Below are 57,671 nucleotides of genomic sequence, written 5' to 3'. Positions count from 1 at the left end.
GAGGTTTTGATGGGGCAATTAAAAGCCAATAACAAAGAGGTAGCCCATGAAGAAGAGGGCAACGTTGTTGTAATTAATACATGCGGGTTTATTGGTAAAGCTAAAGAAGAAAGTGTAAATACTATATTGGAGTACGTACAGAAAAAAGAAGAAGGTACCGTAGATAAAGTTTTTGTTACGGGCTGTTTAAGTGAACGGTATAAACCAGACTTGGAGCAAGAAATACCTGATGTAGACCAATATTTTGGCACGAATGATTTGCCAGTGTTACTAAAAGCACTTGGGGCAGACTATAAACATGAACTTATAGGAGAAAGATTAACTACTACGCCTAAAAACTATGCCTATTTAAAAATTGCAGAAGGTTGTGATAGACCTTGCTCTTTTTGCGCTATTCCATTAATGCGGGGTAAGCATAAAAGCACACCGATAGAAGATTTAGTGGCAGAAGCAGAAAAACTTGCCGTAAAAGGAGTTAAAGAGCTTATATTAATAGCGCAAGATTTAACGTACTATGGTCTAGATTTATACAAAAAAAGAAATCTGGCAGAATTGTTAGAAGCTTTAGTAAAAGTAGAGGGAATAGAATGGATTCGTTTACATTATGCTTTCCCTACTGGTTTTCCTATGGATGTACTAGAGGTGATGAAACGAGAACCGAAAGTCTGTAATTATATAGATATACCATTGCAGCATATTGCAGACCCTATTCTAAAAAGTATGCGTAGAGGTACAACCAAGGCAAAGACCACTAAATTATTAGAGGATTTTAGGGCTGCCGTTCCAGAAATGGCCATACGTACTACATTAATAGTGGGTTATCCTGGCGAAACACAAGAAGATTTTGAGACTTTAAGAGAATGGGTAAGAGAAATGCGTTTTGAGCGTCTAGGATGTTTTACCTATAGCCATGAAGAAAATACGCATGCTTATAAGTTAGAAGATAACGTGCCAGAAGAAGTGAAGCAGGAGCGTGCAAATGAAATCATGGAGATTCAATCGCAAATTTCTTGGGAGTTGAATCAAGAGAAAATTGGTAAAACCTACCGATGCATCATTGACCGTAAAGAGGGGAACTATTTTGTTGGGAGAACCGAGTTTGATTCCCCAGACGTGGACAATGAGGTTTTAATAGATGCTCGTGAGCATTATGTAAAAATCGGCGATTTTACCAATATTACTATTACAGAGGCTTCGGACTTTGACCTATACGGTATGCCTAAGAAACAATAGTTGTTTCTTTTTTGCTATATATAAAACTGTATACTAAGGCTGCTAAAACAGCGCCAAGAATTGGTGCTACCCAAAATAACCATAGTTGTTCTAAGGCCCATACTCCTTCTGCAAATACCGCTTGGCTCAAACTCCTTGCTGGGTTAACAGATGTGTTGGTAATTGGGATGCTTATTAGGTGAATTAATGTTAACGCAAGGCCGATAGCAAGGCCGGCAAATTTACCGTTAGATTTCTCGTCGGTACTACCTAAAATTACCAGTAAAAATATAAACGTAAGTACTAGCTCCGCTACAAACGCAGATATAATATTATAACCTCCTGGGGAGTGCTCATCATAGCCGTTTGCTGCAAAGCTACCAACCTCAAAGCCAGGCTTGCCTGTGGCGATAAGGTAAATAATAGCTGCACCTGCAATACCTCCTATAATTTGAGCTATTATATAAGGGATTACATCTTTAGATGGCATTCTACCCGCTATCCTTAAACCAATGGTTACGGCAGGGTTAAGATGGCAACCAGATACAGCGCCAATGGCATACGCCATAGTTAATACTGTTAAACCAAATGCAAGAGCAACCCCTGCAAAACCAATACCCAGTTCAGGAAATGCAGCTGCAAAAATTGCACTACCACAACCACCGAATACTAACCAAAATGTACCGATGAATTCTGCAACATATTTTTTCATTGTTTCTAAATTATTGATGTTTAAATCTTTAGAAACACTTGTAAGAAATAAGTCACATATAAATTATTACTCAGGTAAATATTGAGCGTAAATTTCTCTGCCTAATTGTGCTAGAAACGGAATGCCAATGGAGTCATATTCATAATTATCGTTATTAAAAATACCATCTTGGTTTACCAAAATAGTTCCGGATAATATAAATTCTATATCGTTTTTACTATCTATTATATAGGCTGTGTCAGTTAAAGTGCCGTAGGCATACCCTACTTTATTGTAAATTTTAATATGCTTTGGTATTGCTTCTTTTTGGTCACCGTACATAAAGAATTTTACATAACTATCATAGTACATAGAACGGTCATACCCTTGCTGGTGCGGTAACACTGCCATAGCCTCTCTCAAAAAAAATAGCTGGTTTGTAGTGAGGTTAAATCGCTCTTTTTTAGGGAAGACTTCTGGGAAAAATATTCGTTTTAAGAGGGCTGTTTGACTTTGAATGGGGAAATGATTTTTTAAACTAAAATCAAACGGTTCCATTATAATTTCATTATCCTCTACATAGCCAATTCCTTTTTCTATTTCTTTTAAGGATAAGGGTGTGGGAGCAGTGCTCAATAATTTAGGGGTTGGGCTTACGGTAGAATCGTTCTGGTAAATGAGTAAAGGTTGCGAATGTAACTGGTCTGCCTGGTCTGTAGAAAGCCGATGACTAATCCGTACAGGGCCAATACCCGTACGTTTGAGTCTATGGTTTAAATCGTCAAAGCCTAAAAATTCTACAAGTCTGTTATTGGCCGCATTATCACTTACTGCAAAGATGTCACGGATACATGAGCTAAAAGTAGTGACCGTGGTATCTCCTTCCACATAAAATTTAGTGTCTAACGTTAGGGTGTCTATGGCATTTAATTTTTCAAGAGCGGCAACTGCTGTTGGGAGCTTGACGGTACTGGCAGGATAAAAATAGACCGAACTATCTACCTGAAAATTAAAAGTTTTAAACTTAATACTATCTCCAATTCGGTTGATTTTTACGTATTGTAGTTGTACTTTAAATTTAGCAATACTATCAACAACATTTTTAATTCTAGGGTCTTTGGATGTTAATGCAACCGCCAAAAAGTTTTCGGTAGTTTGTTCTTTCTTGCAAGAAATACTAAAAAAAAGCAATAAGCACGATACCAAATACTTCATGCAAATTAGGGATTAGGTTCGGTATATACTTGTCCCCGGTGCGGTTTAAGGTCGTCTCTAACCTGCGGCATTTCAAACTCTGCTACCACTAAAAAAACAAGACTATGACTGTCACTTATATGCGTAATTCCAGTAATATCATACTTTAATTCTTCACTAGAAACATATTCTTTTAAGTGAATTTCATAGTGTTCTGCGGTTTTTGCTGCTGCCGGACCTTTAAAATCCCAAATTAATTTTAGTTTACGGTCTAATAAATTTTTCTCCATCGCTCTTACATATCTAAAACAGAAATACCTTCTTCTGCAAATTTTTTAAAATCTTCTGCGTACTGTTTGGATTGCTTTTTAAACATTCCGGGAAGTAAAAAACCCATGGTTTTCATCCAAAAAGACTCAAAAATAAACTCACTTTCAGAACTCCACAAGGTTTTATCGCCTTGTGCTGTAAAATGATTTTTCTGTATGTTATGAACGCCTTTACTATCGTATGCCACGTACAATTTGTCTGGTAGCTCTTTTTTTAAAATAGTCTCTACCATTTCCATTTCTCTTTTATTCATTAAAAAGCGCATACTCATACGGGAACCCTCTTCGCCGCGTTCACCACTTAAATGTTCATGACTTAATAGACCACGCATCCAATGTTTCATGTTTTGCTCATCTAAAAGTATTTTTAGAAATGCTTTTATGGGAAGATTTATTACGATGGTAGTTGTATACTTCATACAAGGTGGTTTGGTTATCTACTAAGGTATTGAATAAAAATAGACCTCAAAAATCTGTTAATCGGTAGTGCCGCTATTGCAACCCTTTAAGGAATTGTTATTTTTGCCAAATGCCGTTTGGAAAAATGAACTTAAAATTGTTAGGCATCACGTGTTTGGTCTTTGGTCTGACTAGCTGTGGTAAACTATTTAAAAAGCAAGAAGATAAACCTGCATTAGCCAGAGTGGGGGACGCTTATTTATACCAAGAAGATATTGCTAGTTTAGTCACAGCAAACATGTCTAAGGAAGATAGTGCTGCATTTGTGAGTAATTATATAAATACTTGGGCTTCTAAGCAATTGTTAATGAACAAGTCCAAAATAAATTTACCAGAAAACAAATTAGCTGAATTTGATAGATTGGTGAGTGATTACAAAACAGATTTGTATACCAGAGCTTATTTGGAGGCATTGGTTCAGAAAGCTCTTGATACTACGATAACAGAAGAACAGTTGACCGCTTTTTACCAAGAACAAAAAGAAAACTTTAAGCTCAATGAGCGTGTAGTACAATTACGATTTGTAGTATTGCCACCGCAGTTTTTAAATATGGAAGAGGTAAAAACAAAGTTAAAAAGCTTTAAACCAGAAGATAAACAGTTTTTAGATTCCATTGCTGTACAATTTAAAAAGATTCATTTGAATGATTCTATTTGGATAAGTACCTCGAGACTCACTACTGAGATTCCTGCGTTGACTGCTGTAAAGCCAGATGATTACCTAAAAAAATCACAATTTTTTGAATTGCAAGACTCTCTAGGGGTATATTTGGGAAAGGTGAATAATGTATTGAAGGTAAATGATATAGCGCCTTTACCCTACGTGGAGCCAAATATTAAGCAAATCATTTTAAATAGAAGACGTCTTGAATTAATGCGGAAATTGGAGACGGAGTTAATTGATGAAGCCGTAAAAACAAAAGACTTTGAAATTTATGCTAAGTAAGAACATCCTAGCCGGAATCTTTTCTATCCTTATTACTTGTGTTTATGCGCAAGAAGAAAGCGCAACAGCAGATTCTACAGTAACTAGAGATTATAAAAAATTAGATGGTATTGCCGCTGTAATAGGGGATTATGTGATCTTGGATTCTGATGTACAAAAAACCTTGATTGATTTAAAAAGTCAGGGAGCTTCTACAGAAGACATTACCCATTGCCAGTTAATGGGCAAACTTATGGAAGATCGTCTGTATGCACACCAAGCAGTACAAGATAGTTTATTGGTTTCTGATGATCAGGTAAATGCTACTAGTGATAGACAAATACAACAACTATCTCAGCAAATAGGTAGTGTAGAAAAGATGTTGAAATACTACAACAAACCGGATTTAAAATCTTTTAAAGACGAGTTGTTCGAGATTAACAAGCTACGCATGTTGTCTGAAAAAATGCAAGCAAAAATTGTAGAAGATATAGAAGTAACGCCAGAAGAGGTAAGGCAATTCTTTTATGCTATACCAGAAGAAGAACGACCTGTATTTGGTGCAGAATTAGAGATTTCTCAAATTGTAAAGGCTCCAGAACCTAGCGAAGAAGAACAACAAAAAGTAATAAACAGGTTAAAGGAGATTAAGCAAGATGTAGAAGAAAATGGCTCTAGCTTTAATGTGAAAGCTATTTTATATTCACAAGATCCTGGATCAAAAACTAAAGGAGGTTTTTATAGTATGACAAGGGAAACTCCTTTTGTAAAAGAATTTAAAGATGTGGCCTTTAGTTTGCAAGAAGGTGAAATTTCTGAGCCTTTTAAAACCATTTTTGGGTATCATATTATTTACATGGAAAAAATAAGAGGGCAAGAAAGAGATTTACGGCATATTTTATTGGTTCCAGAGGTGTCTGACCAACGTTTAAAAGAAGCATCAAAAGAGTTAGATTCTATTAGGCAACATATTATAGACGGTAAATATACCTTTGCAGAGGCTGCTACTAATTTTTCTGATGAAAAAGAAACTAAGTATGATGGGGGCGTCCTTCGTAATCCAATCAATTTTGATTCTAAATTTGAGTTGACTAAAATGGATCCTGCCTTGTACAACCAAGTACGTAATTTAAAGGATGGGGAAATTAGTTATCCAATTAAAGAGGATGACCCAAGGGGAGGGCCTCCAAAATTCAAAATCATGCAAATCACAAACAGGTTCGATGAACATAAAGCAGATTTTGCAAAAGATTATATTAAAATCCAAGAATTAGCGTTAAGGGAAAAGCAGTTCAAGGCTATTAAAAAATGGATGGCAGAAAAAATAGAAGACACCTATATTCATGTAGATGAAGATAACAGAGGGTGTGATTTTGCCAACAATTGGCTTAAAAAGTAATTGAATGTCCGACGTAGAAGCAGTTAAACAACTCGTACAGAAACATAAGGAACTTAAAGAAGAAATTGGTAAAGTCATTATTGGGCAAACCAATGTGGTAGAACAAATATTAATTTCTATCTATACGGGTGGGCATTCCCTTTTAATAGGAGTGCCAGGACTGGCTAAAACGTTAATGGTAAACACCATTGCACAGACCTTAGGACTCAATTTTAAACGAATTCAGTTTACACCAGACTTAATGCCAAGTGATATTCTTGGTAGTGAAGTCTTAGACAAGGACCGTAATTTTAAATTTATAAAAGGACCGGTTTTTGGTAATATTATATTAGCGGATGAGATTAACCGTACGCCCCCAAAAACACAGGCAGCTTTATTAGAGGCCATGCAAGAAAGGGCGGTTACAGTGGCTGGTCAACGTTATCCGTTAGATTTGCCTTACTTTGTATTGGCAACACAAAACCCAATAGAACAAGAGGGTACCTACCCGTTACCAGAAGCACAGTTAGACCGTTTTATGTTCGCTATAGAACTAAAATATCCTTCTGTTGCAGAAGAAGTGCAGGTAGTGAAAGCAACAACAAGTACAACAAACTACATACCTAAAGCCATTTTTAATGCAGCATCAATAATTGATGTTCAACAACTTATTCGTAAAATTCCGATTGCGGATAATGTAATTGAATACGCAGTTAATTTGGTGAACAATACTAGAGCCAATCTAGACGGAGCCCCTGACATAGTTAAAAACTATGTGGATTGGGGTGCAGGTCCTAGAGCTTCTCAAAACTTAGTATTGGCAGCCAAAGCACACGCTGCAATTAATGGCAAGTTCTCTCCGGACATTGAGGATGTTAAAGCCATAGCGCATGGCATCCTTAGACACAGAATACTTAAAAATTACAAAGCAGAAGCAGAAGGGATATCAGAAGATATCATTATTTGTAAACTATTGGCTTAGATTTGTTATAAATTAGATTTATCACAAAATACTTCAATAAGGTATGCACCCTGTTTTAGTACTTTTGTGTTTACTGAATAGTATCGACCAAAACTAAAACTAAACTAGCAAAACCTAAGCTTTATTTAAACATCTATGAGTATTTATCAGGATTATCTTAAAGAGATTGAAGAGAGAAAAGCTCAGGGACTTCACCCAAAACCAATAGACGATGGTGAATTACTGAGTGCAATTATTGATCAAATCAAAGATTTGAACAATGAACACAGAGAAGATTCGCTCAAGTTTTTTATTTATAACACCTTGCCGGGTACCACAAGTGCAGCAGGTGTTAAAGCGGCTTTTTTAAAGGAGATTATTTTAGGAGAAACGAAGGTTGCTGAAATAACTCCGGAATTTGCCTTTGAGCAGCTAAGTCATATGAAGGGTGGTCCTTCTATTCAAGCGCTACTAGACTTGGCATTGGGTAATGACATGGCAATAGCCAATGCTGCCGCAAAAGTTTTAAAAACACAGGTATTTTTATACGAGGCGGATACAGAACGTTTAGAAGAGGCGTATAAAGCAGGAAATACCATTGCTAAAGAATTATTAGAAAGCTATGCTCAGGCAGAGTTTTTCACCAAATTACCAGAAGTAGAAGAAGAAATACAAGTGGTAACGTATATTGCTGGGGTAGGCGATATTTCCACAGATTTACTATCTCCAGGTGCTGATGCCCACTCTAGATCAGATAGAGAATTGCATGGTCAATGTATTTTTGAGCATAATAAAGACATGCAAAAAGAGGTTTTAGCGCTAAAAGAACAGCATCCAGACAAACGTGTGATGTTGATTGCAGAGAAAGGAACTATGGGAGTAGGTTCTTCTAGAATGTCTGGGGTAAATAATGTGGCATTGTGGACAGGTATACCTTCTAGTCCATACGTACCATTTATAAATATTGCACCTGTTATCGCAGGTACCAATGGTATCGCACCTATATTTTTAACAACTGTTGGTGTAACTGGTGGTATAGGTATTGACCTTAAGAATTGGGTAAAGCAGAAAGATGAAAATGGTAATACCATTGTAGATGAAGACGGGGAACCAATTTTAAAAGAAGAGTACTCAGTAAAAACCGGAACGGTACTTACCATCAATACAAAGACTAAAAAACTGTATAATGGTGATACAGAATTAAAAGATATTTCTACGGCCTTAACACCGCAGAAAATGGAGTTTATCAAAGCTGGTGGTTCGTATGCCGTAGTATTTGGTAAAAAACTTCAAACCATAGCTTGCTCTATTTTAGGTATTGATATTCCACAAGTATATGCGCCTTCCAAAGAAATTTCTATTGAAGGTCAAGGTTTAACCGCAGTAGAGAAGATTTTTAATAAGAATGCGGTAGGGAACACGCCAGGTAAAACATTGCATACAGGTTCTAACGTAAGAGTAGAGGTTAACATTGTAGGTTCTCAGGATACTACAGGGTTAATGACCTCACAAGAGTTAGAAATGATGGCGGCTAAAGTAATTAGTCCAATCGTTGATGCGGGGTACCAATCGGGTTGTCATACAGCTTCTGTGTGGGACGATAAATCCAAAGCGAATATTCCTAGGTTAATGAAGTTCATGAACGACTTTGGTTTAATAACTGGTCGTGACCCTAAAGGAAAATACCATGCCATGACAGATGTTATCCACAAGGTATTGAATGACATTACGGTGAGTGATTGGGATATTATTATAGGTGGTGATTCGCATACGCGTATGTCTAAAGGAGTTGCTTTTGGTGCAGACTCTGGTACAGTGGCTTTGGCTTTGGCTACAGGAGAAGCTACGATGCCAATTCCGGACTCCGTTAAAGTTACCTTCAAAGGAAACATGCGCAGTTACATGGACTTCCGTGATGTAGTACATGCTACGCAACAACAAATGTTGAAGCAGTTTGATGGAGAAAACGTATTTCAAGGTAGAGTTATAGAAGTACACATTGGTACATTGACCTCTGACCAAGCGTTTACGTTCACAGATTGGACAGCAGAGATGAAAGCAAAGGCTTCTATTTGTATTTCTGAAGACGAGACATTGATTGAATCTTTAGAAATTGCTAAAAACCGTATCCAAATCATGATTGATAAGGGTATGGATAATGAAAAGCAAGTACTTAAAGGTCTGGTAGAAAAAGCAGAGGCTAGAATTACAGAGGTTAAAACGGGTATTAAACCAGCTCTTAAGCCAGATGCAAATGCTAAGTATTATGCAGAAGTGGTCATAGATTTGGATGAGATTGCCGAGCCAATGATTGCTGATCCAGATGTAAATAACGAGGATGTATCTAAAAGATATACGCACGATACCATTAGACCGCTATCTTTCTACGGGGGCACCAAGAAGGTAGACCTAGGATTCGTGGGTTCCTGCATGGTGCATAAGGGCGATATGAAGATTTTAGCACAAATGCTAAAAAACATAGAAGCACAGCAAGGTAAGGTAGAATTTAATGCGCCATTAGTGGTAGCGCCACCTACCTACAATATTGTTGACGAATTAAAAGCAGAAGGCGATTGGGAAGTATTACAACGTTACTCAGGTTTTGAGTTTGATGATAATGCACCAAAAGGTTTGGCTAGAACCAAGTACGAAAACATGTTGTATTTAGAGCGTCCAGGTTGTAACCTATGTATGGGTAACCAAGAGAAGGCAGAACCTGGAGACACCGTTATGGCGACTTCTACAAGATTATTCCAAGGTAGGGTTGTTAAAGATTCTTCTGAGAAAAAAGGAGAGTCCTTACTATCTTCTACACCAGTGGTGGTATTGTCTTGTATTTTAGGAAGAACACCGACAATGGAAGAATACGAGGCAGCTGTAGATGGTATCGTATTAACTAAATTTAAACCGTCTCAGAAGCAATTGGTAATGTAACGCTAATGCTTAGTTTATAAAGTGTAAAGCCCAAGATTTTCTTGGGCTTTTTTAGTTTTTGAGATAAGGTTTTGTCTTATGGCGAACATACTACTGTATTCCGTTATTTATATTGAGGGCCTTGCTATAATAAGTTTAGATAGCGGTATAATGCTTATCTAGTTTATTTGTAGTGGAAATTTTAAGAATTATAACTAATTTGTAGAATCAAAAAAAAGAAAATAAATAAACAGTATATGGCATTCGACATTGATATGATTAAAGGAGTTTACTCCCAAATGGCCGAACGAGTTGATAAAGCACGTGATGTTATTGGAAAACCAATGACATTGGCCGAAAAAATATTATACTCTCACCTATGGGATGGAGCACCGACAACAGCGTTTAAAAGAGGAAAAGATTATGTAGACTTTGCTCCAGATAGGGTAGCGTGTCAAGATGCTACGGCACAGATGGCCTTATTGCAATTTATGCAAGCAGGTAAACCAAAAGTAGCCGTACCAACAACAGTACACTGTGATCACCTAATACAAGCTAAAATTGGTGCCGATAAGGATTTACAAAATGCAATTAATCAATCTTCCGAGGTGTTTAACTTCTTAGAGTCAGTATCTAACAAGTACGGTATTGGATTCTGGAAGCCAGGTGCAGGTATTATTCACCAAGTAGTTTTAGAAAATTATGCTTTTCCTGGCGGAATGATGATAGGTACAGATTCTCACACGGTAAATGCCGGCGGTTTAGGCATGGTAGCTATTGGTGTTGGTGGAGCAGATGCTGTAGATGTAATGGCCGGAATGGCATGGGAACTTAAGTTTCCTAAACTGATTGGGGTTAAATTGACCGGAAAACTATCCGGTTGGTCAGCACCAAAAGATGTAATACTTAAAGTGGCAGAAATACTTACCGTTAAAGGTGGTACGGGTGCTATCATTGAATATTTTGGCGAAGGTGCTACGTCTATGTCCTGTACCGGTAAAGGTACTATTTGTAACATGGGAGCAGAGGTAGGTGCAACTACTTCTACCTTTGGATATGATGAGTCCATGGCTCGTTACCTAAAGTCTACGGGTAGGGCAGATGTGGCAGAAGCTGCAGATGCTATTAAGGATTATCTAACGGGTGATGATGAGGTGTATGCCAATCCAGAAGATTACTTTGATCAAGTTATTGAAATTAATCTAGATACCCTAAAACCCCATTTGAACGGCCCGTTCACACCAGATTTAGCTACGGTCGCTGGCTCTGAAATGACAGAAAAGGCGAAGAAGAATGATTGGCCCATGAAGGTTGAATGGGGCCTTATCGGTTCTTGTACCAATTCATCTTACGAGGATTTATCTAGGGCGGCAAGTGTGGCAAAGCAAGCGGTAGAGTTGGGATTAAAGCCTAAGGCCGACTTTGGAATAAACCCAGGCTCTGAACAAGTGCGCTATACTGCGGAGCGTGATGGTCTTTTGGATATTTTTGAGCAATTAGGGGCCAAAATATTTACGAACGCCTGTGGCCCTTGTATTGGGCAGTGGGGCCGTTATGAGGATCCAAAAAATGCGCCAAAAAACACTATAGTACATTCTTTTAATAGAAACTTTGCCAAGCGCGCAGATGGTAACCCAAATACACACGCATTTGTGGCATCTCCAGAATTGGTGGCGGCATTGGCTATCTCTGGAAAGCTAGATTTTAATCCGGAAACAGATACCTTGGTAAATGATGAAGGACAAGAAGTAAAGTTAAAAGAACCAACCGGGTTCGAGTTACCTCCAAAAGGTTTTGATGTGGAAGACCCAGGTTACCAAGCACCGAAAGCAGATGGTTCTGGTGTAGAGGTAGTGGTAAAAGAGGGTTCTGAACGTTTACAGTTGCTAGACCCATTTATGCCTATTACTAAAGACGATTTACAAGGAATGAAGCTTTTGATAAAAGCATATGGCAAGTGTACTACAGACCATATTTCTATGGCAGGTCCGTGGTTGCGTTTTAGAGGGCATCTAGACAACATTGCCAATAACACTTTAATAGGAGCAGTTAATGCTTACAATGAGAAAACCAATTTTGTAAAGAATCAATTGACAGGGGAGTACGGTCCAGTACCAGACACTCAACGGGAATACAAAGCAAAAGGTATTAAATCTATCGTAGTTGGTGATCACAATTATGGTGAAGGTTCTTCTCGAGAGCATGCAGCAATGCAACCCAGACATCTAGGGGTAGCGGCAGTTCTAGTAAAATCTTTTGCTAGGATACATGAAACCAACCTTAAAAAGCAAGGTATGTTGGCCTTGACCTTTGCTAACGAATCGGATTATGATTTAATTCAGGAAGATGATACTTTCAATTTTTTAGATATCGAAAGTTTTGCCCCAGATACTCCGCTAACAATAGAAGTAGCGCATGCTGATGGCAGTAAGGATACAATTAAAGTGAATCATACCTATAATGATGCACAAATTGGATGGTTTAAAGAAGGTTCTGCTTTGAATGTAATTAAGAAAGAAAATGCTGCCTAAATTTAACGAAGCATAAATGATGAATAAAAAACTCCTGAATTCTCAGGAGTTTTTTAGTTTTGTGCAAATCTGAAAACCATTCATGAAGAATAAAAAGAAGACCTTTTTCAATTTACTTATTATCCTTTTTATTGCTGCCTTTTTTGTAACACCTCTAGGGCATTATGGTAAATTGTTTTTAAATAGAATATTCGCTACATCACCTACGGAAATTACTGTTGGTGAGCAGCAAAAAATAACCGACTACGATTGGAAACTTAAAGACGAGGATTGGAACTTTTTTAATTTTGAGGTATCTAAGAACAGAGTTGTAATTATCAATTTTTGGTCTAGTTGGCGCTTGCCTTCAGAGGCAGAATTGGCTAGTATTCAGGAGTTATACGATGATTACGAGGGAAAAGTAGATTTCTATATAATTACGGACGAGTTGCAAGCTCCCGTAGAAGAATTTATGGCAAAACACGAATTTAATTTTCCGGTTACTTACCAAATAATAGGAGAAAAGTCACCATTCCCTATACCTACACCACCGCATAGTTATGTTATAAGTAAAAGTGGTGCAATTGTAGTAAATGAGGAAGGTATTTCAGATTGGAATACTACAGAAGTGAGGTCTCTCTTAGACCGTTTGATGAGCGAATAATCCTTATTTTTTAAAGTATTTAAAAGGAACAACCAACATTCCAAAATTCTCACTTTCTTCTTTGCCTAAATGTTTGTGATGGATTTTGTGTGCTCGTCTTACTCCTTTCGCATACCAATTATTAGCATTTCTAAACATCTTAAAACGTTGGTGTATAAATATATCGTGTACCACAAAATAAGCTATACCGTAAGCTAAAATTCCAAAACCTAAAGGCCAACCATACCAAAATGTTGTTTCAGCGCCTAAATAAAATAAGGTCATACTTACAATAGCGTAGAAGATAAAGAATGCATCATTACGTTCAAACCAGGAATCGTGATCTTTGTTATGGTGGTCTCTATGTAGACTCCACAGAAAACCGTGCATTACGTATTTGTGGGTAAACCATGCCATAAATTCCATAAAACTAAATGTGCCTAGGAATATAACTATCCAAAGAAAAATTTTCATGCTTATACCAATTGTAATTTGTAATTAACATAAGAGTGTGCTAAGAGACCAAATTTTTGGTAATTAGGCACTCTTATTCTAGTATTTTTTATTTCTAACGGAGGTGTGTTTTTTAATTTTTGTAGCAACTTATAATAATAGCGGTATGCCGTGTACACTCCAAATTTTGCTGTGGCTGGTAATTCTTGAATACCTGCAAATCCACGGCTAAAGTCGTCCTCTATTTCTTGTACTATTCTTTTCTTAGAAACTTCATCAAGCGCCATTAAGTTAGTATTAGGAAAATAAGAACGTTCTAAATGTTCATAATCTGCTTTTAAATCTCGCAGAAAGTTCACTTTTTGGAATGCAGATCCTAAAGCCATGGCGGAGTCTTTTAAGGTATCGTATTTTTCCTTGTCTCCGTTTACAAAAACACAAAGACACATTAGCCCAACTACATCTGCAGATCCATAGATGTATTGCTTGTATTCTGCTACGGTTTTGTATTCTTTTTTGTCTAAATCCATACGCATACTTTCCATAAAAGCATCTACCAAATGCATGGGTATTTCATACTTATGAAAGGTATATTGAAAACTGTTAAGAATAGGATTTAAACTTATTTTTTGTGCTATAGCATTGTGTAAGTCGTTCTCAAAATTATTGAAGAGTATTTCTTTATCGTAATCATGAAATGTGTCTACAATTTCATCTGCAAAACGGACAAATCCATAAATGTTGTAGATATCCCCACGAATACTTGGGGCAAGCATCTTTGTTGCCAAAGAGAAGGATGTGCTGTAAGATTCGGTCACCAGTTTGCTACAACCGTAACTTACGTTGTCAAAAATAGTCTTCATGCTTCACAGTGTTTTTTAATGGTTAATTCGGAAACTAATTTTCCAGATATCAGCGCCGGTGGAACGCCCGGACCCGGGACGGTTAGCTGTCCTGTAAAATAAAGATCTACAACTTTGTTGCTTTTAAGGCTTGGTCTTAAAAAGGCAGTTTGTGTTAAGGTATTAGCCATTCCATAAGCATTTCCTTTAAATGAATTATACTCGTTAATAAAGTCATTTACACAAAAGCTTTCTTTAAATATAATGTTTTTTAACACGTCTTGTTTTGTTAATTGCTCAAAACGGTCCATTATCAAACTAAAATATTGTGCTCTTAATTCTGGAGTATCTTCTAGTCCTGGTGCTATAGGGATTAAGAAAAAACCAGCTTCGCAACCCTCTGGAGCCATAGTCTCATCTGTTACCGATGGAAAATTGGCATAAAAAAGAGGTGCTGTTGGCCATTTTGGGTTATCATAAATTTCTTGTGCGTGTAACCCGAAATCAGTGTCGAAAAAAAGGTTGTGGTGGTTAACGTTTTTTATTTTTTTATCAAATCCTACGTAAAATAGTAAGGAAGAAGGGGCATAGGTTTTTTTATTCCAATACGCATCTGAATATTGTCTGTACTGTGTTGGTAGCAGGCTTTCTGTATGTTGGTAATCTGCACCACTTATCACTACGTCTGCTTCTAACATTTGACCGTCAATAAAAACTCCTACAGCTTTACCGTTTTCTATATGTATCTTTTCTACAGGAGAATTAACTTTAATAGTAACACCTAAATCCAAGGCTAAATTTGTCATCCCTTCTATAACCTTGTACATACCACCTTTTGGGTGCCATGTGCCAAGACCAAAATCGGCATAATTCATGAAACTATAGAAAGAAGGGGTGTTCTGCGGTTTAGCGCCTAAAAACAATACGGGAAACTCAAGCGTTGCAATTAATTTTGGATTTTTAAATCTACTACGGACTTCTTGAGAAATATTCTTGAAAAATTGACCTACTCTAAGGATGGTATCTTTTGTTACTAGCTCTAAAGGTGATAATCCAGGTTTAAGCACTATCTTATTAATAGCTATGTCATAGTTTTCTTGCGCCTTAGCTATAAACTCTTTAAGAGGAACACTACTGCCGGACTCTATACGCTCAAATTCCTCGCAGATTTTATTCATATGGTCGCCAATAGTAATAACATCATCAGCAAAAAAAATGGAATAGGCGGGATTTAACTTATCTAGTTGGTAATAGTCCGAGGGCTTTTTACCAAATTCTGCAAAAAACTTTTCAAAAATGTCTGGCATCCAATACCAACTAGGCCCCATATCAAAGGTGAATCCTTCCTTTTTTAATTGTCTTGCCCTGCCACCTACGGTTGCATTCTTTTCTACAATAGTTGTAGAAAACCCAGCTTTAGCCATATGGCATGCAGCAGATAGGGAAGAAAATCCTGAACCTATGATGAGTACTTTTTTCATTTTTGGTGGTTGGTATTAGAGGTGGTCAATAAACCGCTCCAAAGAGTTAAAAGTTTTTATAGAATCTGGTAATTGCAAGTTATTCATATGTTGTACTTGACTACCTAATACCGATAATTCACAATCAGCAACCTTATTAATGTCATTCTCAAATTGCTCAATATATTTTTCTAATTGTTCTTTGGTAGGCGATACGGTGAAGTAAGACACAAAATGTAGATTGTTGTAATACTTCATTAAATCTACTAAATTTTCAATAGGCATGGTTTGCCCTAGATAAATAGATTTGTACCCTTTAAGATTGATTTCGTAATTAAGGTATAGTAAGCCCAGTTCATGAATTTCATTTTCTGGTAAAAACAACACAAAAACCTTGTCTTTACGAGTAGGCTCTATGATTTGAAGCTTCTCCGTATTGATGTATATTTTTTGTTTGATTAAATTGGTGATAAAGTGCTCGTGTGCTGGACTAATGGTATCTGTTTGCCATAATAAACCTAACTCATTTAATAAAGGCAAAAAGACTTCGTGAAATATCTCTCTAAAATTGCGTTCTGCTAATAAACTGTTATAGGTATTAAAAAATAAGCTCTGATCAAAATTAATCATGGCTAATTTAAACGCATTGGTAGAATGACTTTTTTCACTCTTTTTAGCAACAATCTCCCTCACCAAAACTGGTATCTCACTCTCTGGAATCTTTGCAATCTTAGAAATTTTGTATCCGTTGTGATACAACAAAGTAATGTTCAATAGCTTTTGTAAGCTAGTTAAACTATATGTTCTTATATTCGTAGTGGTTCTTTCCGGAGAGAATAAATTGTAACGCTTTTCCCATATTCTTATGGTATGAGCCTTTATGCCAGAAAGGTTCTCCATATCCCGAATACTAAAAGATTTTTTTACGTTGTTCATTATTTTCTATAAAAAGTTAAACAAATCTACAATTTTATTGTTTTACTTTGTTAAAGCTAGCGTTAAAATTTTAGTGAAAAGGATATAAAAAAAGCCCTTTGCGGCTTGCAAAAGGCTTGTATAGTGCCTACGACTGGATTCGAACCAGCACGTCCTTACGAACACCACCCCCTCAAGATGGCGTGTCTACCAATTTCACCACGTAGGCATTGTGGGTGGCAAAAATAAGTAAATTATGTTACCAGCTAGTACAAAAAATAAAAACCGGCCCTAGCGAGGATACGCCAAGACCGGAAACCAAACTATTAAGTGTTGAACCTAATTAAGTTCATAGCTGACGATTAGCTCAAAGTATTGTTCATAATCAGCACTATAGCTTTCCCAAAGCACTTTGTTATTGCTACGTTCTGATAGAAAGATTATATCTCCCACTTTTTTATTGGCAGCACTTGCTAAGCGCTCAGCATTAGTCTTAGCATCTGCTAATGCTTCTTTTATCATACGTTGATGGGTAGCTTCATCAAATGATGATTGTTTAAGAATGGTCAAATTAATACCACCAAATCGGTTATCTGATAATAATTTGATTTGATTTTCATCTTGAGTTTCATATACCAATACGATACCTCGATTCTGATATCCCATAAGCATGTAGGCTAGAGCATCTTCTTTAAATTTACTAGTATCAAAGCCTTTTTCTTTCAACATTTTATAGTATCCACTTTTTAAATCTTCTAAACTGGTATAGGCAGGATTTATATAGGATAGTTGGTCTGTGTTTAAAACCACTTTTGCTTTGTAGCCTGTTATGGAACGTTTCATCGCTGTAGCGCCATTTACAGTAATAGCTTTTCTATTGTCAACTTCTTGAGCACTACTTAAACTACTAAGGGTAAGTACAATGATGTAAATTAAATTTTTCATGGAATAGAATTTTGGTTGAAAATTAGCTTTAGGCAATGGTAAACAAAAAAGAGGCAACAACCATCCAAATACCAACGGCAATGCCTAACATTCCTAATTTACCTTGTTTGGGAGCTAATTTAGCTCGTAATTCTGCAGCTTTGGTAACTGCTTGTTCATTTTTACCAATGATAAGCGAATTGATAACTCCAAAACCTAACATAAAACCTAGGGTGGCTTCTACAAAGCTGCCTGCCAATAAAGTAGCCCACCAAATGGGGGCTGAGGTTAACCATCCTATATTAAGAATACTGGTTATTATACCCCAAACGCCCCAAATACAGAATACTAAACCAATCCACCCTTGGTAAGGTTCTATTTTTTCTAATAATTCTTTAGCGTTTGGCTTTTTGGCTAAGAGTAAAGAGGGTACGGCAATAATGCTCAATAAAATCAATGTAATTCCGTAAATCATGACTGTGTTGTTTTTATTAGTTACACTGCAAATATCCTTTAGTAGTGTTGGCTACACAGCACTACTTTCCGTAGAAATGTATCCCTGAATTCAGGGAGTTAACTTAAGATTCATCATCTAAAAGCCCCATTTTAATAGCGTATTTGGTAAGGCCAGCAAGATTACGTACTTCTAATTTTGAGATTAAGTTTTTACGGTAACTTTCTATGGTATGTTTGCTTAAAAACAATTGGTCTGCAATTTCTTGTGTGGTAAATTCTTGAGCAATGCGTTTAAGGACTTCTTTTTCTCTTTTAGAAAGGGAATCTTCTACCTTTTCTTCGTTAGACAGCATGCTTTTAAAATAGGTGTCTTTTATGGACCTAGAAAAATATTTATCACCCTTTAAAATCGTTGTTATTGCTAACAGCAACTCATCCTTTTCAGCGTTTTTTGGGATGTAACCGTCTACGTTTTCTTGGGTAAGGGTTTTAATAGTATCCGCATCATGCATCATACTAACCACTAATGTTTTTACTTTTGGGTGGTGTTTTTTAATATGTCGGTTTAATTCTGCACCAGTATAATCTGGCATACTTATGTCTGTAATTACTAAATCTACGGGGTCTGTAGCCTGGTTAATATCCAGATATTTAGCAATTTTATCGCCGCGATCAGCAGTGAGTACAATATCAAAAACATTAGAACCACTTAATATGCTCAACAAACCATCTAAAAACATTTTATGGTCGTCTACTAAAATTAGTTTGTGTGTACCGGTTAACTCCATCAAACAGGGATTTCTATGGTTATGGCTGTACCTCTATTAAGAGCACTGTCAATAACCATGGTGCCCTGCAAATAGTGTAAGCGTTGTTTTATATTTTTTAATCCAATACCTTGGGACGTATTTTGCAAATTAAACCCGAATCCATCATCTTCAAATAGCAATTGCAGTACATCATCTAAGATATTAATGTGCAAATCTATGTGTTTTGCTTTGGCATGTTTTAGTGTATTGGTTACTAACTCTTGCGTTATTTGGTACAATTCTACCTTTATTTTTTCAGAAATAAGGTTAATGCGTTCTTTTGGATGTGCGGAGAACGATATTTCTACTGTTGCATTTTGGTCTATTCGTTTTAAATAGTCTTTTAATAGTGCTGAAAAATCGTCCTGAATAAACTTTTTTGGCGTTAAATCGTGCGATATTTCCCGAACCAGCTCATAAGTTTCATTAACTTGTAGCGCTACCTCTTTTTGCACCTCTTTATCCATGTTAGGACTGGATAACTGTAATTTTATCCCTGCTAAGTTGCCACCAATACTGTCATGCAACTGTTTAGCAATCCTAGAACGTTCATGGTGCTGAGCATTTAATCCTGCTTTAGCCAAAGCCAGTTCTTGCTTATTCATTAGGGTTTTCATCCGCTGTTGACTCAATTCTTCTTGTTGTTCATTGAGTTTGCTTTGGGTTTGCAGTTTTTGATAGTACACTACCAACAGACCAATAATTGGAACCAAAACAGCCAAAAAACCATACAAAACCGCTTTTTTAATGGTGCGTTGCCGGTCCAATTCGTTCTCTTTTTGTAATTGTGTTTCCTTAAGTGCTAATATTTCATTTTCCTTTTGTACCGTTTCATATTGCACCTGTAATTCCTTAATCGTTTCTTTATTTTGTTGTTGTGCAAGTTCTTTATTTAAACGGACAAATTGAGTCATCAAAGCATACGCATTTTCAAAATCACCTTTTGCTTTGTAAGTTGCAATTAGTCCTTGAATGATATCTTTTTGCATTTCTAGGTTATTCCATTGTAGTGAGTTGGCGTACCCCATAGAGAGTACCATTTCTGCCACTTCATAGTTTTCTTGCTCTCTACTTAATTGACCATAGCGTAGAATGGCTTGGGTATACAAATCATAATACCGTTGCGCTATGCTCTTCTGCATTACTTGTTCAAAATTTAAATAAGCCAAATTAACTTCTTGGTTAAGGGCATGTATGTTTCCTAAGGTTAGCGTTGCCGCTAGATAAACTTTGCTATTCTGGTCATTAATAAGTTCTTGGGCTTTTACATAATAGTTTTTAGCTTTTTGCCTATTATCTTGTTGTAACTGTATATTACCCAAATAATAGTTTGCTTCTGCTAATATTTGTGGACTCTCACTGGTATCACAAAGCTGGGTGAACATAGCAACAGCTTTACCTATGCTGTCTTTTTTAAAATAAGATTTGCCTAAGCCAAGCTCTAATTCATGGCGTAGATCATAGTTTTTTTGCTTATTGGTTAAATTTAATCCATGAAAAAAAGCAGCCATAGCATCATCAAAAAAGCCTTTTTGTAGATTTCCATTACCCAGTAACAGTAAAGATTGTTGTTTAAAAGTATTGTTTTTAGAAGTTTTTTTTAAAGAACCAAGACTTAGGGTGTCTAGTTTTTTTGCGTAGTATAAAACAGAGTCGCTGTTACCATGTTGTAAATGTAACTTGGCAATTTGTGTAAATAGCTGTGCCGTTTTATCTACATCAGTAGAAGCAGACAATGCCACAAATAGGGAGTCTGGTACCGTTTTAGGTTGATGCCCAAAGGCGGTAAAGTTAATTTGCCCTTGTGCCAGAAGCGAATTTTGTAGGATACAAATAAGAAGTACTTGTATTAAAAAAAATAGGTTGATTCGGTTTTGCATTATACAGTAAAACTAAAGAACGGTAAATGTACTTTAAATTTTAGGGTGATGAATCCCTGCTTTCAGGGGTTCTCCGTAGTATTCAAAAACATAAGCTTAAAACTTAAACGATTTTACAGAAAAACATTTAGAAGCATTTAAAAATTTAAGTTTAGTGAATTAGTAAAGAAGTAAAAACCTTATTTAACTGATAGGCGTAAATAAGGTTTGATTCACAATTCTATCAGGTATATGTAAATAAATCTAATTTTAAGACTATACGCTTAGCGGTTAGCCTGTATTTTTTAAGTTTATTGGAGCAAAATATCTTAAAACACTGAGCAATGACCAATTACGGAGCTTCAAGCAACTTTAATCATGGATTTCCTACCCCTGGACCACAATCCCCTACTGGGCAAGATGTGATGAACCATGTTTATTTTGTTTCTAATCAAGAGTGGAAGCAAATAAGGGAAGAAGAACAATTTGACTACATTGTTATTGGGAGTGGATTTTGCGGATTAGCCTTTGTAGAGCGTGTATTAAAGAATAATCCGTTTGCAAAAATTTTGCTTTTAGAGCGGGGAGGTTTTTTTCTTCCTGAACATTTTCAAGATTTGCCAGGTCCATATAAAAAAACGCTCGGAGGCTTAAGCGAGACCTTTCCATGGAGTTTATCTTTAGAAAGTACAAAAGGGGAGTACGTTTCTTGGCAGCATGGTATGGTTCCTTTTTTTGGAGGTCGGTCTACTTTATGGAGTGGTTGGTGCCCAAGGCCTACAAAAGATGAGTTGGTCAATTGGCCAGAAAAAGTAGTAGAAGTGTTAGAAGCGTATTACAAAGAAGCAGAAGCTTTAATGAATGTAGTACCCGCAGACCAAATTACCTCTACGAGTGATGAAAAACCCATTTTTAGGCATCTTCAACAAGGTATACAGCAATTACTACAAAATAATTTGGATGCTGTACCAGAACTTACACGTGCTATACCCGCTCCGCTTGCCGTAAAAACAGCCAAAGAAAATGATGTAGATTTTTCCAAATTTTCTACCCCAAGTCGTTTGCTACAGCTCATAGAAAAACAAGAACTATTGCATGCTAAAGGTCAAGGAGCTAAACTTAAAGTGGCTACCAATTGCATTGTAAGTAGAATAATAGAACAAGGAAATACCGCTACCGCATTATATACCTCTAGGGGTGTGCTTGCATTAAATAAAGCTAAGCTTATTTTAGCTATGGGTACGTTGCCGCCAACCACTTTATTACATAATTCTTTTCCTGCTCTAAATAATATCGGCACTCGGTTTACAGCCCACTTTATTAGTGCTATCGTGGCTCGTGTGCCTAAAAAGGATTATTCTTTTTACAAAGATTTGTGTAGATTAGAGATAGGGGCGTTTTATGTGGCTGGCGTAGAACCAAAATTAGACCACGAAGGACAATTTCATGTACAATTTACAGCCTTGGCAGATGCGGACCCAGAAATAAATGCAGAAGTAGCTTTAAGGAATATGCCAGATGTTGTTGCTACAGCATCTGAAGAACAATTAATGTCTAGCAAAGACCATGTAGTCTTTGTTTGTGCTGTATTGGGTGAGTTAGATTACAAGAATAGTAAAAACTCATTTTTAAAAAATAGGGGAGCAGACCCCACCACCAATGTCACCCTGAACCTCAATCTTAATAAAAATGATAACAAGGTTTGGGATGCCATGGATAAAGCCACTTTTAATATGTTAGAAGATATATGTTCTCCTAAAGGTGCAAACCAAGTAGAATATTGGGATGCTGAACAAAATAAGTGGAAGAAAACTAGACCTAAAAAGAAAGAATATAGAGTAAGTGGATTGGTACATGAGGCTTCTACCTTGTGGATGGGAACCGATTCGGAAAGTGTAGTAGGCTTAGATTATAGACCAAAAGGGGTAGAAAATGTTTACGTAACAGGTGCCAGCTTATGGCCTACAGGAGCTTCTTGGAATCCTACTTTAGCTATGGTAGCATTAACGCAACATTTGGCAGACAATCTAAGCAAAGATTAGCTTAGAATTGAACTGACCTAGGAATTTAAATACGCTAGTATACGTTTAAAGTGAATTTATAACGAAAACCCTTTCGAAAAATTTTCGTCATCGGTATTGTTGTTTAAAGTTCTGTTTTTTAGGGAATTGCGATAATTTGGAGCATTGTTTATTTTACGCTAGGTTACCTCTGCATAGCTGAAATTTGGTTTTATAGACCACACGAAGCTTTCTTTTTCTACATTTATCAAACACAACAACTTAACTATGTACTTTTTAGGATTGGATATTGGGAGTTCTTCTGTAAAGATTGCCTTAGTAGCTTCAGATACAGGTAAACAACTAGCCGTTGAACAAGAACCAAAGGAGGAGATGTCCATGGAAGCCCACCAAAAAGGATGGGCGGAACAAGACCCTAATCTATGGTGGCATTATGCCTGTCTGGGTATAAAATCCATACTAAAATCAACCAAGGTATCCCCAGAAACCATCAAAGGAATAGGTATTTCTTACCAAATGCATGGTTTAGTAGTGGTAGATGCCCAAGGTATTCCCTTACGTAAAGCCATTATTTGGTGTGACAGCAGGGCTGTAGAAATAGGAGAAGAGGCTTTGAAAAGTATAGGTCCTTCGTATTGCACGGAACATTTATTAAATAGTCCAGCAAATTTTACTGCATCTAAGCTAAAGTGGGTAAAAGATAATGAACCCGCTATTTTTGATAAAACGGCTAAGTTTTTACTTCCGGGAGATTACATCGCATTAAAGCTATCGGGAGAAAGTACTACCACAGTTTCTGGTTTATCAGAGGGTATTTTTTGGGATTTTAAACAAGATAGATTGTCAGAGGAGTTATTAACACATTATGGTTTTTCTAAAGAACAAATACCGAACATAGTACCCACTTTTGGCTTGCAAGGCGCAGTTTCAGCAAAAGGCGCAGAAGAAAGTGGACTTGTAGCAGGTACCCCTATTTTATACCGTGCTGGTGACCAGCCCAACAATGCCCTTAGTTTAAATGTGTTTAAGCCTGGAGAAGTCGCAGCTACATGTGGTACTTCTGGCGTTATGTATGGAGTTACATCTAATTTATCTGTAAAAGAATATGCTCGAGTAAACAACTTTGCACACGTAAATTACCAAAAATCAGCCCAAAAAAGTATTGGCAAGTTATTATGTATTAATGGAGCCGGAATTCAATACCGTTGGTTAAAAAATACCTTATGTATTACGGATTATGAAACTATGAATGAGCTGGCGTCCACTGTAGCTGTGGGGTCAGATGGTATACAATGTATTCCTTTTGGTAACGGGGCAGAACGCATGTTAAAGAATAAAGATGTAGGTACACGCTGGGTCAATATCAATCTAAATAGGCATCAAAAAGCACATTTGTGCAGGGCAGCTTTGGAGGGTATCGCCTTTAGCTTTGTATATGGTTTTGAAATTATGCAAGCAGATGGCATTGAGCCAACGGTGATTAAAGCAGGGAATGACAACATGTTTCGTTCCAGAATTTTTGCAGAGACCATAGCTACACTTATAGGTCAAGAAATAGCGCTGTATAATACTACAGGAGCCATAGGTGCTGCACGTGCCTGCGTACTAAAAGAGGGGGATTACAATGCTTTTTCTGCTTATACTCAAAATGATTACGTAAAAACATATCACCCTAAAAAAGAAAAACAAGCCTACCAATTGGCATATAATAATTGGAAAAAAGAATTGAACCTGATTTTAAATACAATAGCATAAACAACATGGCAGTACTAGGAGATAAAGAATATTTTAAAGGCATAGGCCAAATACAGTTTGAAGGAAAAGAATCTGATAATCCTTTGGCATTTAAATTTTACAATCCGGAACAAGTTGTAGCGGGTAAAACCATGCGAGAGCATTTTAAATTTGCTATGGCGTATTGGCATACGTTATGTGGTACTGGGGGCGACCCATTTGGGCCTGGAACAAAAGATTTTCCTTGGAGTACAAGTAATGACCCGGTTGCAGCTGCCAGAGATAAAGCAGATGCCGCATTTGAGTTTGCTACCAAAATGGGTTTCGATTATTATTGTTTTCATGATTATGACTTGGTAGATGAAGGAAGCAGCTTGGCAGAGTCTGAAAAACGAGTGCAGGCAACCGTAGCGTATTTAAAGGAAAAAATGGAGGCTTCTGGCGTTAAATTGCTTTGGGGAACGGCCAATTTATTTTCTAATCCACGCTATATGAATGGTGCTGCGAGTAATCCTAATTTTGATGTAGTTGCATATGCTGGAGCACAATTAAAAATAGCGATAGATGCCACTATAGCTTTAGGTGGAGAAAACTATGTTTTCTGGGGTGGTAGAGAAGGGTATATGAGCCTTTTAAATACCAAAATGAAACTGGAACAGGATAATATTGGTAGGTTTATGCGGATGGCACGTGATTATGCCCGTAGCAATGGATTTACTGGAAACTTTTTTATTGAACCTAAACCCATGGAGCCTTCTAAACATCAGTACGATTTTGATAGCGCTACCTCTATTAACTTTATTCGTGAACAAGGATTAGAAAAAGACTTTAAATTGAATATAGAAGTGAACCATGCCACCCTTGCGCAACATACTTTTCAGCACGAATTGCAGGTGGCAGCAGATGCAGGCATGTTAGGAAGTATAGATGCCAACCGGGGAGATTACCAAAATGGTTGGGATACAGACCAGTTTCCTAATAACTTTTTAGAGACAGCAGAAGCCATGATGGTGTTGCTTAAATCTGGTGGTTTGCAAGGTGGTGGCGTTAATTTTGATGCAAAAACCCGTAGAAATTCCACAGATTTAGAAGACTTGTTTTTAGCCCATATTGGTGGGGCAGATACGTTTGCTAGAGGCCTGTTAATTGCGGATGCAGTCTTACAAAAATCTCCATTAGAAGGCTTACTTAACCAGCGATACGAATCTTTTGATAATGGTGCGGGAGCAGATTTTATTGCCGGAAAATTAAATTTAACAGATTTATATACTTACGCACAACAAAAAGGGGAACCACAACAAATAAGTGGCAAGCAAGAATTGTTTGAGAATATTTTAAATCAATATAGTTAAAAATTACCCAGATGGAATCTATTTTAGAAACTGCAGACTGGTGGGTATTAGGAGCCTATTTAGCCGCATTAATTGGGGTTGCCATCTGGGTAATTTTGCAGAAAAATAAAGATACCAGTGATTATTTTCTTGCAGGCAGAAATGTAGGTTGGTTTGTTATAGGAGCCTCCATTTTTGCTTCCAATATTGGGTCTGAGCATGTGGTAGGCTTGGCTGGTACGGGAGCAGAATCAGGAATGCCCATGGCACACTATGAGTTACATGCTTGGATTGTTTTGCTTTTGGGCTGGCTCTTTCTGCCTTTTTATTTTAGAAGTAATGCTTTTACCATGCCAGAGTTTCTGGAAAAAAGATTTGATAGCCGCTCTAGATGGTTTTTGTCTGTTTTCTCTTTAGTAGGGTATGTTATAACAAAAGTTTCTGTTACTATTTATGCGGGTGGAGTAGTAGTTTCAGAATTACTAGGAATACCATTCTGGTATGGTGCTATTGGCATTGTGGTCTTTACTGGAGTCTACACGGTTGTTGGTGGCATGAAAGCCGTAATTTACACAGAAACGTTACAAACTGTAATTTTAATTGCAGGATCTTTAATTATAACCGTCTTAGGGCTACAAGAAGTTGGTGGCTGGAGCAACCTTAGGGCAGTGGCAGGCGCAGAACATTTTAATATGTGGCGTCCTATGACCGACCCAGATTTTCCATGGACAGGTATGCTTATAGGCGGAACTATAGTAGGAGTATGGTATTGGTGTACGGACCAATATATTGTACAACGTACGCTAGCGGCGAACAACATTAAAATTGGTAGAAGAGGGGCCATCTTTGGGGCATACTTAAAATTACTTCCCATTTTTATATTTCTTATTCCAGGAATTATTGCCTTCGCTTTAGCCAAACAAGGCTTAATTACGTATGACAAAAGCGATGAGGTTTTTCCCGTACTGGTAAAAACCTTATTGCCAGTGGGGTTAAAAGGTTTAGTTGCGGGTGGACTTATGGCGGCTCTAATGAGCTCACTTGCCTCAGTTTTTAATTCCTGTTCTACCTTATTTACTATTGATATCTACAAAAAATTAAAACCAACAACTCCAGAGAAAAAGCTGCTTACTATTGGTAAATTGGCTACAAGTTTGGTGGTGATATTAGGAATTATTTGGATACCCATAATGGAAAAAATAGGAGGTGGTATATTATATCAATATTTACAGAGTGTGCAATCTTACATAGCACCACCTATAACTGTGGTGTTTTTGTTAGGTATACTCTGGAAACGCACCAACGCCACTGCAGCTATTGTCACTCTATTTTCTGGTCTAGGTATAGCCGCATTGCGTATTGTAGCAGAAATTTATGCCCAAGAACTTAGTGGGTTTCTAAAAACCTTTGCAACCATAAACTTTGCCCATATGGCTATTTTTATGTTTGTATTTTCAGTTATGGTATGTGTAGGTACCAGTTTAGTAACTAATCCGCCAAATTATAACATTATCAAAGGTTTATCTTTGGGTACCTTGACTAAAGAAGATAAACTTTTACAAGAAAATAGTTTTACCAAAATGGACGTAGCCTTGTCCGTATTATTAATTGTCATGGTAATAATTATTCTAATCTATTTTACGGGGTAAAAGAGCAGGGGATTTGTAAATAAATGCTCTTTATAAACCGGTACTGCTTGGTTAAGGGCTTTTTTGTGCAGTTCGTCTAATAAATCCAAAAGTATGTAAGTTATCTTATTTTATGGCGTTATGTAAATGTCCAAATCTTATTATTAACCTAACCGCTTATAGCTTATGGATTTAAAACAACGATTAGAATCATGTAAAAAATGCCAAAACAGAGAATTTTCGGAATTTGGTATTGTGTGCTCTTTATCGGGTAGTAAACCCGATTTTAACAACAGTTGCGCAAGTTTTGCTTTAGACCCAAAACAAGCTCATAAAATGCAAATGAGGCAGCAGTATGAGGTTGTAGCAAAGGAAGAAAATAAAAACCAAATTTGGGTAGTTATAGGTGTTGCTCTTATCGTCTTAAGAATCATTTTTAGATTTTTAAGGGATTAGCTAATATCCTTAATCATAAATAAAAAAAAGCTACCAAAAAAGGTGGCTTTTTTTATGCTGTATTTTAAAAGTGATAAGAGTTTGCTATCAGAATTACATTGGAAAAGGTGAGCTACTTTGCGTTTTCTTTTAGGTAAGAAATCCTATGTGAAAACGTAATAACATTCTTATAACGTTTTAGAAAAATTCGCACTACTTTTTCCTAAAGAAATTTTCAGATTCAAGAAACCTACGTAAATTGGTGCACCGAACCAGACTTAGCCTAAAGGATGAAAAAGTTTACCTTAAAGGACATTGCCAAGCATTTTAGTGTTTCTGTTTCTACTGCTTCTAAAGCCATTAATGACAGTCATGAAATTAGTGAGGAGCTTAAACAGCGCATACAACATTATGCCAAAGCCAACAATTACAGACCTAACCGTATTGCACTAAGTTTACTTAAAAAAAATACCAAAACATTGGGTGTGGTAGTACCTAGTATTCTAAATTATTTTTTTGCTCAAGTGTTTTCTGGTATAGAAAAGGCGGCCAATGCAAGAGGCTACAATATTATAAGTTGCACTTCTGATGAATCCTTTGTAAAAGAACAACGTACTTTAGAATTATTTAGCACGGGAACGGTAGACGGTTTAATCCTGTCATTGGCAGAAGAAACACAATCTAAAGAAGATTATGAGCATGTACGTAATTTTATGAGCTATCAAATTCCTTTGGTAATGTTTGATCGTGTATGCGATGAAATTCAGTGCGATAAAGTTGTAGTAGACGATGAAGAAGCCGGCTTTAACATAGCAGAATATTTGTTTGATACCGGTTGTAAAAATATAGCTATTGTGTCTTCTATCTCTAATTCCAGTGTTGGTAAATTACGAATAACAGGCTTTAAAAAATCCTTAGCCCAAAGAGGATTAGTTTATGAGGATAAGCTTAATGTTAAGGTGGGTAAAGAGGACGATTTACAATTATTACTTACGCTGCTTTTGGCATCCAAAGAGGTGGACGGTATTATCGCCTTAGATGAGATGACAGCGGTAGACGTGCTCAATATTTGCAAGCAAAAGAAGATTAAGGTACCAGAAGAGTTGGCTATTGTTGGCTTTACTAATGGTAAACTCTCTAAATACGTTTCTCCATCATTGACAATGGTCAGTCAACACGGAAAATATATTGGAGAAACTTCTGCAAATATGTTAATAGACCGTATTGAGCAGGTAGATAAAGAACTGCCATATACTACTAAATTGGTGAAAACCAGTATAATTCCTAGGGAATCCACATTGCCCCTGCCAGAATAGTTACGCCATAAATTAAGAAACTTTTGGCCATTTCTCTGCTTTGTAGATTTTAACTTTACTAAGATTAAAAGCGATAAAAAATGAATTGGGTATTGTTGATTATTGCAGGTTTGTTTGAGGTTCTTTTTGTCTTTTTTTTAGGAAAAGCCAAAGAGAGTACAGGCAATACCATGTATTTGTGGTACACTGCATTTGCAATAAGTTTAACCTTAAGCATGTCTTTGATGATTAAGGTAACTAAAACATTACCTATGGGTACAGCATATGCGGTATGGACCGGTATCGGCGCAGTAGGTTCTGTAGCCCTAGGAATTTTGGTTTTTAAAGAACCTGCAACTTTTTGGCGATTGTTATTCTTAACCACACTTATTGGTTCTATTATTGGCTTAAAGGTAGTTTCTCATTAATTTAAAATTAGCAATAATAGGTATTTCTTTGGTTTGTAGTAATTTAGAGGAAGACAGAACACGTACATCCAATTTAAACCACAACACCATGAAATCCTTACAGCTTTATACTTTGCTAATTTGCATTTGTGTATACCCTTATAAATTTACCTACGGGCAAAACATTAACCCCACGATGGAGTTGAAAACCGAAGGACTCCATTTTGCCGCATTCTACGATTTAATTTTTCATGGCGAATTTGAGGAAGTAGAGATGCAAGCAGAAGATATGGTATTTCCTTTTTTATTAAGGCAATATTTACTTACTGCAGGTGTGCAATGCAAAGCACAGCTACCTAAGAATAAGGTAGAAATAATGGAAGATTATTGTATTAGGGCAGAGGAAACCATTTTTGCAAATGGTGAAAGAAGTACGCGTTGTATCACTTGGGGTCAAAGGGGTACGGATATCTTTGCTAGACCAGAACTATACGCTGCTTTTACAGATTTGGAATATCGCGTTAGCCAGAAAGGAATTCAAACCTTTTTAACTCTGGTAACAGATAAAAATGGTATAGGTCATTCTGTAGATAGGATGCATAAGGTTAATGGAATTAAGGAGGATATGGTGAATTTTTTTAAGCTGAATGCATGTACTAATTCTGCCATTAGACGGTTTGAAGATAACCTTAGGCTGTTTGCTTTGGGGCAGCCGGGAATAAAAATGAATACCGTAAGTAAGTTTACTAAAATGAAGAAGAATGGAGGGCCCATTGGAGCACAAAATCTCACCAAATTATTAGACGATTTAATAAATGACCAAGCAAGGACTTGGATGATGAACAGGTACATTGCAGGTAGTGTCTCTAAGCTGGTCCAGTACCAGAAAGATGCACAAGGGAGACCTATTAGTGTTCGTGCAGATTATAGTTTTAAGGGTTTTGGTAATGGTAAAGGATGGGTACAAGTAAATTTTGAAAATGGTTTACCTAAATGTATTTATTTCCACGATTTTCCAGAAAATTGTAAAACCCCAAGCGGTAGCATTGTAGCTAGTTATGCTGCTGGTAATTACGCACAGTAGTCCATTTAGTTGACTATTCTAAGTTTAAAAATCATTTCTACAATCTAAGAGAAAACTGTATTTTGGGTCTTTTTCTAATTTTAGGACTAATTTTTAACTAAAGTTACCCCATGTCTTTTTACAGTAAAATGGCCAAAGTAGGCACCAAGTTCGTACCAAAGCACAAGTTATTTAAATACGGTTTTAATTGGTCTCCCATGTACAAGCGTAGTACTGCTAAAATTGTGGCTATAGAACCAGACTTATCATACATAAAAATAAAATTACCTATAAGTTATAAGAACCGTAATTATGCCAATTCTATTTTTGGTGGTAGTATGTTTGCGGCAGTAGATCCCATCCCAATGGTGCAATTAATCAATATTTTAGGGGATAATTATGTAGTGTGGGATAAAGCAGCACAAATAAGATTTAAACGGCCTGCCAAACAACATTTGTATGCAGATTTTAGGGTGAATAAGGCAGAAATACAACAAATACAAACAGATGTTGCGGCTAATAACGAAATAGAAATCAGTAAGACTACCTATCTGACCAATGAGGATGGAACTACAATTTTTTGTGAAGTAGATAAAACTATATACATCGCCAAAAAATCCTTCTACAAAGAAAAATTGGCCCGTAGAAAACAACAAAAATAGACTTTTTAAAACTGAACTATCAAGGTTACGTTAAAAGCAGGTTTAAAATCTAAACAATTGGTTAGTTTTGTACTTTAATACAATTTAAGGTAAAGTATGGCTAATAAAATAAAACTCGATATTATTTCTGATGTGGTATGCCCTTGGTGTACTATTGGATATAAGCGAATAGAAAAAGCGATGGAAGAATTGGGCGTTGCCGATAAATTTGAAATAGAATGGCAACCGTTTGAACTAAATCCACATTTGCCCAAAGAAGGTGAAAATATAATAGACCATATTACTAATAAATACGGTTCTACTCTAGAACAACAGCGAGAGTCTCAAAGAAATATGACAGAGGCTGGTGCAGAACTAGGTTTTACGTTTGATTATTTTGATGAAATGCGAATGGTAAATACCTTGGATGCACATGTGTTGTTAGAATACGCACATAAATTTGATAAACAGACCGAATTAAAAATGCGCTTAACCAAGGCGTTCTTTAGTGAACGCAAAGACGTATCTGATAGAGCCGTATTAAAAGAAGCTTTAGAAGATGTGGGTTTAAATGCCGAAAAAGCTTTAGCTACTTTGGAAGGAGATGAGGTGCGTTATGAAGTAAAGAACAAAGAAACCTACTGGCACGGTTTAGGTGTAAGTTCTGTGCCCACTTTTGTTTTTGATAAAAAGAGCGGTGTAACAGGCGCTCAACCTGTGGAAGTATTTAAACAGGTTTTGAATGATGTTTTAGCGCAGAAAAGCTATTAAATATAAAAAAAGCCTCTTACACATTTGTAAGGGGCTTTTTTATTGGTTGCATTTTCTGATTAGAAGAACCTTGGTGAAAGTACACGTTTTAGATTATAAGCTAGTTATTTTAAAGGGTACAATGCCATACCTCTGAAAAAGTGTTTTTGGCACGGATAATGGAAAAGTAATACGCTTTTATGAGAATACCTAAGGCGTTATTTAAAGCGCATTTTACACAGAAAAAGAAGAGTGTATATTTTGTAGGATATTTCACATTATTGTAGGATTGTTACCAAATAATTCTAACGGTTGTAATAAATTCGCACTCCTTAAAAACAGACTTACTTATGGGATTCCAAATAGAATGGAGAACTAATAGTGTTTACGTAAAGCATTTTAAACAGTTAAAAATTGCGGATATTAGAACTACAGACAATATCTTATATCAAGACCCAAGATTTGCTCACGTTGCTGCCCAAATTTATGATTTTACTGAAGCGGATAATCAGATAGAAGATTACAGTAAAGTAAGCGAAATTGTGGGATTTGATTTGGGTGCGACTTTTTGGAAAAGACATATGAAAGTGGCAGTGGTTTCCACCGATAAGGGAATAGAAAAACTGATTGATATTTATAGAGAAGGCATGTTAAACACCAATTGGAAGGTGGGTCTTTTTGCGACCCTAGAAGAGGCTGAAGCTTGGTGCGAACGAGAATAATCCTAACGTTATATTAGCATTCTTGTAAACTAGTTTCTTTATTTTTACTTTTAAATAGTTACTTTATTATTAGAATATAAAGCTTAGTACCCCAATCTTTAAGCCTTTATCCATGAATAATTTATGTACCGTGTATTGCGATGCATCTGTAATAGATAGAGTTCCCGTTTTAATACAACAGTATTTTCCTAAAGCGAAGTGGCAGGTAGAAGAAAATGAGGCGCATAGCGTGTTCACCTTTGCGCAGAAACATGGTTTTTTTAAAGGAAAGTCCAATTTTAAAATATCTGTCAGAGAACGTAATGCAGACCTTAGTTTAGAAAAGGATACCTCTTTGCTAGCCACAAACCTAAAAGGAATGCTAGGATATATAAGCACGTTTCCTGTAAAATATCCTGCAGCAGTAGACCAATTGCAAGAAACAATACCTAGAATGGTTTCAGAAGTGGCAATTTTGGCAGATGTAGAAAATTCTTCAGCCTTAAAACAGTTAGTAGATATGCTTACTACAGCTACAGATGGGTTTGTTTTTGCACAACAAAAGTGTTTTGTAGGTGTGGCAGAATACCCACATTTCTTGAATGGTGATTACAAGGTGATTTTAGATGCACATGGTGCTTCTGAAATACATAAAGACCTGGGCGTTTTTGTTGCTTTAGATAGTCAGCCAGAAATAACTTTATTGCCAGACCAGATAGCGCGTAAACAAAGAAATATAGCGTACATAAAGAAACTTGGTTTAAAAACTATAGACCATTTACCTGCAGTAGAATCAGAAACAGAAGTTCAATTAAGAAGCGCAGAAGAAATTGCGTATAGAGCAATATGTTTGGCTATTATAAATTTAGTGGCTTTTGATAGTATAACGGAAGATAGAGCATTGCAAATGATACGGGAATATAACTTGGAAGGCAAAATCACCCCTGATGAACTTACGTTTTTAAATAAACCTACAGCACAAGCCAAAACGCAAATGACGTGGCGGTGCGAGGGTATCTGGACATTGTGTTGGGCCTTAGGTATTGTAGAAGAGTTGGGTGATGCCAATCAGTTGGCAGACTTAAATAAAATTCCGCAAGAAGCGTATCCCATTGTTCCTAAAAGGCATCCAGATACATTTGTAGAGAAACATAGGACGGTTAGGAGTGCAAAAGAAATTTTAGACCAGAACGATTTATACTACAGATTAAACTGGGCTTGTGTAGACGCTAGGATAAACAACAAAACAATATCAGAAATAAATCCAAGTCTTTGTTATGAACGGCAGTATGCATTAAACTGGCTCATTACATACATGGACCAGGGCTGGGATGATGTTTCTTGTGATACCTAGTTAATAACCCTAGTAATTTTAGGATATATTTAAGTGGTAAAGTAATTTACAGCTAGTATTTTGTGCTTCTAATCCATTTGAAAACAATATTTTACCACTATGAGAAATGTTTTGGGTCTATTCCTTATTTTAATCAGTACAAGCGTAACTTTACAGGCACAGACGAAACAAGACAGTATTGAAATTAAACAAGTAGCCCTAGATTATTTGGTGTCACAGCACACAGTAGAGCCAGAATTGTTTGAACGCTCGGCGCACCCAAGAATGGTAAAGCGAACGTTTTGGAAAAATAAGACAGCTAATAAAGAGTACTTAAGAGAAACGTTTAAAGATGGTATGGTTTTATTAGCAGAAACCTACAACGTAAAGGGAGATAAATTTCCAGAAAACCCAACGAAGGAAGTCGTATTTTTAGATGTTTATGATAAAGTAGCATCCGTAAAGTTGGTTGCAGACGAATGGATTGATTACATGCATATTGTTAAGTTAAATGGCGAATGGCAAATTGTGAATGTGCTATGGCAATTTAAAGATGGTAGCTTGCATTAGCTGTATGATTGCTACTATGTGGTTATAAAGATGATGTATATATGTACTGCAATCTAGTTGTTTGCAATTACAGGTTCTTCTAATTTTAAGAATGATATAGCTAAACATATTTTAAGTTTAAGTAGAAGTACAGTAGTGTATCTGGCATATTTATAACTAACCGTTTGTTAATAATGAGTGGTTAGATTATATTTATAAGGTTAGCTATTTTAATATGATAAATATACCCTACAGCAATAAACACAAATATTCTAATTTGGTTTTTGCAATAATCTGGATTTCATTAGCCTTGTTTAACAAGGATTATGATTATTCTTGGGAAATATCGAGCATTATATATTTGGTAACTGGTGTAATTTATGCAGTACTTTCAATAAATTTTTTGTTCTATCCATATGTTTCTTGGGATGGTATTCAATTTAAAATAACACAGCTAATGGGCTACAGTAGAACTATAAAAGCAAAAGATATTAATAATATTACTCTTTTTGGTGGGGAATATACCTTAATTACTAATGAGACGAAGGTTCGTGTAAAGAGTGTATACTTGGACAAAGAAGCTATAATCACTCTAAACAAGGTATTAGCTAAAGTGGAATTACCATCCGATAAATCTCCGTTTGCGTCTGCATAAATTTTAATTTTATCAGTAATAAATAATTACCTTTAAATGAAGTGTAATTATAAATGAAACAGATACATTACCAAGAAGAGCAACGGTTTACCCAATGGTGGTTATGGACATTGCTATTAGGTATTGCTCTACCCATTTGCCATGGGCTGTACCAACAACTTTACCTAGGTAAACCCTATGGGAGTAATCCAGCTTCTGATACCACCTTAATTGGGTTTGGTCTATTATATGCGGGTATTCTTTGGTTGTTTTATGTAATGAGGTTACGCACCAAAGTAACAGACAAAAAGATAATAATACATTTCTATCCATTTTTAAAAAGAGAATTTATAAAAGATGGTATTACTACCGCAAAAGTTTTAAAATATGGTTTTGTAGGCGGCTGGGGTATCCGGTATTGGACCAAGTATGGAACGGTTTACAATGTTAAAGGCAATAAAGGGCTCTATTTTAAAATGAACAATGGAGACAAATACCTTATAGGAACGCAACATCCTATCACCTTAAAAAAAGTACTTAAAGCATTAAATTGGCCTATAGAAGATTAGTCTACGCGTTCTACTTCCGATTCACTTTTTAATACCTTACTACCATCTTCCTGTTCAATATAAAGTGCCTTGTCATCTTCAGAACCTTTACGGGTTACCTTATTACCGTTAATAGTTTTGGTTACTTCTTCCGTGTAGGTTTCACTCACTTTTCCTTCTGCTGTTCCATTACCCCATTTCCATTGTACAGCGGTTCCTTTTCTTATCATAGCAATTTTTTTAGCTAAGATAATTTTGATGCTAGAGCTACATGATTGCAAAAGCTAACTTTACTAACCCAATAGCACAGTTAACGCCACCAGGCATTAGTTTTAGGTAAATGATTTATGTTGAAACGTTCTCCAATGGTTGGTGTAACATATGCTTGCCCTTTAGCATCTGCTTCTTTGGTAAATCGCTCTACAGATTCGGTCCAACCGTGTGGTGCCAATCTAAAAGCACCCCAATGTACTGGTAACACAATTTTGGCGCCTACATCTATACTAGCAGCAACACTTTCTTCTGGCATCATATGTATTTGCGCCCACGTTTCGTTATACTGTCCACATTCAATCAAAGCAAAATCAAATGGTCCTAATTTTTGGCCTATTGTCCTAAAATGGTCTCCGTAACCGCTATCACCACTGTAGTATATGTTAAGTGTAGCTGTTTTAACCGCCCATCCAGACCATTGCGTTGCATCACGGTCTGTTAGCCCTCTACCAGAAAAATGTCTCGCAGGTGTGGCTGTATAGGTTATTCCGTCTAAGGTGTGCGTTTGCCACCAGTCTAGCTCAATAATTTTTTCCTTAGGAACATCCCAACTTTTTAAATGTGACCCCAGTCCTAATGGTACTAAAAAGACGCCTACTTTGTCTTTAATTTTTTTAATAGTTGGGTAATCTAGATGGTCATAATGGTCATGAGAAATTAAGACCACATCTACAGGCATTATAGCATCAACAGGTATTTCATTGGCATAAGCATATCTTTTGGAGCCAAAAGGTAGGGGAGAGGCGTATGTGCCAAACATGGGGTCTATGAGTACACGCTGTTCTTTTAAGGAAAGTAAAAATGCAGAATGCCCATACCATGTTACATAAGCGCTATCAGCAGCAGTATTTTTAATTAGCTGAAATTCTGATGGCAGGGGCTCTGTGGGCTCTTTACCTTCTTTAGAAAACATTTCTGGAGTTTTTTTTAATGCCTCCCAAGTATCTCCCATTTCTGTTTTTTGGAGGTTGATGAACTTTTTGTTCTTAAAGTTGATAGAGGTTTGTATACGTTCTAAATCTTTGCCTTTAGGAGCCTGCCCCATTTGCGGACTTAACCAAACAAATAATAAAGTGCCTAGTGCAAGTAAGCCAATAATTGCTGCTAGTGATATAAGTATGTATTGCATTATTTTTTTTAAAACTTTCACCTGTAGGTATTCATTATTTTACCAAATGCGAAACTACAACAGATTGTGCTTTGTAGGACAAGTTCAATTGGGATTATAATAAAATTGTGAAGCTTATAAACAAAAAAACCTTCCAATTTCTTGGAAGGTTTTTTCTTGTGACCTGGCTGGGGTTCGAACCCAGGACCCTTTCATTAAAAGTGAAATGCTCTACCAGCTGAGCTACCAGGTCATTGCTTTTTTGTTGGCTTAGTGCCTTAAAGCGGGTGCAAATATAAGACGTATTATTAATTAATCAAGAAGAAATAGTAATAAATTTGTCTTTTTATGAATTTTAAAATCATTCAAAATTATGAAGATAATCCTTTTGGGATATATGGGGAGTGGTAAATCTACTGTGGGTAAGGAACTTGCGAAGCAGGTAGGCCTTTCTTTTTTAGATTTAGATGAAGAAATTGAAAAGAAAGAAAATTTAAAAATTTCTGAAATTTTTTCTCATAAAGGAGAAATTTACTTTCGAAAATTAGAAACAGCTGTACTTTCTGAGCTTTTAAAAAGTGATGAAAACTTCATCTTATCACTCGGTGGAGGTACACCATGTTACGGAAATAATATGCAATTAGTACAAGAGGCTACTACCTTATCTTTTTATTTAAATCTTTCTGTTGGTAATTTAACGGAACGATTGTTATCAGAAAAGGCGAAAAGACCGCTAATAGCTTCGCAAGCAGATGAGGAATTAGCAGAATTTATTGGCAAGCATTTATTTGAACGCAATCCCTTTTATCAAAAAGCAAATCACGTTATAAATTGCAATGGTAAAAACTTGGAAGAAGTGCTAGCAGCTATAAAATTGCAGTTAATCTAAATACACTGCATCACTTTTGCCGTTAAGTTCTACCCTTACGTGTTCATTTAAAGAGGTAGATAGGGATATTCCCTTGTAATCTGCCTTTACAGGAAATTTTTTATGATTTCTGTTTACTAAAACAGCCGTTTTTAACTGTTTAAGCGGGGTTTTTAAAAAGTGATGAACACCGTAAATTAAGGTAGAGCCAGAGTTTAGAACGTCGTCTACCAAAATAACTGATTTGTCTCTATAATCCGATTCTGCCAGAGAAGTTGTTACTCCACTTTCTAGTGGATTTTTTTTGTCCATTGTTACTTGGCAAAGGGTAATGGTACTATCTGTAATTTTTTGAAGAATCTTGATTATTTTTTTAGCAAAAACCAAACCACCACCTTTAATCCCCGCTACCACAATTTCTGGCTCATCTATATTAGCTTCTAGAATTTGGTAAGCAATACGCTCAGTTTTATGCTTTATCTGATTATGAGATAGTATTTTGTTGTCCATGGACGCTAAATTAAAGGTTCAAAGATAAAGAACAACTCTTTACCTGCTCTTGGCTTAATAGAATTATATGCGGGTGCTAAAAGTTTTAAATTAAAATGCTTCTTAAAAAGATTAACATATTCCTCTTCAATTCCCCCAAACGGAGGTCCTTCTTTCTCAAATACAACTCCAAAAAATAAACCAACCAATTTACCTGTAGGTTTTAAAAGTTGTTGCATTTGTACAACATAGTCCTCCCTTAAATTGGGATGTAATGCGCAGAAAAAGGTTTGCTCTAATATTAAATCGAACTTTAAATCTTTAAGTTCAAAAAAATTGGTGTGTAGTAATTTTTCTTTTGGGAAACCTTTGGAGACTAAATGTGCTAAAGGCTGAGCTGCAATATCTATAACCCACACATTAATGAAGCCGTTTTGGTGTAAATACATGGCCTCATGCCCGTAACCAGCTCCCGGAATTAAAATTTTTAAATCTTTATGATTAAGTTGGTCTATATAGGTTTTTAGTGGTGTAGAAATGGCGCCAATATCCCATCCTGTATTACCGTCTTGGTAACGACCTTCCCAAAATTCTTTATTTAGCATCTTCTGGTGTATCTAAATAATCATCTATATCTCTACGGTCTTTTTTTGTGGGTCTTCCAGTTCCTTTTTTTCGGTAATGGTCTTTAGCGTGTTGTAACAACTCATTGTGTTCAAAAGCTTCTTTTGGCGTCGTGTCTTTACGGTAGATGTCTACCAATTTTGCACCTACACGGTTGGGTGGTATGTCTAATACCAATAGCTGATAATCTATTTGGTTTTTTCTTAAACTAACTTTGTCAGAAGGGTAAACTTCTCTAGACGGTTTTACCACATTGCCATTTACTTTTACTTGACCTTTTTTACATGCTGTAGAGGCTATGTTTCTGGTTTTGTAATAGCGTGTGCACCATAAATATTTATCAATCCGCATTTCGCTTCAAACTTTAGTTAAGGCAAAGATCAAAAATAATGGAAAATCGTATCTTGCGCAGCTAAAAGTCAAAACATATTAAATGAATAGGATACTTTTATTACTTGCCGCTGTATTGGTTTTAGCTTCTTGTAGTGATGACGATGATGGTAACGGACCAACCGTAGTAGAGTTGCGTACCTTGGCAGAGGTAGCTGCAGAAAACGATACGGAAATACAAGAATTCTTGGCTACCCATACTTATAATTATGAGGATTTTGAAGATGGGTCTGGAGTGGCTAATCCAGAAATCACCATACAAGATTTAACAGGAGATGCAGCGGGCAAAACACCCTTGTCAAATTTTGTGGAACGGATACAAATTAACGTGTCTTCCTCTCAATTGGGTATCGGAGATGAAGAAGTAGATATTCCACATACCTTATATGTATTAACAGCTAAAGAAGGAGCTGGTGGAAACCCAACTATTGCAGATTCTACGCTTATTAAGTATGAGGGTATGTATTTGGATGGCGAAGTGTTTGATTCTTCTCCAAATTTTATTTGGCAAGAATTGCCTTTTACAATCCGTGGTTATGGAAATGGAATTGCACAATTAAAAGCGGGTACTGCTGAGGGGATTTTAGACAATGAAGATGGCACCACAGGCATAACAAATAGTGGTAAAGGTTTAATAATAATGCCGTCAGGCTTAGGTTATTTTACAGCTTCTGGAACTATTCCGGCATATTCAGTGCTTATGTTTAAGATTGAGTTGGGACTTTTTGTTGCCGATACTGATAGTGATGGAGACGGAATACCAAGCATTTTGGAAGATATAAATGGTAATAATTACCTGTTTGATGACAATACGGATGCTGAGTTTGAAACTGATAATTTTATTACACCAACAGCGAATTTTAGAGATACCGATGATGATGGTGATGGTACTCCAACACGAGACGAAATAGTAATAAATGCCGATGGAAGTGTTACGTTAACAGATTCTGATAATGACGGTTTGCCAGATTATTTAGATCCGGATACTTTCTAATGATGAAAATATTGCGCACAAAAAAAGCCCCTGAATTTCAGGGGCTTTTTAATTTTTAAAGTCTTGTTTACAATTTAAGACTGAAACTAAGAATTAATTGGTCTGGCCTTGTATCTACTTTACTGGTAGGTAATGTAGTAATGTTATTATTGATAAAAGTAGCTTCATTATCACTAAAACCTCTCTCATAACGCAAATCTACTCCTAATCTACCGATGTTAACGCCAGCACCAATGTTCATGCCTACCGTAAAATCATTATCCACATCGTCTATTGTAATACCTTCAAACTCTGTATCTAAAATATATTGGAAAGAAGGACCTGCAAAAACGTGCACTGGACCAATAACTTTGGCACCAACTAAAACCGGTAAGTCTAATTTTTTCATTTTAAACTCATCATTGTCGTAATCAGATTTTGTTGCGGAATACACCAGTTCTGGGCGTACATAGATGCGGTTACCTATTTTACCCCAAAAACCTAAGTGATACCCAACGTTTTTGTCTGGGTCTTGCGCAGCATCCCCAACAGACTCAAAATAATCTCCGTTGCCGTTGTAGTTTAGACCCGCTTTTATACCAAAGCCAGAATCTGCTTGGGCCATGCCTGCGTAACTGCAAAGCAAAATGGCCACTGCCATAAGTGTTCTTTTCATAATGTGTCTTGTTTTAAAGTAATACGTAACAAATAGGCATCAAGGATGATACCAAAGGCTACTTTCTTTTAATTACCTTTAAAACGGCTTCTTCTACAGCCTTATTGTTAAGTCCGTATTTCTCCATTAATTGGTCTGGAGTACCACTTTCTCCAAAAGAGTCTTTAACAGCAACAAACTCTTGTGGTGTTGGTAGCTGCATAGCAAGGGTTCTAGCTACACTTTCTCCTAAACCTCCTAAATAATTGTGCTCTTCTGCGGTAACAACACAGCCAGTTTTTTTAACAGATTTTAAGATGGCTTCCTCATCCAAGGGTTTAATAGTATGGATATTTATTACTTCGCAAGAAATGCCTTGAGCTTCTAAGCGTTCTGCTGCAATTAAAGATTCCCATACCAAATGTCCTGTAGCAAGTATAGTTACATCGGTCCCTTCACTAAGCATTAGGGCTTTGCCAATTTCAAACTTTTGGTCTACTGGAGTAAAGTTGGCCACTTTTGGTCTTCCAAAACGCAGGTATACAGGACCTTCATGCGCTGCAATGGCAATGGTGGCTGCTTTTGTTTGATTAAAATCGCATGGGTTGATAACCGTCATCCCTGGAAGCATTTTCATCAAACCTATATCTTCTAAAATCTGGTGTGTAGCACCATCTTCACCTAACGTTACACCTGCGTGGCTAGCACATATTTTTACATTTTTACCAGAATATGCTACAGACTGTCTAATTTGATCGTAAACTCTACCTGTTGCAAAATTGGCAAAAGAAGTAGCAAAAGGTATTTTACCACCAATGGTAAGACCAGCAGACATACCAATCATGTTAGCCTCTGCAATACCAACTTGAAAAAAGCGCTCTGGATTTTCTTTAATAAATGTGTCTATTTTTAAAGAACCAATTAGGTCTGCACAAAGGGTAACCACGTTAGGATTAGTTCTTCCTAATTCTGTCATTCCGGCACCAAAACCACTACGTGTATCTTGTTTTCCTTGATCTGTATATTTTGTCATTGTCTTTTGTTCTAAAAATTAATAATCACCTAGTGTTTCTGGATTTTGCTCTAACGCTTTTGCTAATTGCTCGTCATTAGGAGCTTTACCATGCCAAGCATGCGTATGCATCATAAAATCTACACCGTTACCCATCATTGTATTCATTACAATACAAACGGGTTTTCCATTACCGGCTAAGGATTTTGCCTTTTGTAAACCTGCAACTACTTGTTCTAGGTTGTTACCATCTTCTATAGTCATAACTTCCCAACCAAATACTCGGAATTTTTCTCCTATATCACCCAGGGCCATAACTTCACTAGTAGGGCCATCAATTTGTTGTCCGTTTCTATCTACAGTAGCAATAAGGTTGTCTACATTTTTGCTACCAGCATACATTATAGCTTCCCAGTTTTGTCCTTCTTGTAATTCTCCGTCGCCATGTAAACTAAAAACCAAGTGCTTATCGCCGTTTAGCTTTTTGGCTTCTGCAGCACCAATGGCGACGGACATACCTTGACCTAGTGATCCAGAGGCAATTCGTACACCAGGTAATCCTTCATGGGTTGTAGGATGCCCTTGTAATCTAGAATTTATAAGTCTAAAGGTCCCTAATTCCTCAATAGGAAAGTATCCTCTTCTTGCCAAAACACTGTAGAAAACAGGAGAAATATGACCGTTAGATAAAAAGAATAAATCTTCTTCTTTACCGTCCATGTCAAATCCTTGTTTAAGTTCCATGACCTCATTATAGAGTGCAACCAAAAATTCGGTACAGCCCAAAGAGCCACCAGGGTGACCAGAGTTAACCTTGTGTACCATTCTTAAGATGTCCCTTCTTACTTGGACTACCAAATCCTGCAATTCCTGTGTGTTAGGCATATTTTTAATATTTAATCCAACAAAAGTAACGTCATTAACGCATCAATACAAGCCAATATATTTTATTTTACTAAAGGGTTTCGGAATAGAACTTTATTTTTTCATTAAGTGTATTCTCTAACAGAGATGGCTATATTTGCCAACTAAAATTCACGTATTGGAGTTTACCTTAGTACAAAAGGATTTGGGCAGTAAGGCCCGTGCAGGAGAAATTACCACGGATCACGGTAAGATACAGACCCCTATTTTTATGCCAGTGGGCACCGTTGCATCTGTAAAAGGAGTGCACCAAAGAGAATTGCGAGACGATATTAATCCAGATATTATATTAGGGAATACCTACCATCTATACCTTAGACCTGGTACTGGTATATTAGAAAAAGCAGGTGGTCTACACAAATTTATGGGGTGGGATAGAAATATTTTAACCGATAGTGGAGGCTACCAAGTATATTCCTTATCTGCCAACCGAAAAATTAAAGAAGAAGGGGTGAAATTTAAAAGTCATATAGATGGTTCTTATCACTTTTTTTCTCCAGAAAGCGTAATGGAAATACAGCGTACCATTGGTGCGGATATTATCATGGCTTTTGATGAATGTACACCCTATCCTTGTGATTATAACTACGCCAAACGTTCTATGCATATGACGCATAGATGGTTAGATAGGTGTATTACTCACCTAAATAAGGTGCCAGAAAAGTACGATTATAAGCAAACACTTTTCCCTATTGTACAAGGTTCTACCTATACAGACTTACGTAAACAATCTGCGGAATATATTGCAAATGCAGGTGCTTTAGGTAACGCCATTGGTGGCTTATCTGTTGGTGAACCCGCAGAAGAAATGTATGCCATGACAGATGTAGTTTGCGAAATTTTACCAGAAGACAAACCGCGTTATTTAATGGGGGTTGGTACACCCATAAATATATTAGAAAATATTGCCTTAGGTGTGGATATGTTTGATTGTGTAATGCCCACCCGTAACGCAAGGAACGGTATGCTATTTACCTCTCAAGGCACCATTAATATAAAAAACAAAAAGTGGGAAGATGATTTTTCACCAATAGACCCAGCGGGTATCACTTTTGTAGATACAGAATACTCTAAGGCATATTTGCGTCACCTTTTTGCGGCAAACGAATATTTAGGAAAACAGATAGCTACCATTCACAATTTAGGTTTTTATCTTTGGTTGACAAGAACTGCTAGAGAGAAAATTGTGGAGGGGACTTTTACGGAGTGGAAAAACCGAATGGTAAAACAAATGGATAACAGACTGTAATGCTGACCATTTTAGATAAATACATTTTAAAACGTTACTTAGTTACCTTTATAGGCATTATGTTATTATTTATCCCAATTGGGATTATGATAAGCTTGGCAGAAAAGATTGGTAAAATTATAGATAATGAAGCGCCATTAGCAGAAGTTATTGTGTTCTATGGCAACTTTAGTTTGGTGTTAGGTAATTTGTTAATGCCTATTCTTCTCTTTTTATCTATCATCTTTTTTACATCTAAATTGGCAAGCAACACGGAAATTGTTGCCATGTTAAGCTCAGGTATTTCTTATCAACGGTTTTTAAGACCCTATTTTATTGGAGCCACCTTTGTAGCCATTTTAATATTTATGATGGGGCAATTCATTGTACCCAACGCTAGTATTGGTTTTAATGAATTTGAATATAAGTACTTTAAAAAGGGAAGGCAGACACGGCAGACCACAAATATATTTAATCAGCTTAACGAGCAAGATTTTATCTATGTTAGTAGTTTTGACCCAAAGCGAAAGATAGGGTATAACTTTACCTACGAGCATTTTAATAAGGAAAATCAGTTAGATTATAAGATTAGTGCAGCGAATATTCGTTGGGTAGATAAAGATAGCACCTACCGCTTAACTAGTTATACCAAAAGAAAAATCAAGGATGGTAAAGAATTTGTTACCACCCAAAGAAGACTGGATACCTTATTCACATTTCAATTAGAAGATTTAACTCCAGTATCTTATGTAGCCGATACTAAAAATTTATTTGAGTTGAATGAATTTATAGAGGACCAACGCAAGAAAGGAGCGGCCAATATCAATACGTATATATTGGCTAAATATAAGCGATGGTCATTACCTGTGGCGGCGTTTATATTAACCATTATAGCAGTCGCAGTTTCATCTGTTAAACGCAGAGGGGGAATGGGGCTAAATCTATTAATAGGAATTGCCTTGGGAATGGTCTACATTTTTTTCGACCGTATTTTTGGGACTATGGCAGAGCAATCTGGTTTTTCTCCCTTATTAGCAGTATTAATTCCAAATGTAATTTTTGGTATCATAGGATTTTACCTTTTACAAAAAGCAAAACGATAAATAGGTGATAAAGAGCACACTTTAAGGAAATGTAAAATCTATTAAAGTTTATATCTTTGTGGCCACCAACCAACTTACAAGACACTATTTATGGAATATTTGGATTTTGAACTCCCGATTAAAGAGCTAGAAGAGCAGTTGCAGAAATGTATGATTATCGGGGAAGAAAGTGAAGTAGATGTTACAGAAACCTGTCAACAAATAGAAAAGAAGTTGGCAGACACTAAAAAAGATATATATAAAAATCTTACCGCATGGCAACGGGTTCAGTTGTCAAGGCACCCCAATAGGCCGTATACCTTAGATTATATCAATGCACTTTGTGGAGATAGCTTTTTGGAACTTCACGGAGACCGTACAGTTAAGGATGACAAAGCTATGATTGGCGGTTTAGGTAAAATTGGTGACCAATCTTTTATGTTTATTGGTCAGCAAAAAGGATACAATACCAAAACTAGACAGTATAGGAATTTTGGTATGGCCAATCCAGAGGGCTACAGAAAGGCTCTACGTTTAATGAAGTCTGCAGAAAAGTTTGGTATACCTGTTATTTCTTTAGTAGATACTCCCGGTGCTTACCCAGGTATTGAGGCAGAAGAGCGTGGGCAAGGAGAAGCCATTGCAAGGAATATTTTAGAAATGACCCGCCTTAAAGTGCCGGTAATTGTTATTATTATTGGTGAAGGAGCCTCTGGTGGAGCTTTGGGTATAGGTGTTGGAGATAAAGTATTGATGCTAGAGAATACGTGGTACTCTGTTATATCACCAGAATCTTGTTCATCTATTTTGTGGAGAAGTTGGGAGTATAAAGAACAAGCTGCAGATGCTTTAAAATTGACCGCAACAGATATGAAGCGCCAAAAGTTGATAGATGAAATCATCAAAGAACCCTTAGGCGGTGCGCATATGGATAGAGATAAAACATTTACTACCGTAAGAAACAAAATTATTTCACATTTTGAAGACCTTAAAAAGTTATCACCAAAAGAATTGGTGAAGCAACGAATGGAAAAATACTCCGATATGGGAGTATACAACGGCTAATCCTAGACTTTCTGTTTTCAACTACATTTTAGTATAACGTAAAAAATGGTTTTTTAACGTTATCAACACAAATTTGCAAGTTATCAACAATAACTTTGTTGAAGACCTGTGGACATACCATAGGTCTTCTATAAAGTTAACTAAAGGTTAATTGCATACATTCGCATTTATGGACAAACCTAGCCCAATACCGAGTCGTAAGATTGATAAATCCACTATTATAAGCCTTGAAAAAGGTAAAATACCACCGCAAGCCGTTGAATTAGAGGAGGTTGTGTTAGGTGCTATGATGATTGATAAGAAAGGGGTAGATGAAGTAATTGATATACTTCACCCAGACGCTTTCTATAAAGATGCGCATAGATTTATTTTTGAAGCTATCTTTATGCTGTTTGAATCGTCAGAACCGGTGGACTTATTAACCGTTTCAACGCAATTAAAGAAAGATGGAAAGCTAGAAGCGGTTGGGGGCGATTTTTACCTCATTAAATTAACGCAAAAAGTAGCTTCTTCTGCGCATATTGAGTTCCACGCTAGAATTATACTGCAGAAATATATTCAACGTAGCCTAATTAAAATTTCAAACCAAATTATAGAAGAGGCTTATAATGAATCTACAGATGTATTTGATTTATTAGATTCTGCTGAAGCTAAATTGTACGAGGTAACTCAAGGAAATCTAAAACGTTCTGCAGAGACAGCTCAAAATTTGGTAATTCAGGCTAAAAAGAAAATAGAAGAAATTTCCAATAAAGAAGGTTTAAGTGGAATCCCTTCTGGTTTTGATAAATTAGATAAGCTGACCTCGGGTTGGCAACCTAGTGATTTAATTATTGTAGCTGCTCGTCCTGGTATGGGTAAAACAGCCATGACTCTTTCTATGGCTCGTAATATAGCTGTTAATTCTAATCACGGCGTGGCATTCTTTTCATTAGAGATGTCTTCGGTTCAGCTAATTACACGTCTTATTTCGTCAGAGACAGGTTTGTCTTCAGAAAAACTACGTACTGGTAAGTTAGAAAAACACGAGTGGGAGCAACTTAATGTAAAAGTTAAAGCATTAGAAAAGGCGCCATTATTTATAGACGATACCCCTTCTTTATCCATTTTTGATCTAAGGGCAAAGGCTAGGCGTCTAAAATCGCAGCACGACATTCAATTAATTATTATTGATTACTTGCAGTTAATGACTGCTGGTGGTAGTACCAAAGGAGGTAATAGGGAGCAAGAGATTTCAACGATTTCTAGAAACCTTAAAGCCTTAGCAAAAGAATTAAATGTACCAGTAATTGCACTTTCTCAGCTATCTAGAGCTGTAGAAACTAGGGGTGGTAGCAAACGTCCATTACTTTCTGACCTTAGGGAATCTGGTGCTATTGAGCAAGATGCGGATATTGTAAGCTTTATCTTTAGACCAGAGTATTATAAAATAGAAGAGTGGGATGATGAAGAACGCTCACCTACGCAAGGTCAAGCAGAGTTTATTGTAGCAAAACATCGTAATGGTGGCTTGGAAAATATTAGGTTAAAGTTCATTGGTCACTTAGGTAAATTCGATAACTTAGATGACTTTGATTCTCCATTTGAGTTTCAATCTAAGATGAACGACGATGAGGAAAACCCATTTACACCGTCTAGTCTACCAAGTGCTGACGAGGCCTTTGGAAGCGCTATTAACGATGCTCCAGAAGACGATGACGACGGCATTCCATTCTAATGCCAAAAAAGGTAGTAAAAAGGCTTATTTGGTATTGCTGTTTTGTATGATAACCATTCCAGCGGCAATGGGTTCTATGCTTTTATTACCTATGGATGCGGAAAGCCAAAAAAATCATTTAAAGGCATATGGCCTTACCTATTGGATATTAAGCAAGCAACAAAAGGTACAATGGCTGTTAAACTATAGGGGAGGTTCTTTTCTTTTACCAGATGGTGAGGTTATTCGTAAAGAGTGTCAAATAAGAGGCGTATCATTTGAAATTCTTACAGATGGCGAGGCACAATCCATATTAGACGGTATTAGCAGTCCATCTCAAAATCAAGAAGCAGTTGTATTAGAAAAAGCGCCCAAAATTGCGGTTTACTCTCCAAAAGATAATCAACCTTGGGATGATGCAGTAACCATGGTGCTTACCTATGCAGAAATCCCTTACGTTACGGTTTATGACGAAGAAGTGCTTACAGACAAATTAGCATTATATGATTGGCTTCACCTACATCACGAAGATTTTACAGGGCAATATGGAAAATTTTACGGAGCCTACCGCGCTGCGCCGTGGTATATAGAAGGGAAACGTTTGGCAGAAGAAAGAGCCAAAAAGTTTGGCTATTTTAAAGTAGCAGAAGAGAAGAGTGCTGTTGCTGAAAAAATTAGGGCTTATGTAATAGGTGGGGGATTCATGTTTGCAATGTGTTCCGCTACAGACAGTTTTGATATTGCTTTGGCAGCCAAAGGTATTGATATTTGTGAACCAATGTTTGATGGAGACCCTTCTGACGCCAATTATCAGTCTAAATTAGATTACAATCGCACTTTTGCATTTACCAATTTTACCTTAGAACGCAGCCCATTACAATATGAGTTTTCTTCCATAGACATGACTAGAAAAAGAAGAAACGTTCCTAAAGAGTCAGATTATTTTAGTTTGATGGAGTTTTCTGCAAAATGGGATCCAGTACCCACGATGTTAACACAAAACCATACTACATTAGTTAAAGGTTTTATGGGACAAACAACTGCATTTGAACCTAAAGAGGTTAAACCAACAGTAATGGTTTTAGGAGAATGTAAGTTAAATGGAGAAGCACGTTATGTACACGGTGTAAAAGGAAAAGGTTTTTTTACTTTTTATGGCGGGCACGACCCAGAAGATTATCAGCATAGGGTAGGGGATCCAAAGACAGAATTAGAACTACATCCTACTTCTCCTGGGTATAGACTAATTTTAAACAATGTATTATTCCCTGCAGCTAAAAAAAAGAAGCAAAAAACCTAATTACCTAGGTAAACATGGTTAAGGTCTTCCTCTTCTATATTCTCGTTTATACCAGTCTTAAAGTGCAGTATCATAGTGGTACCTATGTTTAGTTCACTTTCTACATCTATCTTACCAAACATGGCTTCTACTTGGGTTTTTACTAAATATAATCCTAGTCCTTTGCCTTCAGACTTACCACTTAAACGCCCGTACATATCAAAGATTTTCTTTTTTCGCTCCGGAGTTAGCCGCATTCCAATTCCATTATCTTCTATACGGATTACTATCTGTTCTCTATTTTGAAAAACGTTTATTTTTATAATTAGCGGAACTTCTGGATTGCGATATTTTAAGGAGTTTAAGACCAGATTGTAAAATATATTTACAAAGTAGCTTTTGATACCCATGATTTTATCTTGGGTAATTTTAGTATAAATCTTGGCCTTAGATTCAATAATATCCTTATTCAGCAATACCTGTATATCATCTAAAATTTCGCAAATGTCTACCGGAGTAAAATCTTCTTTACTAATTTCTTTTAATGATAATGAAAGGTTTAAATCTTTAATGGTTGTATTTAAAGCTTCACAACAGCTTTTAATATTTGCTATAATGCCATCGTTTATAGGATTATCTCCTTCCTCATACAAACCTTGTAATGCTAAAATATTAGCGATAGGTCTTTTAAGATTGTGAGAAAGGATATAAATAAAATTTTCTAATTCTTTATTTTGATTTTCAATTTTTTGATTGGCAATAATAGTTTTAGTAACATCTTGTGCTGTACCGGCCATTCGTAAATGCCCATCATCATTTCCCTCAAAAGTTCTTCCTTTTTGATGTATAAATTTGAGCTGCCCGCCAATTTCTATCCTATAAACAATATCATGTGGCACACTTTCTTTAAGGCTGTTTTTTAGGCTAATATCATATGCTTCCCTATCATCTGGATGTATCAAGTTCATTAATGTAGGGTAGGTTAAATAGTTTTTTCGCCGTTCCAATGGTATTCCAAAAATGTTATTTAAATGTTCAGAAATGTATATTTCATCTTCTTTAATATTCCAATACCAGTTGCCAAAATCAGCTATTTGTTGCGCTTCTTTAAGCTCTTCTTTACCGCGCTCCAAACGTTTAAAAGTTTCCTGTATTTGGGTAATATCCGCCTGTCTAACACAACAGCCTACAATTTCTTTTTCTTTATAAATGGGATAGAAATAAAGTTCAAAGGTTCTATAGCCCATCTCTGTTGGCAGATTAACTTTTTTGGTTAGAGACTCACCCTTAAATACCGCATCGTAATCTTTTAAAGAGTCTCCAAATAAAAGCAAACCTTTTATATTATCGCCTTCTTTTAAATGGTAACCTTTTTCGGCTTGGTTCTTTAGATAAGAAGTATTAGCTGTTAATAGATTTAATTCTGTATCTACGGACCAAATAGCATCTTTTGTATTGTTAATTACAGCTTGGTTTCTAGATTCTCTAATATTTCTTTCTTCTAAATTTTTCCTAAGTTTTTGAATAAGTGGTCTAACAAAAATTAAAAGGATGAAGTAAAGTACTGCAATGAAATAAAGTATGATGCCTATGGCTATTTTTTTAAATTGACCCAAAGATTTTTCATGAGCTTTTTGATATTCTTGCACAATTGCATCCATGCCAAGAAGATATTGAGCCTCTAACCTAGATATCTCTTCAAGGTTTGCTTTGGTCAATTTAGGATGGTCAACTAATAGTTGACCAATTTGATCTTGCGTTTTACTAATTCTTCCGTAAATGCTGTCTGTAATTCTTGTATTGTATTTGGCTAATCTAGAATTAGAATTATCAGAAGAAAGTTGTTGATGGTTTTGCCGCCAAACTAAGAGCTTTTCTTCTAAAGCCCAGTAATTATTATTATTTAATTGATGCTTGTAGGCTTCTTTAAGTACTTGTTGACTTAACGTTCTTTGTTGGCCAGATACATTTACTATCCTAGCATTATCATGTACTTTAGAAAAATAAAGGCTAATCAAGTAAATACTTCCCGTACAGAATAAAAGCACACAAGCCCCTATTAATAATAGGAGCTTAGAGAAGTTCTTTATATAGTTTTCTTCAGCCTTAATCCGCATCTTCAATCAATAAACATGTAGCCCTAATGCTTTAGAGAAGCTTATTTAGAAAAAATTTTCCTTTAAATTTTAGAGGAGGACGAAAAAGACTTTTGTAAATATGCCTCTAATTGGTCTATTTTCAATGGTTTTGTAATAAACTCTTTTACATATGTAGCATACTCATTCGCTTTTTCCCTATCCTCTGGCCTCTCCGAAGAGGTAACCATTAAAACTTCATTCGTAACGGGAAAATCTTCCAGAGTCATAAATTCTAAAAATTCGTATCCTGTCATTTCTGGCATATTTATATCCAATAGTATAAGGGTACGGTCATTTTTATTATCTCTAAACCGTAAATCGTCTAAAGCTAATTCTGGATTTGTAAAGGTTTTTACCTTGTCTTCTAAACCGAGTTTTCTAAAATGAACGGTGTTAATAGTGTTTACTAACTCTTCATCATCAATTAGGTAAATCTCTTTGTACATATGTTTGGTTGTTAAAAGGGTGCAAACTAACGTATCTAGATGCTTGTCAATAATAAATGTTGTAAAACGAAAGAAATTATAGGTTAACTCGCCAATTCTATTCGCTTTTAGTGCCGAAATATAGTTCTATTTTTACTTTTATTTACAGAAATGACAAATAATTCTGTAAGGTAATACTTTAATTTATAACGCTTCTATCTTATTAAATTGTATTATGCGTATTAACTTTTAGGTCTGTATTATTTGATTTAGTATAAATTCCACACCATTTTCATCATTACTTAAGGTTTCATATTTGGCGGTTTTTTTAACATTGGGGTGGGCATTGGCCATAGCATAACTGTAATTAGAAAGTTGTAACATTTCTAAGTCGTTGTTATAATCGCCAAACACCATAAGTTCATCGGCTGTAATACCGTGTTGTGTCATTACCTTTTCTAAAGCAAAACCTTTATGAGCATTACTATCAGATACATCTACCCAATGTGCACCAGAAACCTTCACTTTTAATTCATTTTCTAAAAATTGTAGATGCGGATATAGATGCTTTTCACTATCCGTAAAGTGGTAAATCGCAATTTTTAAGATTTCTTCTTTAATTGTACTTAAGTCATCTACTACTGTAAACTCTTTATAGTATTCTTTTAAGAGTGTAAGGAACTGGTCAGAGGTATTGCCTACAAATGCGGTATTTTCGGTGCAAAGGACTGGATGGGCATCTGCAATGGAATGTACCTTGTTGATTATGGTTTGTATGTATTTAGTTGCTAATGGAGTAGTCATGATAGTTTTGTTCATGCGTTTTATCATTGCTCCGTTCTCTGCTATAAAAAGAACATCATCTTTAACGCTTTCAAGTTTAGAGGCCATGCTGTGGTATTGCCTACCACTTGCGGCGACAAATTGAATGTTACGTTCTTTAAGTTTTTCAAAGATTTGGTAAAACTGATGGCTAACTTCGTGATTGGAGTTAAGCAAAGTGCCATCCATATCAGTAACTACCATTTTTATTCTAGAAAAGTCCATAAGTAAACATTAATTTACAAAGGTAGTTGGTTAAGATAGAATGATGTAAAATTTAGTTTAAATAAGTCTATGATAAGTTTTCAAAAAGAAATAAAACTAGCGCCAAAACCAAGGGGGTTTCATTTAATTACTAAAGATATTTTTAATGCCATTCCTCTATTAAAAGATATTAAGATAGGGATGTGCACTATTTTCATTAAACATACGTCTGCAAGTATAACTATTAATGAAAATGCAGACCCCACAGTTAGATTAGATTTTGAAAGCCATATAAATAAAATGGTTCCAGAGAATGCTCCATATTTTAAGCACAGGTACGAAGGTCCAGACGATATGCCTGCACATCTAAAGGCAAGTCTGTTAGGGAATTCTGTACAAATACCAATAACAGATGGAATGTTAAATTTGGGGACTTGGCAAGGAATATATTTGGGTGAGCATAGAGATTACGGAGGTAGTAGAACTTTAGTAATTACAGTTATAGGACAATAAAAAACCCACCGAGAAGGTGGGTTTTAAAAGCGGGATAAAGTTTTAAAAATGTTATTTTACGCTGTCAACGATAGCTTTGAATGCATCTGGGTGATTCATGGCTAAATCCGCAAGTACTTTACGGTTTAACTCAATACCACTGGCTTTTGCTTTACCCATAAATTGGGAATAAGACATACCGTGCATTCTAGCACCAGCGTTAATACGCGTAATCCAAAGTGAACGGAAATTTCTCTTTTTATTTCTTCTGTCGCGGTAAGCATAAAGCATTGCTTTCTCTACCGCATTTTTGGCTACTGTCCAAACGTTCTTTCTACGTCCAAAGTAACCTTTTGCCTGCTTCATCACTTTTTTTCTTCTTGCGCGTGAAGCAACTGAATTTACTGATCTTGGCATACTGTTTTCATTTTTTTGTAGTAGGCGCTCTTTTGATTATAAAAAAGACTTTTATTGGGCCTAACTCCAGGGTTAATAATTAATGTACCGAAGCAACAATTATTTTAAACGTAATTGTTCCTTAATGCTATTCTCATCACTTTGGTGTACCAAGGTAGAATGAGTAAGCTTAAGCTTACGCTTTTTAGATTTTTTTGTCAAAATGTGACTCTTAAAAGCGTGCTTTCTTTTGATTTTACCAGTACCCGTAAGCTTAAAACGCTTTTTAGCACTGGATTTAGTTTTCATCTTTGGCATTTTCCTCTTTTGTATTTAAACCTATTTATATAATAGGGTCCCGCTTATTTTTTACCAGTTTTGGGAGCAATAAACATAGTCATACGTTTACCTTCTAGTTTTGGCATTTGCTCTACCTTACCTAATTCTTCCAATTCTTGAGCCAAACGTAACAGCAATATTTCTCCTTGGTCTTTGTAGACAATAGATCTACCCTTAAAGAAAACATATGCTTTTAACTTGGCACCTTCTTTTAAAAATTTTTCTGCATGGCGTTTTTTAAATTCATAATCATGATCATCCGTTTGTGGACCAAACCGAATTTCTTTAATTACAACTTTTGCCTGCTTAGCTTTTAATGCTTTGTCCCTTTTTTTCTGTTCGTACAAAAACTTTTTGTAATCGATAATTTTACAAACAGGCGGAGAAGCTTTTGGAGAAATTTCTACCAAATCTAGCTCCTGTTCACGAGCAATTTCCATTGCTTTCCGTGTAGGGTATACACCGACTTCCACGTTGTCACCAACAAGACGTACTTCTCTTGCAGTGATTTTGTCATTGATATTGTGAGGGTTCTTGTTTTCCCTGCGTGGTTGCGGTCTTGATCTTCTTCTTATTGCTATGACTTAAAAATTTTAATTAAACTTAGTTTCTAAAACGATTTTAAGGTACTATTTATTTCCTTTTTAATCAAATCGGAGAAATCTTTAACGCTAATGCTACCTAAATCTTCCCCGCCGTGTTTTCTTACGGATATTGTATTGTCTGCCTCTTCTTGTTCGCCAACAATAATCATAAAAGGAATCTTTTTTAGTTCTGCTTCACGAATTTTCTTACCTACCGTCTCGTTCCTATTATCAATGAGCGCGCGAATTTCGTGATTTTCAAGCGAATTCAAAACTTTTTGAGCATAATTTTCATGTTTCTCGCTAACTGGCAATACAATACATTGCTGTGGCATCAACCAAAGTGGAAAGTTTCCACCTGTATGTTCTAGTAAAATAGCAATAAAACGTTCCATGCTTCCAAATGGCGCACGATGTATCATTACAGGTCTATGTAACTCGTTATCACTGCCTTTATAGGTTAGGTCAAAACGTTCTGGTAAATTATAATCTACCTGAATAGTACCCAGTTGCCACTGTCTGCCTAAGGCATCCTTCACCATAAAATCTAATTTGGGTCCATAAAAAGCAGCTTCCCCGCTTTCTACAACATAATCCAAACCTTTTTCTTTGGCAGCACTAATGATAGCTTGTTCTGCTTTTTCCCAATTATCTACGTTACCTATGTATTTGTCGGGATTTTCTAAATCCCTTACAGAGACTTGAGCGGTAAAGTTTTCAAATCCTAGAGAGCCAAACACATACAATACTAAATCTATAACGTTTTTAAACTCTTCATCTAATTGTTCAGGAGTACAAAAAATATGGGCATCATCTTGTGTAAAACCTCTAACTCTTGTTAGGCCATGCAATTCTCCACTTTGTTCATATCTATAAACTGTTCCAAATTCTGCGTACCTTATAGGTAGGTCTTTATAACTCCAAGGGCTGTTTTTGTAAACTTCGCAATGATGCGGACAATTCATTGGTTTTAATAAAAACTCCTCGTCTTCTTTCGGAGTTTTTATGGGTTGAAAACTATCTTCTCCGTATTTAGCATAATGTCCAGAGGTTACATACAGTTCTTTTTGCCCAATGTGCGGCGTTACCACCATTTCATAGCCAGCTTTTTTCTGGGCTCTTTTTAAGAAATCCTCTAAGCGTTCTCGTAAGGCAGCACCCTTCGGTAACCATAAAGGTAATCCTTGTCCAACTTTTTGCGAAAAAGTGAATAATCCTAATTCTTTACCAAGTTTACGGTGGTCTCGTTTTTTAGCTTCCTCCAAAAGCTCTAAGTATTCTTTTAGGTCTTTCTGCTTTGGAAAAGAGATTCCGTATACGCGAGTTAATTGTGGATTGTTTTCATTTCCTCGCCAATACGCACCTGCAACACTTAATATTTTAAATGCTTTTATAATGCCAGTGTTAGGAATATGGCCTCCTCTACATAAATCTGTAAAGCTACTGTGGTCACAAAATGTGATTTCTCCATCGGTTAAATTTTCTATTAGTTCTACCTTAAACTCGTTTCCTTGCTTTTTGTAAAAGTCTAGGGCCTCTTGCTTAGATACTTCTCGCATAGAAAAATCGTGCTTACCTCTGGCAATTTCCAAAGCCTTTGCTTCTATTTTAGGAAAATCTTTTTCAGAAATTACATTAGCTCCAAAATCTACATCATAATAGAACCCATTTTCAATAGCGGGTCCAATGGTTAATTTAATTCCAGGATATAGTTCTTCTAGCGCCTGTGCAAGAACATGGCTAGAAGAATGCCAGAAAGCTTTTTTGCCTTCATCATTATTCCATGTATATAAGGTAAGGGTGCCATCTGTAGTTAACGGAGTGTATACTTCTACAACAGTATCGTTAAATTTCGCAGAGATGACGTTGCGCGCCAATCCTTCACTTATACTTTTAGCTATAGCTAGGGGAGTAGTATCTTTTGCTACTTCCTTAATGGCACCATCTGGCAGGGTAATTTTGATCATGGTATACTTACTTATACTTATATATAATACTAGTGGCAGCAAAGATAAGACCTTGTATAATTGTAGCAATACTATAAGTACAGGTATTTAAAACACATTTTATTACTTTTTTTGTGTGATGAGAGCCTGATATTCAATCACTTTCCAAAAAAGGATAAAAAAAGGCGATAAAAAGTTAGGATAATAAAGGAAAAGGGTAGTATGTTTGCAGCCCGAAAAACAGCGGTATAGTTGTTAAAGGGGTGAGAAAAGAAGCTCATTGACATATTGTTTTTTAAAGCGGGTAGCTTGAAAAAAAAGTTTCAAAAAAACCTTGCCAATTAAAAAAACGGTTGTAGATTTGCAGCCCCGGAAAAACGAAGCTTACGAGTTTAGTTTTGAAGGAACAGCAAAGTTCATTTACATCTTGTTTTTGGTGAGAAAAAAGAAAATAAATTTTTTTCAAAAAAAAGCTTGCCAGTTTAAAAAACAGTTGTACATTTGCAGCCGCTTAGCTGATAAGGCGGCGGAGAAAATCGAGAGGTTTTCTTGCAAGAATGAAAGAAGTTCATTGGACATATTGAAGAAACGACAGCGTAAAGAGAATTACCATTTTGACGTCAAGGAATTGGGGTTCTAAGGGTATCGCGAGATAT

Annotated in this window: 57 protein-coding genes and 2 tRNA genes (1 of these 59 running past the window's edge); 30 read left to right on the top strand and 29 right to left on the bottom strand. The window is 36.3% G+C overall.

Features of this window, described 5'->3' with window-relative positions; all coding sequences use genetic code 11:
• A protein-coding gene (gene rimO, locus HCO57_RS15690; protein ID WP_167989812.1) for a 30S ribosomal protein S12 methylthiotransferase RimO crosses the window boundary here: on the top strand, positions 1-1,233 show its 3' portion. The gene continues 75 nt to the left of window position 1, outside the view; the window shows 1,233 of its 1,308 coding nt (coding positions 76-1,308); its start codon lies beyond the left edge, outside the window; it ends in the stop codon at positions 1,231-1,233.
• Here the strand turns inward: rimO and aqpZ are convergent.
• The 4 genes from aqpZ to HCO57_RS15670 are packed head-to-tail and all read right to left on the bottom strand — an operon-like array spanning position 1,220 to position 3,845.
• A complete protein-coding gene (gene aqpZ / locus HCO57_RS15685; protein WP_317171177.1) occupies positions 1,220-1,942 on the bottom strand; it encodes an aquaporin Z in 723 nt (240 codons plus the stop codon). The genes rimO and aqpZ overlap by 14 nt on opposite strands.
• A gap of 48 nt (positions 1,943-1,990) precedes the next feature.
• On the bottom strand, positions 1,991-3,118 hold the full coding sequence (locus tag HCO57_RS15680) for a serine hydrolase (RefSeq protein ID WP_167989810.1): 1,128 nt from the start codon (positions 3,116-3,118) through the stop codon (positions 1,991-1,993).
• A 5-nt stretch (positions 3,119-3,123) separates the two neighbouring features.
• Entirely contained in the window at positions 3,124-3,387 is a 264-nt protein-coding gene (locus tag HCO57_RS15675) for a hypothetical protein (protein WP_136951985.1), read from the bottom strand.
• A gap of 5 nt (positions 3,388-3,392) precedes the next feature.
• On the bottom strand, positions 3,393-3,845 hold the full coding sequence (locus HCO57_RS15670; RefSeq protein ID WP_167989809.1) for an SRPBCC family protein: 453 nt from the start codon (positions 3,843-3,845) through the stop codon (positions 3,393-3,395).
• Positions 3,846-3,970: 125 nt separating this feature from the next.
• Between HCO57_RS15670 and HCO57_RS15665 the strand changes: the two genes are divergently transcribed.
• The 6 genes from HCO57_RS15665 (at position 3,971) to HCO57_RS15640 (ending at position 13,236) form a co-directional block, all read left to right on the top strand.
• Positions 3,971-4,831, top strand: coding sequence for a peptidyl-prolyl cis-trans isomerase (locus HCO57_RS15665; RefSeq protein WP_245167616.1), 861 nt, complete (start codon positions 3,971-3,973; stop codon positions 4,829-4,831).
• Entirely contained in the window at positions 4,821-6,209 is a 1,389-nt protein-coding gene (locus tag HCO57_RS15660; RefSeq protein ID WP_167989845.1) for a peptidylprolyl isomerase, read from the top strand. Before HCO57_RS15665 ends, HCO57_RS15660 begins: the two co-directional genes overlap by 11 nt.
• Before the next feature lie 4 nt (positions 6,210-6,213).
• Positions 6,214-7,170, top strand: a complete 957-nt coding sequence (locus HCO57_RS15655; RefSeq protein WP_167989807.1) for an AAA family ATPase — start codon at positions 6,214-6,216, stop codon at positions 7,168-7,170.
• Positions 7,171-7,305: 135 nt separating this feature from the next.
• Entirely contained in the window at positions 7,306-10,083 is a 2,778-nt protein-coding gene (locus HCO57_RS15650) for a bifunctional aconitate hydratase 2/2-methylisocitrate dehydratase (RefSeq protein WP_167989806.1), read from the top strand.
• Between the two features lie 236 nt (positions 10,084-10,319).
• A complete protein-coding gene (locus HCO57_RS15645; protein ID WP_167989805.1) occupies positions 10,320-12,593 on the top strand; it encodes an aconitate hydratase in 2,274 nt (757 codons plus the stop codon).
• A gap of 82 nt (positions 12,594-12,675) precedes the next feature.
• The gene (locus HCO57_RS15640; RefSeq protein WP_167989804.1) at positions 12,676-13,236 is read left to right on the top strand and encodes a TlpA family protein disulfide reductase; all 561 of its coding nucleotides are present in this window, start codon (positions 12,676-12,678) and stop codon (positions 13,234-13,236) included.
• A gap of 3 nt (positions 13,237-13,239) precedes the next feature.
• Here the strand turns inward: HCO57_RS15640 and HCO57_RS15635 are convergent, their stop codons facing one another.
• The 9 genes from HCO57_RS15635 to HCO57_RS15595 all read right to left on the bottom strand — a co-directional run bounded on the left by HCO57_RS15635 (position 13,240) and on the right by HCO57_RS15595 (position 20,954).
• A complete protein-coding gene (locus tag HCO57_RS15635; protein ID WP_136951992.1) occupies positions 13,240-13,689 on the bottom strand; it encodes a sterol desaturase family protein in 450 nt (149 codons plus the stop codon).
• Between the two features lie 2 nt (positions 13,690-13,691).
• On the bottom strand, positions 13,692-14,531 hold the full coding sequence (locus tag HCO57_RS15630; RefSeq protein ID WP_167989803.1) for a phytoene/squalene synthase family protein: 840 nt from the start codon (positions 14,529-14,531) through the stop codon (positions 13,692-13,694).
• Complete coding sequence (locus tag HCO57_RS15625; protein WP_167989802.1) at positions 14,528-15,991, bottom strand: phytoene desaturase family protein; 1,464 nt, start codon at positions 15,989-15,991, stop codon at positions 14,528-14,530. Before HCO57_RS15625 ends, HCO57_RS15630 begins: the two co-directional genes overlap by 4 nt.
• Positions 15,992-16,006: 15 nt before the next feature.
• Positions 16,007-16,906, bottom strand: a complete 900-nt coding sequence (locus HCO57_RS15620; RefSeq protein ID WP_136951995.1) for a MerR family transcriptional regulator — start codon at positions 16,904-16,906, stop codon at positions 16,007-16,009.
• A 124-nt stretch (positions 16,907-17,030) separates the two neighbouring features.
• Positions 17,031-17,114 (bottom strand) — tRNA-Leu (locus HCO57_RS15615).
• Between the two features lie 110 nt (positions 17,115-17,224).
• Positions 17,225-17,830: an SIMPL domain-containing protein gene (locus HCO57_RS15610; protein ID WP_167989801.1), complete on the bottom strand. Its 606-nt coding sequence runs from the start codon at positions 17,828-17,830 to the stop codon at positions 17,225-17,227.
• 28 nt (positions 17,831-17,858) lie between these two features.
• Positions 17,859-18,284 (bottom strand): hypothetical protein, encoded by a 426-nt coding sequence (locus HCO57_RS15605; RefSeq protein ID WP_167989800.1) that lies wholly within the window; start codon positions 18,282-18,284, stop codon positions 17,859-17,861.
• A 103-nt stretch (positions 18,285-18,387) separates the two neighbouring features.
• Positions 18,388-19,053, bottom strand: a complete 666-nt coding sequence (locus HCO57_RS15600; protein ID WP_136951998.1) for a response regulator — start codon at positions 19,051-19,053, stop codon at positions 18,388-18,390.
• On the bottom strand, positions 19,053-20,954 hold the full coding sequence (locus HCO57_RS15595; RefSeq protein ID WP_167989799.1) for an ATP-binding protein: 1,902 nt from the start codon (positions 20,952-20,954) through the stop codon (positions 19,053-19,055). Before HCO57_RS15595 ends, HCO57_RS15600 begins: the two co-directional genes overlap by 1 nt.
• A 323-nt stretch (positions 20,955-21,277) precedes the next feature.
• Here HCO57_RS15595 and HCO57_RS15590 point away from each other — a divergent pair, with 323 nt between their 5' ends.
• From HCO57_RS15590 to HCO57_RS15520, 15 genes are all read left to right on the top strand, one after another.
• Positions 21,278-22,975, top strand: a complete 1,698-nt coding sequence (locus HCO57_RS15590; protein WP_167989798.1) for a GMC oxidoreductase — start codon at positions 21,278-21,280, stop codon at positions 22,973-22,975.
• 246 nt (positions 22,976-23,221) lie between these two features.
• Positions 23,222-24,709, top strand: a complete 1,488-nt coding sequence (locus HCO57_RS15585) for a xylulokinase (protein ID WP_167989797.1) — start codon at positions 23,222-23,224, stop codon at positions 24,707-24,709.
• Between the two features lie 5 nt (positions 24,710-24,714).
• Positions 24,715-26,040 (top strand): xylose isomerase, encoded by a 1,326-nt coding sequence (gene xylA / locus HCO57_RS15580; protein WP_136952002.1) that lies wholly within the window; start codon positions 24,715-24,717, stop codon positions 26,038-26,040.
• A gap of 11 nt (positions 26,041-26,051) precedes the next feature.
• The gene (locus HCO57_RS15575) at positions 26,052-27,668 is read left to right on the top strand and encodes a sodium:solute symporter (protein WP_167989796.1); all 1,617 of its coding nucleotides are present in this window, start codon (positions 26,052-26,054) and stop codon (positions 27,666-27,668) included.
• 165 nt (positions 27,669-27,833) lie between these two features.
• Positions 27,834-28,103 carry a hypothetical protein gene (locus tag HCO57_RS15570; RefSeq protein ID WP_167989795.1) on the top strand — a complete coding sequence of 90 codons (270 nt, stop codon included), beginning with the start codon at positions 27,834-27,836 and terminating at the stop codon, positions 28,101-28,103.
• 269 nt (positions 28,104-28,372) lie between these two features.
• Entirely contained in the window at positions 28,373-29,398 is a 1,026-nt protein-coding gene (locus tag HCO57_RS15565; protein ID WP_167989794.1) for a LacI family DNA-binding transcriptional regulator, read from the top strand.
• A gap of 80 nt (positions 29,399-29,478) precedes the next feature.
• Positions 29,479-29,805, top strand: a complete 327-nt coding sequence (locus HCO57_RS15560; RefSeq protein ID WP_167989793.1) for a DMT family transporter — start codon at positions 29,479-29,481, stop codon at positions 29,803-29,805.
• A gap of 175 nt (positions 29,806-29,980) precedes the next feature.
• Complete coding sequence (locus tag HCO57_RS15555; protein ID WP_167989792.1) at positions 29,981-30,868, top strand: hypothetical protein; 888 nt, start codon at positions 29,981-29,983, stop codon at positions 30,866-30,868.
• Positions 30,869-30,978: 110 nt separating this feature from the next.
• The gene (locus HCO57_RS15550) at positions 30,979-31,509 is read left to right on the top strand and encodes a PaaI family thioesterase (protein ID WP_167989791.1); all 531 of its coding nucleotides are present in this window, start codon (positions 30,979-30,981) and stop codon (positions 31,507-31,509) included.
• Positions 31,510-31,605: 96 nt separating this feature from the next.
• Positions 31,606-32,259, top strand: coding sequence for a DsbA family oxidoreductase (locus HCO57_RS15545; RefSeq protein ID WP_167989790.1), 654 nt, complete (start codon positions 31,606-31,608; stop codon positions 32,257-32,259).
• A gap of 329 nt (positions 32,260-32,588) precedes the next feature.
• Positions 32,589-32,960 (top strand): hypothetical protein, encoded by a 372-nt coding sequence (locus HCO57_RS15540; RefSeq protein ID WP_136952009.1) that lies wholly within the window; start codon positions 32,589-32,591, stop codon positions 32,958-32,960.
• A gap of 112 nt (positions 32,961-33,072) precedes the next feature.
• On the top strand, positions 33,073-34,293 hold the full coding sequence (locus HCO57_RS15535; RefSeq protein ID WP_167989789.1) for a DUF4272 domain-containing protein: 1,221 nt from the start codon (positions 33,073-33,075) through the stop codon (positions 34,291-34,293).
• Positions 34,294-34,392: 99 nt separating this feature from the next.
• Positions 34,393-34,842, top strand: coding sequence for a nuclear transport factor 2 family protein (locus HCO57_RS15530; protein WP_167989788.1), 450 nt, complete (start codon positions 34,393-34,395; stop codon positions 34,840-34,842).
• A 214-nt stretch (positions 34,843-35,056) separates the two neighbouring features.
• Positions 35,057-35,476 (top strand): hypothetical protein, encoded by a 420-nt coding sequence (locus HCO57_RS15525; RefSeq protein ID WP_167989787.1) that lies wholly within the window; start codon positions 35,057-35,059, stop codon positions 35,474-35,476.
• Positions 35,477-35,529: 53 nt separating this feature from the next.
• On the top strand, positions 35,530-36,024 hold the full coding sequence (locus HCO57_RS15520) for a hypothetical protein (RefSeq protein ID WP_167989786.1): 495 nt from the start codon (positions 35,530-35,532) through the stop codon (positions 36,022-36,024).
• On the opposite strand, the gene HCO57_RS15515 is transcribed toward HCO57_RS15520, so the two are convergent.
• The 3 genes from HCO57_RS15515 to HCO57_RS15505 all read right to left on the bottom strand — a co-directional run bounded on the left by HCO57_RS15515 (position 36,021) and on the right by HCO57_RS15505 (position 37,637).
• Positions 36,021-36,233 (bottom strand): DUF2945 domain-containing protein, encoded by a 213-nt coding sequence (locus HCO57_RS15515; protein WP_167989785.1) that lies wholly within the window; start codon positions 36,231-36,233, stop codon positions 36,021-36,023. The genes HCO57_RS15520 and HCO57_RS15515 overlap by 4 nt on opposite strands.
• 80 nt (positions 36,234-36,313) lie before the next feature.
• Positions 36,314-37,405, bottom strand: coding sequence for an MBL fold metallo-hydrolase (locus HCO57_RS15510; RefSeq protein ID WP_167989784.1), 1,092 nt, complete (start codon positions 37,403-37,405; stop codon positions 36,314-36,316).
• Positions 37,406-37,564: 159 nt separating this feature from the next.
• Positions 37,565-37,637, bottom strand: a tRNA-Lys gene (locus HCO57_RS15505).
• Between the two features lie 120 nt (positions 37,638-37,757).
• Between HCO57_RS15505 and HCO57_RS15500 the strand changes: the two genes are divergently transcribed.
• Positions 37,758-38,273 carry a shikimate kinase gene (locus HCO57_RS15500; RefSeq protein ID WP_136952114.1) on the top strand — a complete coding sequence of 172 codons (516 nt, stop codon included), beginning with the start codon at positions 37,758-37,760 and terminating at the stop codon, positions 38,271-38,273.
• On the opposite strand, the gene HCO57_RS15495 is transcribed toward HCO57_RS15500, so the two are convergent.
• The 3 genes from HCO57_RS15495 to HCO57_RS15485 are packed head-to-tail and all read right to left on the bottom strand — an operon-like array spanning position 38,265 to position 39,716.
• Positions 38,265-38,762: a phosphoribosyltransferase family protein gene (locus HCO57_RS15495; protein ID WP_167989783.1), complete on the bottom strand. Its 498-nt coding sequence runs from the start codon at positions 38,760-38,762 to the stop codon at positions 38,265-38,267. The genes HCO57_RS15500 and HCO57_RS15495 overlap by 9 nt on opposite strands.
• 5 nt (positions 38,763-38,767) lie before the next feature.
• Positions 38,768-39,346: a methyltransferase domain-containing protein gene (locus tag HCO57_RS15490; RefSeq protein WP_167989782.1), complete on the bottom strand. Its 579-nt coding sequence runs from the start codon at positions 39,344-39,346 to the stop codon at positions 38,768-38,770.
• Positions 39,336-39,716, bottom strand: coding sequence for an RNA-binding S4 domain-containing protein (locus tag HCO57_RS15485; RefSeq protein WP_167989781.1), 381 nt, complete (start codon positions 39,714-39,716; stop codon positions 39,336-39,338). The genes HCO57_RS15490 and HCO57_RS15485 overlap by 11 nt, the downstream gene beginning before the upstream one ends.
• 82 nt (positions 39,717-39,798) lie before the next feature.
• On the opposite strand from HCO57_RS15485, the gene HCO57_RS15480 reads away from it, so the two are divergent.
• Complete coding sequence (locus HCO57_RS15480; RefSeq protein ID WP_167989780.1) at positions 39,799-40,749, top strand: FKBP-type peptidyl-prolyl cis-trans isomerase; 951 nt, start codon at positions 39,799-39,801, stop codon at positions 40,747-40,749.
• A 67-nt stretch (positions 40,750-40,816) separates the two neighbouring features.
• Here the strand turns inward: HCO57_RS15480 and HCO57_RS15475 are convergent, their stop codons facing one another.
• Genes HCO57_RS15475 through HCO57_RS15465 form a run of 3 tightly spaced genes read right to left on the bottom strand, consistent with a single transcriptional unit; the run spans position 40,817 to position 43,280 of the window.
• Positions 40,817-41,404 (bottom strand): porin family protein, encoded by a 588-nt coding sequence (locus HCO57_RS15475; protein ID WP_167989779.1) that lies wholly within the window; start codon positions 41,402-41,404, stop codon positions 40,817-40,819.
• A gap of 58 nt (positions 41,405-41,462) precedes the next feature.
• The gene (locus HCO57_RS15470) at positions 41,463-42,416 is read right to left on the bottom strand and encodes a transketolase family protein (protein ID WP_167989778.1); all 954 of its coding nucleotides are present in this window, start codon (positions 42,414-42,416) and stop codon (positions 41,463-41,465) included.
• 18 nt (positions 42,417-42,434) lie between these two features.
• Positions 42,435-43,280: a transketolase gene (locus HCO57_RS15465; protein ID WP_167989777.1), complete on the bottom strand. Its 846-nt coding sequence runs from the start codon at positions 43,278-43,280 to the stop codon at positions 42,435-42,437.
• Positions 43,281-43,437: 157 nt separating this feature from the next.
• Between HCO57_RS15465 and tgt the strand changes: the two genes are divergently transcribed.
• The 5 genes from tgt to HCO57_RS15440 all read left to right on the top strand — a co-directional run bounded on the left by tgt (position 43,438) and on the right by HCO57_RS15440 (position 49,690).
• Complete coding sequence (gene tgt, locus HCO57_RS15460; protein ID WP_167989776.1) at positions 43,438-44,568, top strand: tRNA guanosine(34) transglycosylase Tgt; 1,131 nt, start codon at positions 43,438-43,440, stop codon at positions 44,566-44,568.
• Complete coding sequence (locus tag HCO57_RS15455) at positions 44,568-45,650, top strand: LptF/LptG family permease (RefSeq protein WP_167989775.1); 1,083 nt, start codon at positions 44,568-44,570, stop codon at positions 45,648-45,650. The genes tgt and HCO57_RS15455 overlap by 1 nt, the downstream gene beginning before the upstream one ends.
• Before the next feature lie 90 nt (positions 45,651-45,740).
• Positions 45,741-46,694: an acetyl-CoA carboxylase carboxyltransferase subunit alpha gene (locus HCO57_RS15450; protein ID WP_136952104.1), complete on the top strand. Its 954-nt coding sequence runs from the start codon at positions 45,741-45,743 to the stop codon at positions 46,692-46,694.
• A gap of 169 nt (positions 46,695-46,863) precedes the next feature.
• Positions 46,864-48,411, top strand: a complete 1,548-nt coding sequence (gene dnaB / locus HCO57_RS15445; RefSeq protein ID WP_167989774.1) for a replicative DNA helicase — start codon at positions 46,864-46,866, stop codon at positions 48,409-48,411.
• Positions 48,412-48,457: 46 nt separating this feature from the next.
• Positions 48,458-49,690, top strand: a complete 1,233-nt coding sequence (locus HCO57_RS15440) for an asparagine synthetase B (RefSeq protein ID WP_240729849.1) — start codon at positions 48,458-48,460, stop codon at positions 49,688-49,690.
• Here HCO57_RS15440 and HCO57_RS15435 read toward each other — a convergent pair.
• From HCO57_RS15435 to HCO57_RS15425, 3 genes are all read right to left on the bottom strand, one after another.
• Positions 49,687-51,786, bottom strand: a complete 2,100-nt coding sequence (locus HCO57_RS15435; RefSeq protein WP_167989773.1) for an ATP-binding protein — start codon at positions 51,784-51,786, stop codon at positions 49,687-49,689. The genes HCO57_RS15440 and HCO57_RS15435 overlap by 4 nt on opposite strands.
• 62 nt (positions 51,787-51,848) lie before the next feature.
• The gene (locus HCO57_RS15430) at positions 51,849-52,253 is read right to left on the bottom strand and encodes a response regulator (RefSeq protein ID WP_136952101.1); all 405 of its coding nucleotides are present in this window, start codon (positions 52,251-52,253) and stop codon (positions 51,849-51,851) included.
• 228 nt (positions 52,254-52,481) lie between these two features.
• Positions 52,482-53,279 (bottom strand): HAD family hydrolase, encoded by a 798-nt coding sequence (locus tag HCO57_RS15425; RefSeq protein WP_167989772.1) that lies wholly within the window; start codon positions 53,277-53,279, stop codon positions 52,482-52,484.
• A 69-nt stretch (positions 53,280-53,348) separates the two neighbouring features.
• Between HCO57_RS15425 and HCO57_RS15420 the strand changes: the two genes are divergently transcribed.
• On the top strand, positions 53,349-53,771 hold the full coding sequence (locus HCO57_RS15420) for a secondary thiamine-phosphate synthase enzyme YjbQ (protein ID WP_167989771.1): 423 nt from the start codon (positions 53,349-53,351) through the stop codon (positions 53,769-53,771).
• A gap of 51 nt (positions 53,772-53,822) precedes the next feature.
• Here HCO57_RS15420 and rplT read toward each other — a convergent pair whose 3' ends face one another.
• The 4 genes from rplT to thrS form a co-directional block, all read right to left on the bottom strand.
• Entirely contained in the window at positions 53,823-54,167 is a 345-nt protein-coding gene (gene rplT, locus HCO57_RS15415; protein WP_136952098.1) for a 50S ribosomal protein L20, read from the bottom strand.
• A 99-nt stretch (positions 54,168-54,266) separates the two neighbouring features.
• Positions 54,267-54,464, bottom strand: a complete 198-nt coding sequence (rpmI, locus tag HCO57_RS15410; protein ID WP_010520027.1) for a 50S ribosomal protein L35 — start codon at positions 54,462-54,464, stop codon at positions 54,267-54,269.
• 44 nt (positions 54,465-54,508) lie between these two features.
• Positions 54,509-55,066 carry a translation initiation factor IF-3 gene (infC, locus tag HCO57_RS15405; protein ID WP_370324230.1) on the bottom strand — a complete coding sequence of 186 codons (558 nt, stop codon included), beginning with the start codon at positions 55,064-55,066 and terminating at the stop codon, positions 54,509-54,511.
• Between the two features lie 29 nt (positions 55,067-55,095).
• Positions 55,096-57,036: a threonine--tRNA ligase gene (gene thrS, locus HCO57_RS15400; protein ID WP_167989770.1), complete on the bottom strand. Its 1,941-nt coding sequence runs from the start codon at positions 57,034-57,036 to the stop codon at positions 55,096-55,098.
• Between the last annotated feature and the right edge of the window lie 635 nt (positions 57,037-57,671).

This window comes from Croceivirga sp. JEA036 (genome assembly GCF_011882165.1).
GTDB lineage: Bacteria > Bacteroidota > Bacteroidia > Flavobacteriales > Flavobacteriaceae > Croceivirga.
The sequence above is the reverse complement of the archived record's forward strand: the minus strand, read 5'-3'. Positions and strand labels throughout refer to the sequence as shown.

Excerpts from the sequence above, each read along its gene's own strand:
- HCO57_RS15680 (WP_167989810.1), bottom strand. The coding sequence starts at position 3,118 with ATGAAGTATTTGGTATCGTGCTTATTGCTTTTTTTTAGTATTTCTTGC.
- HCO57_RS15675 (WP_136951985.1), bottom strand. The coding sequence starts at position 3,387 with ATGGAGAAAAATTTATTAGACCGTAAACTAAAATTAATTTGGGATTTT.
- HCO57_RS15670 (WP_167989809.1), bottom strand. The coding sequence starts at position 3,845 with ATGAAGTATACAACTACCATCGTAATAAATCTTCCCATAAAAGCATTT.
- HCO57_RS15665 (WP_245167616.1), top strand. The coding sequence starts at position 3,971 with ATGAACTTAAAATTGTTAGGCATCACGTGTTTGGTCTTTGGTCTGACT.
- HCO57_RS15660 (WP_167989845.1), top strand. The coding sequence starts at position 4,821 with ATGCTAAGTAAGAACATCCTAGCCGGAATCTTTTCTATCCTTATTACT.
- HCO57_RS15655 (WP_167989807.1), top strand. The coding sequence starts at position 6,214 with ATGTCCGACGTAGAAGCAGTTAAACAACTCGTACAGAAACATAAGGAA.
- HCO57_RS15650 (WP_167989806.1), top strand. The coding sequence starts at position 7,306 with ATGAGTATTTATCAGGATTATCTTAAAGAGATTGAAGAGAGAAAAGCT.
- HCO57_RS15645 (WP_167989805.1), top strand. The coding sequence starts at position 10,320 with ATGGCATTCGACATTGATATGATTAAAGGAGTTTACTCCCAAATGGCC.
- HCO57_RS15640 (WP_167989804.1), top strand. The coding sequence starts at position 12,676 with ATGAAGAATAAAAAGAAGACCTTTTTCAATTTACTTATTATCCTTTTT.
- HCO57_RS15635 (WP_136951992.1), bottom strand. The coding sequence starts at position 13,689 with ATGAAAATTTTTCTTTGGATAGTTATATTCCTAGGCACATTTAGTTTT.
- HCO57_RS15630 (WP_167989803.1), bottom strand. The coding sequence starts at position 14,531 with ATGAAGACTATTTTTGACAACGTAAGTTACGGTTGTAGCAAACTGGTG.
- HCO57_RS15625 (WP_167989802.1), bottom strand. The coding sequence starts at position 15,991 with ATGAAAAAAGTACTCATCATAGGTTCAGGATTTTCTTCCCTATCTGCT.
- HCO57_RS15620 (WP_136951995.1), bottom strand. The coding sequence starts at position 16,906 with ATGAACAACGTAAAAAAATCTTTTAGTATTCGGGATATGGAGAACCTT.
- HCO57_RS15610 (WP_167989801.1), bottom strand. The coding sequence starts at position 17,830 with ATGAAAAATTTAATTTACATCATTGTACTTACCCTTAGTAGTTTAAGT.
- HCO57_RS15605 (WP_167989800.1), bottom strand. The coding sequence starts at position 18,284 with ATGATTTACGGAATTACATTGATTTTATTGAGCATTATTGCCGTACCC.
- HCO57_RS15600 (WP_136951998.1), bottom strand. The coding sequence starts at position 19,053 with ATGGAGTTAACCGGTACACACAAACTAATTTTAGTAGACGACCATAAA.
- HCO57_RS15595 (WP_167989799.1), bottom strand. The coding sequence starts at position 20,954 with ATGCAAAACCGAATCAACCTATTTTTTTTAATACAAGTACTTCTTATT.
- HCO57_RS15590 (WP_167989798.1), top strand. The coding sequence starts at position 21,278 with ATGACCAATTACGGAGCTTCAAGCAACTTTAATCATGGATTTCCTACC.
- HCO57_RS15585 (WP_167989797.1), top strand. The coding sequence starts at position 23,222 with ATGTACTTTTTAGGATTGGATATTGGGAGTTCTTCTGTAAAGATTGCC.
- xylA (WP_136952002.1), top strand. The coding sequence starts at position 24,715 with ATGGCAGTACTAGGAGATAAAGAATATTTTAAAGGCATAGGCCAAATA.
- HCO57_RS15575 (WP_167989796.1), top strand. The coding sequence starts at position 26,052 with ATGGAATCTATTTTAGAAACTGCAGACTGGTGGGTATTAGGAGCCTAT.
- HCO57_RS15570 (WP_167989795.1), top strand. The coding sequence starts at position 27,834 with ATGGATTTAAAACAACGATTAGAATCATGTAAAAAATGCCAAAACAGA.
- HCO57_RS15565 (WP_167989794.1), top strand. The coding sequence starts at position 28,373 with ATGAAAAAGTTTACCTTAAAGGACATTGCCAAGCATTTTAGTGTTTCT.
- HCO57_RS15560 (WP_167989793.1), top strand. The coding sequence starts at position 29,479 with ATGAATTGGGTATTGTTGATTATTGCAGGTTTGTTTGAGGTTCTTTTT.
- HCO57_RS15555 (WP_167989792.1), top strand. The coding sequence starts at position 29,981 with ATGGAGTTGAAAACCGAAGGACTCCATTTTGCCGCATTCTACGATTTA.
- HCO57_RS15550 (WP_167989791.1), top strand. The coding sequence starts at position 30,979 with ATGTCTTTTTACAGTAAAATGGCCAAAGTAGGCACCAAGTTCGTACCA.
- HCO57_RS15545 (WP_167989790.1), top strand. The coding sequence starts at position 31,606 with ATGGCTAATAAAATAAAACTCGATATTATTTCTGATGTGGTATGCCCT.
- HCO57_RS15540 (WP_136952009.1), top strand. The coding sequence starts at position 32,589 with ATGGGATTCCAAATAGAATGGAGAACTAATAGTGTTTACGTAAAGCAT.
- HCO57_RS15535 (WP_167989789.1), top strand. The coding sequence starts at position 33,073 with ATGAATAATTTATGTACCGTGTATTGCGATGCATCTGTAATAGATAGA.
- HCO57_RS15530 (WP_167989788.1), top strand. The coding sequence starts at position 34,393 with ATGAGAAATGTTTTGGGTCTATTCCTTATTTTAATCAGTACAAGCGTA.
- HCO57_RS15525 (WP_167989787.1), top strand. The coding sequence starts at position 35,057 with ATGATAAATATACCCTACAGCAATAAACACAAATATTCTAATTTGGTT.
- HCO57_RS15520 (WP_167989786.1), top strand. The coding sequence starts at position 35,530 with ATGAAACAGATACATTACCAAGAAGAGCAACGGTTTACCCAATGGTGG.
- HCO57_RS15515 (WP_167989785.1), bottom strand. The coding sequence starts at position 36,233 with ATGATAAGAAAAGGAACCGCTGTACAATGGAAATGGGGTAATGGAACA.
- HCO57_RS15510 (WP_167989784.1), bottom strand. The coding sequence starts at position 37,405 with ATGCAATACATACTTATATCACTAGCAGCAATTATTGGCTTACTTGCA.
- HCO57_RS15500 (WP_136952114.1), top strand. The coding sequence starts at position 37,758 with ATGAAGATAATCCTTTTGGGATATATGGGGAGTGGTAAATCTACTGTG.
- HCO57_RS15495 (WP_167989783.1), bottom strand. The coding sequence starts at position 38,762 with ATGGACAACAAAATACTATCTCATAATCAGATAAAGCATAAAACTGAG.
- HCO57_RS15490 (WP_167989782.1), bottom strand. The coding sequence starts at position 39,346 with ATGCTAAATAAAGAATTTTGGGAAGGTCGTTACCAAGACGGTAATACA.
- HCO57_RS15485 (WP_167989781.1), bottom strand. The coding sequence starts at position 39,716 with ATGCGGATTGATAAATATTTATGGTGCACACGCTATTACAAAACCAGA.
- HCO57_RS15480 (WP_167989780.1), top strand. The coding sequence starts at position 39,799 with ATGAATAGGATACTTTTATTACTTGCCGCTGTATTGGTTTTAGCTTCT.
- HCO57_RS15475 (WP_167989779.1), bottom strand. The coding sequence starts at position 41,404 with ATGAAAAGAACACTTATGGCAGTGGCCATTTTGCTTTGCAGTTACGCA.
- HCO57_RS15470 (WP_167989778.1), bottom strand. The coding sequence starts at position 42,416 with ATGACAAAATATACAGATCAAGGAAAACAAGATACACGTAGTGGTTTT.
- HCO57_RS15465 (WP_167989777.1), bottom strand. The coding sequence starts at position 43,280 with ATGCCTAACACACAGGAATTGCAGGATTTGGTAGTCCAAGTAAGAAGG.
- HCO57_RS15455 (WP_167989775.1), top strand. The coding sequence starts at position 44,568 with ATGCTGACCATTTTAGATAAATACATTTTAAAACGTTACTTAGTTACC.
- HCO57_RS15450 (WP_136952104.1), top strand. The coding sequence starts at position 45,741 with ATGGAATATTTGGATTTTGAACTCCCGATTAAAGAGCTAGAAGAGCAG.
- dnaB (WP_167989774.1), top strand. The coding sequence starts at position 46,864 with ATGGACAAACCTAGCCCAATACCGAGTCGTAAGATTGATAAATCCACT.
- HCO57_RS15440 (WP_240729849.1), top strand. The coding sequence starts at position 48,458 with ATGATAACCATTCCAGCGGCAATGGGTTCTATGCTTTTATTACCTATG.
- HCO57_RS15435 (WP_167989773.1), bottom strand. The coding sequence starts at position 51,786 with ATGCGGATTAAGGCTGAAGAAAACTATATAAAGAACTTCTCTAAGCTC.
- HCO57_RS15430 (WP_136952101.1), bottom strand. The coding sequence starts at position 52,253 with ATGTACAAAGAGATTTACCTAATTGATGATGAAGAGTTAGTAAACACT.
- HCO57_RS15425 (WP_167989772.1), bottom strand. The coding sequence starts at position 53,279 with ATGGACTTTTCTAGAATAAAAATGGTAGTTACTGATATGGATGGCACT.
- HCO57_RS15420 (WP_167989771.1), top strand. The coding sequence starts at position 53,349 with ATGATAAGTTTTCAAAAAGAAATAAAACTAGCGCCAAAACCAAGGGGG.
- rplT (WP_136952098.1), bottom strand. The coding sequence starts at position 54,167 with ATGCCAAGATCAGTAAATTCAGTTGCTTCACGCGCAAGAAGAAAAAAA.
- rpmI (WP_010520027.1), bottom strand. The coding sequence starts at position 54,464 with ATGCCAAAGATGAAAACTAAATCCAGTGCTAAAAAGCGTTTTAAGCTT.
- thrS (WP_167989770.1), bottom strand. The coding sequence starts at position 57,036 with ATGATCAAAATTACCCTGCCAGATGGTGCCATTAAGGAAGTAGCAAAA.